51 protein-coding genes (1 of these 51 running past the window's edge) are annotated in these 56,528 nt (G+C 57.5%); 21 read left to right on the top strand and 30 right to left on the bottom strand.

The features are described 5' to 3' along the window. Nucleotides 1-85: the 3' portion of a cupin gene (locus tag ACQKP2_RS04910; RefSeq protein WP_427574824.1), read on the top strand. Its footprint begins 227 nt before the window's first position; 85 of the gene's 312 nt are visible here — the last part of the coding sequence; its start codon lies off the left edge, out of view; the stop codon is at nucleotides 83-85. Nucleotides 86-259: 174 nt separating this feature from the next. Here the strand turns inward: ACQKP2_RS04910 and ACQKP2_RS04905 are convergent, their stop codons facing one another. Then, nucleotides 260-1,204 carry a LysR family transcriptional regulator gene (locus ACQKP2_RS04905; RefSeq protein WP_427574822.1) on the bottom strand — a complete coding sequence of 315 codons (945 nt, stop codon included), beginning with the start codon at nucleotides 1,202-1,204 and terminating at the stop codon, nucleotides 260-262. A gap of 260 nt (nucleotides 1,205-1,464) precedes the next feature. Between ACQKP2_RS04905 and ACQKP2_RS04900 the strand changes: the two genes are divergently transcribed. Then, on the top strand, nucleotides 1,465-3,090 hold the full coding sequence (locus tag ACQKP2_RS04900) for a GMC family oxidoreductase (RefSeq protein ID WP_427574821.1): 1,626 nt from the start codon (nucleotides 1,465-1,467) through the stop codon (nucleotides 3,088-3,090). Next, nucleotides 3,087-5,105 carry an alkyl/aryl-sulfatase gene (locus ACQKP2_RS04895; RefSeq protein ID WP_427574819.1) on the top strand — a complete coding sequence of 673 codons (2,019 nt, stop codon included), beginning with the start codon at nucleotides 3,087-3,089 and terminating at the stop codon, nucleotides 5,103-5,105. The genes ACQKP2_RS04900 and ACQKP2_RS04895 overlap by 4 nt, the downstream gene beginning before the upstream one ends. Before the next feature lie 244 nt (nucleotides 5,106-5,349). On the opposite strand, the gene ACQKP2_RS04890 is transcribed toward ACQKP2_RS04895, so the two are convergent. Next, the gene (locus tag ACQKP2_RS04890) at nucleotides 5,350-5,928 is read right to left on the bottom strand and encodes a DUF4337 domain-containing protein (RefSeq protein WP_427574818.1); all 579 of its coding nucleotides are present in this window, start codon (nucleotides 5,926-5,928) and stop codon (nucleotides 5,350-5,352) included. A 268-nt stretch (nucleotides 5,929-6,196) separates the two neighbouring features. Here ACQKP2_RS04890 and ACQKP2_RS04885 point away from each other — a divergent pair, with 268 nt between their 5' ends. Then, nucleotides 6,197-7,786 carry an ArnT family glycosyltransferase gene (locus tag ACQKP2_RS04885; protein ID WP_427574816.1) on the top strand — a complete coding sequence of 530 codons (1,590 nt, stop codon included), beginning with the start codon at nucleotides 6,197-6,199 and terminating at the stop codon, nucleotides 7,784-7,786. Nucleotides 7,787-7,788: 2 nt separating this feature from the next. Here the strand turns inward: ACQKP2_RS04885 and ACQKP2_RS04880 are convergent, their stop codons facing one another. Next, on the bottom strand, nucleotides 7,789-8,409 hold the full coding sequence (locus tag ACQKP2_RS04880; RefSeq protein WP_427574815.1) for a glutathione S-transferase family protein: 621 nt from the start codon (nucleotides 8,407-8,409) through the stop codon (nucleotides 7,789-7,791). Next, complete coding sequence (locus tag ACQKP2_RS04875; protein ID WP_427574813.1) at nucleotides 8,406-9,455, bottom strand: GlxA family transcriptional regulator; 1,050 nt, start codon at nucleotides 9,453-9,455, stop codon at nucleotides 8,406-8,408. The genes ACQKP2_RS04880 and ACQKP2_RS04875 overlap by 4 nt, the downstream gene beginning before the upstream one ends. 121 nt (nucleotides 9,456-9,576) lie before the next feature. Here ACQKP2_RS04875 and ACQKP2_RS04870 point away from each other — a divergent pair, with 121 nt between their 5' ends. Continuing rightward, nucleotides 9,577-10,218, top strand: coding sequence for an HD domain-containing protein (locus ACQKP2_RS04870; RefSeq protein WP_427574811.1), 642 nt, complete (start codon nucleotides 9,577-9,579; stop codon nucleotides 10,216-10,218). A gap of 107 nt (nucleotides 10,219-10,325) precedes the next feature. Here the strand turns inward: ACQKP2_RS04870 and ACQKP2_RS04865 are convergent, their stop codons facing one another. The 3 genes from ACQKP2_RS04865 to ACQKP2_RS04855 all read right to left on the bottom strand — a co-directional run bounded on the left by ACQKP2_RS04865 (nucleotide 10,326) and on the right by ACQKP2_RS04855 (nucleotide 12,761). Then, on the bottom strand, nucleotides 10,326-10,808 hold the full coding sequence (locus tag ACQKP2_RS04865; RefSeq protein WP_427574809.1) for a cupin domain-containing protein: 483 nt from the start codon (nucleotides 10,806-10,808) through the stop codon (nucleotides 10,326-10,328). Between the two features lie 301 nt (nucleotides 10,809-11,109). Next, nucleotides 11,110-11,652 carry an ester cyclase gene (locus ACQKP2_RS04860; protein ID WP_427574808.1) on the bottom strand — a complete coding sequence of 181 codons (543 nt, stop codon included), beginning with the start codon at nucleotides 11,650-11,652 and terminating at the stop codon, nucleotides 11,110-11,112. Continuing rightward, nucleotides 11,640-12,761, bottom strand: a complete 1,122-nt coding sequence (locus tag ACQKP2_RS04855) for an alkene reductase (RefSeq protein ID WP_427574806.1) — start codon at nucleotides 12,759-12,761, stop codon at nucleotides 11,640-11,642. The genes ACQKP2_RS04860 and ACQKP2_RS04855 overlap by 13 nt, the downstream gene beginning before the upstream one ends. A gap of 110 nt (nucleotides 12,762-12,871) precedes the next feature. Between ACQKP2_RS04855 and ACQKP2_RS04850 the strand changes: the two genes are divergently transcribed. From ACQKP2_RS04850 to ACQKP2_RS04840, 3 genes are all read left to right on the top strand, one after another. After that, nucleotides 12,872-13,783, top strand: a complete 912-nt coding sequence (locus ACQKP2_RS04850) for a LysR family transcriptional regulator (protein WP_427574804.1) — start codon at nucleotides 12,872-12,874, stop codon at nucleotides 13,781-13,783. A gap of 109 nt (nucleotides 13,784-13,892) precedes the next feature. Continuing rightward, on the top strand, nucleotides 13,893-14,291 hold the full coding sequence (locus ACQKP2_RS04845; protein WP_427574802.1) for a VOC family protein: 399 nt from the start codon (nucleotides 13,893-13,895) through the stop codon (nucleotides 14,289-14,291). 113 nt (nucleotides 14,292-14,404) lie between these two features. Beyond that, nucleotides 14,405-15,784 (top strand): purine-cytosine permease family protein, encoded by a 1,380-nt coding sequence (locus tag ACQKP2_RS04840; protein ID WP_427574800.1) that lies wholly within the window; start codon nucleotides 14,405-14,407, stop codon nucleotides 15,782-15,784. Nucleotides 15,785-16,468: 684 nt separating this feature from the next. Here the strand turns inward: ACQKP2_RS04840 and ACQKP2_RS04835 are convergent. From ACQKP2_RS04835 to ACQKP2_RS04805, 7 genes are all read right to left on the bottom strand, one after another. Next, a complete protein-coding gene (locus tag ACQKP2_RS04835) occupies nucleotides 16,469-17,566 on the bottom strand; it encodes an acyltransferase family protein (protein WP_427574798.1) in 1,098 nt (365 codons plus the stop codon). 349 nt (nucleotides 17,567-17,915) lie between these two features. Continuing rightward, entirely contained in the window at nucleotides 17,916-19,238 is a 1,323-nt protein-coding gene (locus tag ACQKP2_RS04830) for a purine-cytosine permease family protein (protein ID WP_427574797.1), read from the bottom strand. A 111-nt stretch (nucleotides 19,239-19,349) separates the two neighbouring features. Beyond that, complete coding sequence (locus ACQKP2_RS04825; RefSeq protein ID WP_427574795.1) at nucleotides 19,350-20,324, bottom strand: biotin-dependent carboxyltransferase family protein; 975 nt, start codon at nucleotides 20,322-20,324, stop codon at nucleotides 19,350-19,352. After that, complete coding sequence (locus ACQKP2_RS04820; protein WP_427574793.1) at nucleotides 20,321-21,193, bottom strand: 5-oxoprolinase subunit B family protein; 873 nt, start codon at nucleotides 21,191-21,193, stop codon at nucleotides 20,321-20,323. Before ACQKP2_RS04820 ends, ACQKP2_RS04825 begins: the two co-directional genes overlap by 4 nt. Continuing rightward, nucleotides 21,190-22,563, bottom strand: a complete 1,374-nt coding sequence (locus ACQKP2_RS04815; protein ID WP_427574791.1) for an acetyl-CoA carboxylase biotin carboxylase subunit — start codon at nucleotides 22,561-22,563, stop codon at nucleotides 21,190-21,192. Before ACQKP2_RS04815 ends, ACQKP2_RS04820 begins: the two co-directional genes overlap by 4 nt. 10 nt (nucleotides 22,564-22,573) lie before the next feature. Beyond that, the gene (locus tag ACQKP2_RS04810; protein ID WP_427574789.1) at nucleotides 22,574-22,819 is read right to left on the bottom strand and encodes an acetyl-CoA carboxylase; all 246 of its coding nucleotides are present in this window, start codon (nucleotides 22,817-22,819) and stop codon (nucleotides 22,574-22,576) included. Nucleotides 22,820-22,910: 91 nt separating this feature from the next. Then, on the bottom strand, nucleotides 22,911-23,669 hold the full coding sequence (locus ACQKP2_RS04805; protein WP_427574787.1) for a 5-oxoprolinase subunit PxpA: 759 nt from the start codon (nucleotides 23,667-23,669) through the stop codon (nucleotides 22,911-22,913). A gap of 159 nt (nucleotides 23,670-23,828) precedes the next feature. Here ACQKP2_RS04805 and ACQKP2_RS04800 point away from each other — a divergent pair, with 159 nt between their 5' ends. Further along, nucleotides 23,829-24,746, top strand: coding sequence for a LysR family transcriptional regulator (locus ACQKP2_RS04800; RefSeq protein WP_427574786.1), 918 nt, complete (start codon nucleotides 23,829-23,831; stop codon nucleotides 24,744-24,746). A 24-nt stretch (nucleotides 24,747-24,770) separates the two neighbouring features. Here ACQKP2_RS04800 and ACQKP2_RS04795 read toward each other — a convergent pair whose 3' ends face one another. The 4 genes from ACQKP2_RS04795 to ACQKP2_RS04780 form a co-directional block, all read right to left on the bottom strand. Further along, nucleotides 24,771-25,565 (bottom strand): glycosyltransferase family 2 protein, encoded by a 795-nt coding sequence (locus ACQKP2_RS04795; protein WP_427574784.1) that lies wholly within the window; start codon nucleotides 25,563-25,565, stop codon nucleotides 24,771-24,773. A gap of 71 nt (nucleotides 25,566-25,636) precedes the next feature. Next, entirely contained in the window at nucleotides 25,637-25,840 is a 204-nt protein-coding gene (locus ACQKP2_RS04790) for a co-regulatory protein PtrA N-terminal domain-containing protein (RefSeq protein WP_427574782.1), read from the bottom strand. Between the two features lie 128 nt (nucleotides 25,841-25,968). Continuing rightward, a complete protein-coding gene (locus tag ACQKP2_RS04785; protein ID WP_427574781.1) occupies nucleotides 25,969-26,514 on the bottom strand; it encodes a cysteine hydrolase family protein in 546 nt (181 codons plus the stop codon). 351 nt (nucleotides 26,515-26,865) lie between these two features. Then, complete coding sequence (locus ACQKP2_RS04780) at nucleotides 26,866-27,819, bottom strand: HNH endonuclease (protein ID WP_427574779.1); 954 nt, start codon at nucleotides 27,817-27,819, stop codon at nucleotides 26,866-26,868. A 276-nt stretch (nucleotides 27,820-28,095) separates the two neighbouring features. Between ACQKP2_RS04780 and ACQKP2_RS04775 the strand changes: the two genes are divergently transcribed. Then, the gene (locus ACQKP2_RS04775; protein ID WP_427574777.1) at nucleotides 28,096-28,413 is read left to right on the top strand and encodes a hypothetical protein; all 318 of its coding nucleotides are present in this window, start codon (nucleotides 28,096-28,098) and stop codon (nucleotides 28,411-28,413) included. A gap of 278 nt (nucleotides 28,414-28,691) precedes the next feature. Here the strand turns inward: ACQKP2_RS04775 and ACQKP2_RS04770 are convergent, their stop codons facing one another. Continuing rightward, the gene (locus ACQKP2_RS04770; RefSeq protein WP_427574899.1) at nucleotides 28,692-29,957 is read right to left on the bottom strand and encodes a serine hydrolase domain-containing protein; all 1,266 of its coding nucleotides are present in this window, start codon (nucleotides 29,955-29,957) and stop codon (nucleotides 28,692-28,694) included. Between the two features lie 357 nt (nucleotides 29,958-30,314). On the opposite strand from ACQKP2_RS04770, the gene ACQKP2_RS04765 reads away from it, so the two are divergent. The 3 genes from ACQKP2_RS04765 to ACQKP2_RS04755 all read left to right on the top strand — a co-directional run bounded on the left by ACQKP2_RS04765 (nucleotide 30,315) and on the right by ACQKP2_RS04755 (nucleotide 35,148). Further along, nucleotides 30,315-31,835, top strand: a complete 1,521-nt coding sequence (locus ACQKP2_RS04765; protein ID WP_427574776.1) for an acyl-CoA carboxylase subunit beta — start codon at nucleotides 30,315-30,317, stop codon at nucleotides 31,833-31,835. A 55-nt stretch (nucleotides 31,836-31,890) separates the two neighbouring features. Continuing rightward, nucleotides 31,891-33,621, top strand: a complete 1,731-nt coding sequence (locus tag ACQKP2_RS04760; protein ID WP_427574775.1) for a class I adenylate-forming enzyme family protein — start codon at nucleotides 31,891-31,893, stop codon at nucleotides 33,619-33,621. Nucleotides 33,622-34,314: 693 nt separating this feature from the next. Further along, complete coding sequence (locus tag ACQKP2_RS04755; RefSeq protein ID WP_427574773.1) at nucleotides 34,315-35,148, top strand: SDR family NAD(P)-dependent oxidoreductase; 834 nt, start codon at nucleotides 34,315-34,317, stop codon at nucleotides 35,146-35,148. A 54-nt stretch (nucleotides 35,149-35,202) separates the two neighbouring features. Here ACQKP2_RS04755 and ACQKP2_RS04750 read toward each other — a convergent pair whose 3' ends face one another. After that, on the bottom strand, nucleotides 35,203-35,625 hold the full coding sequence (locus tag ACQKP2_RS04750) for an MAPEG family protein (RefSeq protein WP_427574771.1): 423 nt from the start codon (nucleotides 35,623-35,625) through the stop codon (nucleotides 35,203-35,205). 79 nt (nucleotides 35,626-35,704) lie between these two features. Further along, nucleotides 35,705-36,658 (bottom strand): hypothetical protein, encoded by a 954-nt coding sequence (locus tag ACQKP2_RS04745; RefSeq protein ID WP_427574769.1) that lies wholly within the window; start codon nucleotides 36,656-36,658, stop codon nucleotides 35,705-35,707. 199 nt (nucleotides 36,659-36,857) lie between these two features. Between ACQKP2_RS04745 and ACQKP2_RS04740 the strand changes: the two genes are divergently transcribed. Both ACQKP2_RS04740 and kynB read left to right on the top strand, forming a co-directional pair. Then, on the top strand, nucleotides 36,858-37,814 hold the full coding sequence (locus ACQKP2_RS04740) for an AraC family transcriptional regulator (protein WP_427574767.1): 957 nt from the start codon (nucleotides 36,858-36,860) through the stop codon (nucleotides 37,812-37,814). Between the two features lie 168 nt (nucleotides 37,815-37,982). Continuing rightward, complete coding sequence (kynB, locus tag ACQKP2_RS04735; RefSeq protein WP_427574765.1) at nucleotides 37,983-38,636, top strand: arylformamidase; 654 nt, start codon at nucleotides 37,983-37,985, stop codon at nucleotides 38,634-38,636. Nucleotides 38,637-38,693: 57 nt separating this feature from the next. On the opposite strand, the gene antC is transcribed toward kynB, so the two are convergent. From antC to antA, 3 genes are read right to left on the bottom strand one after another with little or no spacing between them, the layout of a single operon-like run. Beyond that, the gene (gene antC, locus ACQKP2_RS04730) at nucleotides 38,694-39,716 is read right to left on the bottom strand and encodes an anthranilate 1,2-dioxygenase electron transfer component AntC (RefSeq protein WP_427574764.1); all 1,023 of its coding nucleotides are present in this window, start codon (nucleotides 39,714-39,716) and stop codon (nucleotides 38,694-38,696) included. 18 nt (nucleotides 39,717-39,734) lie between these two features. Further along, nucleotides 39,735-40,226: an anthranilate 1,2-dioxygenase small subunit gene (gene antB / locus ACQKP2_RS04725; protein WP_427574763.1), complete on the bottom strand. Its 492-nt coding sequence runs from the start codon at nucleotides 40,224-40,226 to the stop codon at nucleotides 39,735-39,737. After that, complete coding sequence (gene antA / locus ACQKP2_RS04720) at nucleotides 40,226-41,617, bottom strand: anthranilate 1,2-dioxygenase large subunit (RefSeq protein WP_427574761.1); 1,392 nt, start codon at nucleotides 41,615-41,617, stop codon at nucleotides 40,226-40,228. The genes antB and antA overlap by 1 nt, the downstream gene beginning before the upstream one ends. Before the next feature lie 369 nt (nucleotides 41,618-41,986). Here antA and ACQKP2_RS04715 point away from each other — a divergent pair, with 369 nt between their 5' ends. After that, nucleotides 41,987-43,000 (top strand): helix-turn-helix domain-containing protein, encoded by a 1,014-nt coding sequence (locus tag ACQKP2_RS04715; protein ID WP_427574760.1) that lies wholly within the window; start codon nucleotides 41,987-41,989, stop codon nucleotides 42,998-43,000. A 13-nt stretch (nucleotides 43,001-43,013) separates the two neighbouring features. Here ACQKP2_RS04715 and ACQKP2_RS04710 read toward each other — a convergent pair whose 3' ends face one another. Continuing rightward, nucleotides 43,014-43,487 (bottom strand): Lrp/AsnC family transcriptional regulator, encoded by a 474-nt coding sequence (locus ACQKP2_RS04710; RefSeq protein ID WP_427574759.1) that lies wholly within the window; start codon nucleotides 43,485-43,487, stop codon nucleotides 43,014-43,016. 208 nt (nucleotides 43,488-43,695) lie between these two features. Here ACQKP2_RS04710 and kynU point away from each other — a divergent pair, with 208 nt between their 5' ends. The 3 genes from kynU (at nucleotide 43,696) to ACQKP2_RS04695 (ending at nucleotide 47,857) form a co-directional block, all read left to right on the top strand. Further along, nucleotides 43,696-44,946, top strand: coding sequence for a kynureninase (gene kynU, locus ACQKP2_RS04705; RefSeq protein ID WP_427574758.1), 1,251 nt, complete (start codon nucleotides 43,696-43,698; stop codon nucleotides 44,944-44,946). A gap of 102 nt (nucleotides 44,947-45,048) precedes the next feature. Beyond that, nucleotides 45,049-46,362 (top strand): OprD family porin, encoded by a 1,314-nt coding sequence (locus ACQKP2_RS04700; RefSeq protein ID WP_427574756.1) that lies wholly within the window; start codon nucleotides 45,049-45,051, stop codon nucleotides 46,360-46,362. An 85-nt stretch (nucleotides 46,363-46,447) separates the two neighbouring features. Next, nucleotides 46,448-47,857 carry an amino acid permease gene (locus ACQKP2_RS04695; protein WP_427574754.1) on the top strand — a complete coding sequence of 470 codons (1,410 nt, stop codon included), beginning with the start codon at nucleotides 46,448-46,450 and terminating at the stop codon, nucleotides 47,855-47,857. A 556-nt stretch (nucleotides 47,858-48,413) separates the two neighbouring features. Here the strand turns inward: ACQKP2_RS04695 and ACQKP2_RS04690 are convergent. Then, nucleotides 48,414-49,229, bottom strand: coding sequence for a hypothetical protein (locus ACQKP2_RS04690; RefSeq protein ID WP_427574753.1), 816 nt, complete (start codon nucleotides 49,227-49,229; stop codon nucleotides 48,414-48,416). Between the two features lie 323 nt (nucleotides 49,230-49,552). Here ACQKP2_RS04690 and ACQKP2_RS04685 point away from each other — a divergent pair, with 323 nt between their 5' ends. Both ACQKP2_RS04685 and ACQKP2_RS04680 read left to right on the top strand, forming a co-directional pair. Next, complete coding sequence (locus ACQKP2_RS04685; RefSeq protein ID WP_427574751.1) at nucleotides 49,553-50,317, top strand: DUF2971 domain-containing protein; 765 nt, start codon at nucleotides 49,553-49,555, stop codon at nucleotides 50,315-50,317. Nucleotides 50,318-50,399: 82 nt separating this feature from the next. After that, the gene (locus ACQKP2_RS04680) at nucleotides 50,400-50,735 is read left to right on the top strand and encodes a hypothetical protein (RefSeq protein ID WP_427574750.1); all 336 of its coding nucleotides are present in this window, start codon (nucleotides 50,400-50,402) and stop codon (nucleotides 50,733-50,735) included. Nucleotides 50,736-51,203: 468 nt separating this feature from the next. On the opposite strand, the gene ACQKP2_RS04675 is transcribed toward ACQKP2_RS04680, so the two are convergent. The 4 genes from ACQKP2_RS04675 to ACQKP2_RS04660 form a co-directional block, all read right to left on the bottom strand. Beyond that, nucleotides 51,204-52,130, bottom strand: a complete 927-nt coding sequence (locus tag ACQKP2_RS04675) for a DUF2971 domain-containing protein (protein WP_427574749.1) — start codon at nucleotides 52,128-52,130, stop codon at nucleotides 51,204-51,206. 259 nt (nucleotides 52,131-52,389) lie between these two features. After that, nucleotides 52,390-54,357: an AIPR family protein gene (locus ACQKP2_RS04670; protein WP_427574748.1), complete on the bottom strand. Its 1,968-nt coding sequence runs from the start codon at nucleotides 54,355-54,357 to the stop codon at nucleotides 52,390-52,392. 305 nt (nucleotides 54,358-54,662) lie between these two features. Then, nucleotides 54,663-55,400 carry a hypothetical protein gene (locus ACQKP2_RS04665; protein ID WP_427574746.1) on the bottom strand — a complete coding sequence of 246 codons (738 nt, stop codon included), beginning with the start codon at nucleotides 55,398-55,400 and terminating at the stop codon, nucleotides 54,663-54,665. Nucleotides 55,401-55,571: 171 nt separating this feature from the next. Continuing rightward, nucleotides 55,572-56,528 (bottom strand): hypothetical protein (locus ACQKP2_RS04660; RefSeq protein ID WP_427574745.1); only part of this gene is annotated, 957 nt, incomplete at its 5' end.

Below are 56,528 nucleotides of genomic sequence, written 5' to 3'. Positions count from 1 at the left end.
TTTCGCAGGGGTTGGATGTGAACATGTTGCACATCCTCGCGGAGAAGCGCGGATTCTGGTCATCGAACGTGAGGGCAGCGTTTGAGTTGCCCAGGCTTTCGCTCGTGATGATCAGTGCCCCGACAGATCGTTCAGGATCGATGGCGGGCATTGAAGACAGGCCGCTGTGGGCCGATTGCTGCCTGCCAGGGACGACAACTGCCGCCCAAGAGCGGGGGTTTTGAGTAGAGAAAATAAATCCTTCCCCGTTATCCCCGCTTTATCCCCCCTTCCCGCCGTCTGACAGCGATCTGGTTTCGTCAGTCTGCGCCAGGTTGCAGGCCCCGATGATGTCGATGGCCTTCTGCGCGATCGGTGACAGTGTCCGATGCGCCAGATAGGTAATGACGAATTGCGTGGAGACGTCAGAAGCATCCTCGAAAACGATTCGCCTGAGATGGCCATTGCGTAGCTCGTTGTGCACGGCACTGAACGGCGCAAAGAGAATGACATCCGATTGCAGGGCCAGGTCGCGCAGCACCTGGAAGTTGTTGCATTCGATGTCGAATGAAAAGCTCTGTGCAGCCTCCAGGCGCATGAATGCCCGAAAGGCTTCCCGGGCATCGTCAGGCACCGGCACGCAGGCCAGGGGAAAGTCGCGCAACAACGAGACCTCGTGCTTTTGCTGCTCGAACAGCGGATGCCCGCTGCGAGCACACCAGCCGCAGGGCATCGGCGGCAGTTGCAGGATGGTCAGGTCGGGGAACGGTGCAATGGCCTGGCGTGTCGTGACGAGAAAGTCGTAGCGCTCCTCGCGCAGGTGCTTGAGCAACATCTGCCAGTCCTCCACTTCGGCCCGGATCTTAAGGCCTGGATGGGCACCGCTCAGTTGAGCCAGGGTTTCGGTGAGCAGTGTCGCGGCAGGGAACGGGCCGATGCCGAAGCTCAGCTCGCCCAGTTCGAAATTATTGAACAGCTGCACATCGCGCTCCAGCGCGCGCAATTCAAACAGTGCCCGGCGGGCGCGTTCCAACACCAACTGGCCGCCCGGGGTCATCACGATGCCCCGTGGCTGGCGGTCGCAGAGCGGCACACCGAGCGTGTCCTCCAGACTCTGAATACTGCGCGTCAAGGCCGACTGAGTGAGATGGACCTTTGCCGACGCCTTGACGAAGGAGCCTTCCTCGGCCAAGGCCACAAGGTGTTCGAGTTGCCGAAAATTCATGGTATGAGCCTGATGCAATTAAGGCATTCAAAATATGCAATAGAAGTATATCTACCTCTGCTTTAGCCTGCTCGCAACCCCCCCAATAAAAACAAGAAGAGACGTTAACCATGAATGCTCATGTCTGTTTTGACCCGTCCAGCATCCGCGCAATCCTGGATCGCCAGCCCGTAGCCTGAGGCCGGCCACGCGATTGTTCCACTTGCGTTCGCACGTGCCTGACGCGTGCGCTCCTCTCGCCAGAATCCCGGATTTTTTCAATGACTTACGATTACATCATTGTCGGAGCCGGCTCTGCCGGCTGCGCCCTGGCCGGCCGCCTGGCCGATGCGCGGATTGGCAGCATCGCCCTGCTCGAAGCCGGTGGCCACGACCAGAAGCGAGTGATCAGCGTGCCCATCGGTTTTGCCGCCACGGTACCCAAGGCCGGCGCCTTCAACTATGGTTTTGAAACCGAACCGCAGCCAGGCCTCGATGGCCGGCGGAATTTCCAGCCACGCGGCCGTGGCCTGGGCGGATCGTCGTCTATCAACGCCATGGTTTACATTCGTGGTGTACCCAGCGACTACGACCATTGGGCTGAGCAGGGTTGCGAGGGGTGGGGCTGGCAGGATGTCCTGCCGTATTTCAAGCGATCGGAAGGCAATATCCGCCTTGCCGGGCGCCAGCAGAACGATCTGCATGGCGGACGCGGACCGCTGAAGGTCGCCGACACGCGCAGCACCAACCCCTTTGACCGGCGCTTTATCGAAGCCGCGCAGGCGGCGGGGCATCCCTATAACGATGATTTCAACGGCAGCACCCAGGAAGGCGTGGGTTTCTACCAGCGCACCCAGCTTGACGGCGAACGCTGGAACGCCGCGCGCGCCTATCTGCACGGTGGCCAGGGGGCGTTCAACGGCGGGCGCGAAAACCTTTCGGTACTGCCCGATACCCAGGTGCTGCGCATCCTCTTCGAGAGCAAGCGTGCGGTGGCGGTGGAAGTGGTGCACAACGGCGAGCACAAGGTGCTGCGCGCCCGCCGGGAAATCATCCTCAGCGCCGGTGCCTTTGGCTCGCCACAGCTGCTGATGGCTTCAGGCGTCGGACCGGCAGAGCATCTGACCGAGCATGGCGTCGGGCTGATCCACGATCTTCCTGCGGTGGGCCAGAACCTTCAGGAGCATGTGGATGTCCAGTTGCACAAGCGCCTGTTCAGCACCGACCTCTACGCCGCGACCATCCCCGGCGGCCTGCGCCTGCTTGGCGAGTGGCGGCGCTACCAGCGTGAACGCTATGGCATGTTCGCCTCGAATATCGTCGAGACCGGGGCGTTCCTGAAAAGTCGCGCCGAGCTTGCGGAACCGGATCTGCAGTTGCACTTCGGCACCGCCCTGGGCGACACGAAAAAGCTCGGCACACACGGTTATAACTGCCATGTCTGCGTATTGCGTCCGCACAGCCGTGGCCAGGTCCGGCTGGCCAGCGCCGACGCGCGCGTGGCGCCGAGGATCGACCCGAACCTGCTGGGCGATGCGCGCGACCTGGAAACCCTGCTGGCCGGTGTGCACATCGTCAAGCGGATCTTCGACCAGCGTCCTTTGGCAAGCCTGGGTGGCCAGCCCCATTGCCATGCACACCTGAAGTTCGATGGCAGCGACGACGAGGCGGTCAAGCAAATGATCCGCGAAAAAGCGGCCACCGCGTTCCATCCGGTGGGTACCTGCCGCATGGGGGCGGACGCCGATTCGGTGGTCGATCCGCAGTTGCGGGTGCGAGGTGTGCAAGGGTTACGGGTAGTGGACGCATCCATCATGCCCACACTGATCGGAGGCAATACCAATGCGCCGGCCATGATGATCGGCGAAAAGGCCGCCGATATGCTTATTGGAGAGCAAGTGCAATGAAGTCCCGCGCGCACATTTCCCTCACCGGGCAGCGTCATACTCATCGGGGGCGTCAGGGTGTCCTGGCGCTGGCGCTTGCCGCCGCTTGCCTGGCACCCGCCCACGCCGAGGGTCCGCTGGCACTGGCCAAACCCGCCAGCCCGGCCACCCTGGCCAGTAATGCGGCAATGGCCAAGGCCTTGCCCTGGGACGACCGGCAGGATTTCGAGGATGCGCGCCATGGTCTGGTTGCGGCCTTCTCCGGGTCGATCAAAGACGATGACGGAAAGATTATCTGGGACACCCGCCAGTACGATTTCCTCGCTGCCGACACGGTCCCGGACACCGTGAATCCGAGCCTCTGGCGGATGGCCCGGCTCAATGCCAATGCCGGGCTGTTCAAGGTCGCCGATCGACTCTACCAGGTGCGTGGCATGGACCTGGCGAACATGACGATCATCGAAGGTGATGAGGGCCTGATCATTATCGATCCGCTGATGACCCGCGAGACGGCGCGGGCTGCACTGGATCTGTATTACCGCAATCGTCCACAAAAACCAGTGAAGGCGGTGATCTACAGCCACAGTCATCTTGACCATTTCGGCGGCGTACGCGGGGTGATCGATGAGGCCGATGTGATCTCCGGCAAGGTGCAGGTGTATGCGCCCGGCGGATTCATGGAGGAGGCGGCAAGCGAGAACGTTTTCGCCGGCAACGCCATGCTCCGTCGTGCCCAGTACCAGGGTGGCTCACTGGTACCGCGCGGCGCGCGCGGCCAGGTCGACACCGGTATCGGCAAGGGCGGACCGGCCGGTGGCACTTATGGCCTGATCGCACCGACGGTGTTGATCGACAAGCCTTACCAGCAGCTGCGCATCGATGGCGTCGACATCGAGTTCCAGCTGACGCCCGGCAGCGAAGCGCCGGCGGAGATGAATCTCTACCTGCCGCAGATGCGGGCGCTGTGCATGGCCGAAAACGCCACCCATACCCAGCACAATATTCTCACCCCACGGGGTGCGCTGGTACGCGACGCCAAGGCCTGGGGCCGCTATATCGACGAAAGCCTGGTCCGTTACGGCGACCGCGCCGAAGTACTGTTTGCCCAGCACAACTGGCCGACCTGGGGGGGCGAGCGTATTCGCACAATGCTGGCCGACCAGCGCGACATGTACAGCTACATCAACGATCGCACCCTGCATCTGCTGAATCAGGGCATGACGTCGACGGAGATCGCCGCGGTCATGCAGAAGTTGCCGGGCGATCTGGAGCGCAAGTGGTACACCCGCGGCTACTACGGTTCGCTCAAGTTCAACGCGCGCGCTGTCTATCAGCGCTACCTGGGTTTCTATGATGGCAACCCGTCGAATCTCGATCCCTTGCCGCCCCAGGAGGCCGGCGGCCGATACGTCGAGGCACTGGGCGGCGCCGGACGGGTTCTGGAGCTGATGCAGGCGGCAATGGCCAAGGGTGACTATCGCTGGGCAGTAGAGCTGGGCAACCACCTGGTCTTCGCCCAGCCGGACAACCGTGTCGCCCGCGAGACCCAGGCCGATGCGCTGGAGCAGCTGGGTTATCAGGCAGAGAGTTCACTGTGGCGCAACATGTACCTGAGTGCCGCCGTCGAATTGCGTAACGGAGTGGGCGAAGGCGCTGCACGCAAACCCGCCACGGACCTGGTGAAGGCCCTGGAACCTTCCATGTTCTTCGATTTCCTGGCGGTGCGCCTGGATGCCGAGCGAGCCCAGGGTCACGACATGCAGTTGAACTGGAACTTCATCGATCTCAAGCAGGCGTTTGCCCTGACCCTGCGCAATGGCGTCCTGACTTACCGTCAGAACAGCAGTCATGCCCACCCCGACGCCACGCTGAACATCGACAAGGCGACCCTGGATCGTATCAGCCTCAAGCAACTGGATTTCCCGTCCGCACTCAAGCAGGGTCTGGTCAAGGTCGAGGGCGATCCGCGCAAGCTGGGTGAACTGATGGGCTTCATGGATAACTTCTCACCGTCGTTCAACATTGCCACGCCTTGATCGCGGTACTGCGAAAGGGCGGCGCAAGGATTTGTAGCTTTCGAGAAGTAAGTCTGAAGGCGTTTAAACACGCACCCTACGAGTCATGCTGTTCACTTAAACGTAGGTATTTCTGTAGGAGCGAGCATGCTCGCGATGAACCTGAGAGCGACGCGGGGTGTCAGGTCTCCAGCGTTATCGTTGACGACCATCGCGAGCATGCTCGCTCCTACAGCGTTTCCAATCCCCTTTCTGCGCCTGCAGTCTAGATATGCAACCAGGCCAGCGAACCCAACATCACCCCTACCCCGGCGGCACCCAACGAGACTCGTCTGAGCCACTCCTTGCGTGTGAGCAAGGTGATGGCCGCCAGCGAAATGGCGATTTGAATCGCCGTCATCGCCTGAGCCCAGCGGTGATGCTGGTGCAGCAACTGTTCTGATTTTTCATCCCACTCGCGGGCCGCTTGTTCGAAGGTTTCGGCCTTCTTGCGCGCCTCCTCTTTCTGCTCGCCGTAGCGCCGAGCCTCGGCCACGTAGTGTGCGGCGTCCAGTCCCGGGAGGTGACTGGCCAGATCCGCCAGGCTCTGCCGGCTGGACTTGGCCTGGTAGTAATTCCACTCGTTGGCGGCTTCGGTTTTCTGGATGGCGGCGTTGTTCTTGTCCATGGCCGCTTCGCTTTCCGTCGAGCCGGCCTGGTAGCTGATCAAGGCGCCGACAGTCGCCATGATGGCCGTCATCACCGCGACCTTGCTGGCAAAGCCGTCGCCGTGGGTATGTGCGTGATGGGTGGCGTGCTCGATATGTTGTTCGTGCGGGCTTGGGACTTCGAATGCTTCAGACATGGGTGTCGATCTTGGAGGAATGAGGGAACGTGGACTCGAACTTACGCTCAACTAACGCTATTTAATCGCTCCTGACGGCCATGTTTTAAATGAACAATTTTTCATCTTGCAAATCATGGTTTTATGTCAATTGATGGCGCGCCCGCCTTTAATTTTCAATCAATGGTTTATTCGCAAACTCCTCACAACTTCATCACATTTCGCCGGTTAGCCTCGTAGTTCCAGCCGCATCCCCGACGCCAGGGCGAGCGCAACCAGCGAAGCAGCCATGAACAATTCGTTAGTCCGGTTTTTCAAAAGTGACACAGGTGCACTGATACTGCTGCTTGGCGTATCCGCGTTTCTATTGCTGTTCGGGTTGGGATCAAGGGAGTTGTGGGGCGCCGAAACGCGCTGGGCGAACATTGCGCTGCAAATGATGCAGACCGGTGATTATTTCGACCCTTACCTCAAGGGCATGCCCTATTACGACAAGCCCTTGCCGTCCTATTGGCTGATCACCGCCACTGCGCACTTGATGGGCGGCCTGGGGCACTGGTCACTGCGCCTGTCTTCGGTACTGGCGGCGTGGTTGAGTGTCTGGCTGGTGTACCTGATCGGCAGGCAGCTCTACAGCAAAGGCACCGGCCTGCTGGCCGGCTGGTTTCTGGCGACGACGTTCTATTTCGTGTTCTGGGCCCGGGTCGCCACAGCCGACATCCTGACGGTGTGCGGTGTGCTGGCGGCCTACTGGTGGTACTGGCGCGGCCCGGACGACACACGGCTGGGCCGCTACACCGTGTTTTTCCTGATGCTGGCCGTGACGTCGCTGTTCAAGGGCCTGATCGGTTTTATCCTGCCGGGGCTTTTGCTGTTGCCACACCTGCTGAGCGAGGGACGCTGGAAAAACCACCTCAACCCGCGCCTGTTGCTGGCGATGCTGGTGGGCGGCCTGGTCTACATGGTGCCGTTCATGCTGTCGCACCGCTACGGCACGCCGACCTTCGGGTCGAACGGGCTTGACCTGGTCTTCCGGGAAAACGTAGTGCGGTTCTTCCAGCCCTTCGACAACATCGGCCCGATCTACACCTACCTGCTTTACCTGCCGATCTACACCCTGCCGTGGGCACCCTGCTGGATACTCGGCCTGTGGGTGGCGGTGCGTAATTGGAAGCACACCGAACCCAACGTTCGCTGGCTGATCGGCGGCCTGGGCTTGCTGTTCCTGTTCTTCACCGCCAGTGGCAGTCGCCGCAGCTACTACGTATTGCCGTTGGTGCCGTTCGCCCAGTTGCTGGCGGCGTGGTGGGTCACCCGGCGCATGGCCGCGCGGGAAGCGGCCGGCAAAGCCAGCGGGCCGGGTTGGGCCAGGGGCATTGCCGGTGCGGCAGCTTTCCTGTTTCTGGTCATTGGCGTGATCTACCCCTGGACCAACGGCGGCGTCTTGCAGTTCACCCAGGATGTGCGCGCCCAAGCCATCAAGACGGCACCGTGGAGCGAGTGGCGCCTGGTGCTGGTGGATGTCGACAACAAGCTGCCCATGTACCTGCAGAACCATGGCGCGCCGTTCTACTACGTGCAGCCGGATTCGGACATTCCACTGACCGGCGACAGCGCCGCACTGATGACGTGGCTGGAAAAGACCAGCGGCCAGACCTGGAACCCTGAACGCACGATCATCGTCGAGCAGTATCAGGACATCAAACAGCTGCCGCTGGATTACCTGAGCGCCGACCACCAGTTGATCACCACCAAGCCCACCAACGGCGAACGCTATTTTCACTCCAGTGAGAATGGCAGCGCGGCGTTCATTCCCAAGGTGAAGATCGCAGGTGGCCCGGTGGATGGGCAAGCTGCGGCGCAGGCGTCGGTGCAATAGGCTTATTTGTCAGCAAAAGCCGCCAATCCGCGCTGAACGGCGGGCCTGCTGACAATGGCGTCAAACCACCGTAATAACACTGGAAGGTCACCCCAATTCAAATGCTCCCGCATGGCCAGTACCAGGGTGAAGGCCGAGATATCGGCCATGGAGAAGCTGTTTGCGACCATGAAGTGGCCGGTTAAAAAACGTTCCGAATACGCTATTTGCTCCAGGACGCGCCTCTCCAGTTGTGCAGCGGCATCGTCAAATCCTTTGCCCCGCAGGAAGAAGGCGGCATGGCTTGGCGCAATGACATCGGTCACGAAGTAAAAGTAGCGCTCGTATACGGCGGTTCGCTCAGCGCCGCCACAGGCAGGTGCCAGATGCCCGGGGGCCTTGGCATCGGCGTACTGAATGATCGCGTTCGATTGACAGATTATCTGCGGCGGCGTGCAGGAGTGATCCACCAATGTCGGGACCTGCCCTGCCGGGTTCAAGAGTAAATACGCCGCGTCTTTGTGCTCGGCGTTCTTGAGCGACAATTTCCTGGCCACATACGCGATTCCAGCCTCCTCCAAAGCGATGGCCGCTCGAAGGCTGTTTCCGGTCTCGGCACCGTAAAGTTCGATCTGCTCACTCATTCGATACTCCGCTCTGTCTGAACCATTTTGGTGTCCGGCGCGAACCGCATCGCATAATCCCTGGGGCTTATTCCCAGGCGTCGGACGAACGCCTTGCGCAGTACGTCGATACTCCTGTAACCGCAGCGGCGAGCAATATCGTCCATCGAACGCCCGCCCATCTCAAGCGCCCGGCAGGCTGCCTCCAGCCGTATGTCTTCAACATACTTCGCCGGCGTGGTGTGCAAGTCTCGCTGGAATGTCCGTATCAGCGTTCTCACGCTGGTGGCCATGCGGTCAGCCAGTATCTCCACGGTGAGGTCCGATTGCAGGTGTTCGCTGATCCAGATGCACAACGCATCCAACGGAGAGCCCGGCACGCGCTGTGATTGCAGTGTGACGCTGAACTGCGCCTGTCCGCCCGGCCGACGCAAGAACAGGACGAGGTTTTTGGCGATCTCCATGGCGGCAGCGTCTCCCAGATCCTCACCGACCAGCGCGAGGGCAAGATCGATGCCCGCGGAAATTCCGGCAGAGGTGTACAGGTTGCTGTCTTTCACCCAAATGGGGTTGGCGTCGACCTCAACCTTGGGATAACGCGCGGCCAAATCACGCGCCATCTGCCAGTGGGTGGTGGCACGTCGACCATCCAGCACCCCGGCATCCGCCAGTGCAAAAGCGGCAACGCAAATCGAACACACCCGCCGCACCCCTTGGCTTTGGGCCTGGATCCACTGACGGACCTGTTCATCCGGGCAGCCGATGGAGCTCCAGCCAGCAGCGACGATCAATGTATCAATCGGCTTGCTGGCGCGGCGTTCATCGCTGAGCGTCGTGTGGGCCGTCAGGTGGATGCCCGTTCCGCTTGCCATCTGAACCTCATCCCCTGCCGAGACCAGTACCAGTTCGTAGGGCGCGGCGCCGTTGTCGTTCAGTTTGTTGGCAAACGCAAACACCTCCGCAGGACCGATGACGTCCAGCGCATCCACGGGAGGCAGGCCCAGGATCACGATCCTTTTTTGCTCCCGGCTGCCCGCTGGAGCGCTGCTCTTTGTGCGTGTTCTCACGGTATGCCTCTGCAGGTTTCGAGCCTCACAACTTGGCACGAATCAACTGAAAATAGTCAATTTTGCCGCGGTGGAAATTCTACATTAGACCCACGTCAACACTCATCACAGGAAGACCAGCATGAACACACCAGTAGCCATAGGCGACATCATCGCTCCCGACTCAGCGCTCACTCGCAAGGCTGCATCGCTTGTTCAACGGGTCCATTCCAAAGCGCTGCTGAATCACGTGCACCGCACCTGGTGGTTCGCAGATTTTCTGGGCAAGGCGCGAGGCTTCAAGTACGACCGCGAAGCGGTGTATCTGGCGGCGTTACTGCATGACCTGGGCCTGACTGAAGAATTCCTGGCCCAAGATCGCTTCGAGGTTGACGGCGCTGACGCCGCAAGCGAGTTCCTGAAATCCAATGGCTATGCCGATGCCAAGGCGCAGCTGGTCTGGGATGCGATCGCGCTGCACTCCAGCGGCGCCATCGCTGTTCGCAAAGAGCCTGAAATCGCATTGGTCTACATGGGCGCTCACGTCGATGTGATGGGGCTGTTCATTGAAGAAATCACTCCATCGCTGATCGACGACACGCTCGCACTGTACCCGCGAGTGGGAATGAAAGCCGCCTTCACCCAGGCACTGGCGGAAGTTGCCCGAAAAAAACCTCACACCGCCATTGGCACCGGCCTGGGTGATATAGCCAGACGGCACATACACGGCTTCGATTGCCCCAACGTGTGCGACCTGATCGAGAACGCACCTTTTGACAGCTGATCACTGCCTGAGCACAGCCTTGACCTGAGCCAACGGAGTACCTGCAATGCAACGGCGTAAATATCTAGTGACTGCGTGATCTCATTAACCCGACGAATACCGCCTCTTTATTTTGACGAATTACGAGGATCGTCATGACTATCAATATATTCAATACCCAGCGGACCCACTCCATAAACTTGAGATATATATTCTCCGGATCTGGCCCAATGAAAATGCGGAGTATTCGCCGGGAGTACTACTACACTACCAGGCCCATAAGCAACCAGCTTGTTCGGGTCAAACACAGTTCCGAAACCAATATAAAACACACCGGATATCACAGTATATATGCGGTCTTCAGGATGTGTATGGGGCATTAGTTTAGTACCGTTTGGCACTTTGACACGCACAATGTATGGGGCTGGCTTACCAGGATCACCGACCAGAACAGCCAGCTTTACTTCTTTCGGAAACGCTGGAAAGCTTCGCCACTCCACATCTTCATTATACAAAGCACCGGTTTTACCAAGCGGCAATGACTGCGCTTGAACGTGCGGCATGGCTGTTACTGCGACAAGGAGGGTTGTCAGGCAAGTAACCTTCATCATGCTCTGAATCATGCTCTGAATCACAAAGACCACCTTAGTTATACATTAATAAAATCGGCATCAATATCCGTAGCCTGATACGCAAGTCGTGGCGAGTGATCGCCACTTACAAAAACATCCTGCCCAGCTTATTTATAGTCCACTCTTGTGATAACTCCGCTGATGCGAATTTCAGTTGATACGCAATGTAATCAATGAACAAAACCAGCCCGAGAGCTTCGACGCTCACGCCAGCGATACCGATCCGGTGCACGGATACCTTGCTGATCTCTCGATAGGTTCAGCCGCGCGTCTTGAACCCTCAATGGCCGACCACACCGATCTGCTGCAAAAACGTCAGGTTGTCTTCCAGATGCCAGTTCTCGGCGATCCGGCCGTCGGCGATGCGGTAGATATCCGTGGCGATGAAGTCAACCGCCTGGCCTTGTCCCTTCACGCCGTTGAAGGTTCCGCTGAAATGCCCGGTGAAGCGCAGGTGCGACACGACCCGGTCACCACTGACAATCATCTGCCGCACTTCACACTTGAGGTCGGGCACGGCGGCGTGGAAAGCCGTGGATGCCGCCAGCGGGCCGGCGATGCCTTGCGCCCGGCCCGGCGGCAAGGCGCGGTCCATGAAGTCCGGGGCCAGCGCTTCTCGTGCCAGCTGCGGATCGCCGGACGACCAGAAGGTCGCATAACGGCGTGCGGCGAGGGTTTGAGTCTGGAGCCGCTGGGGATCCGCGCCGGGGTCGCTGATCAGCACGGTCGGGGTAAGCAGCGCGGGTTCGGCGGCGACCGCATGCTGGCTCAGTACGGTTGCGGTGACGGTAGCGGCCAGCAGGCCTGAAATCAGCGAGCGCATGGGGTTTCTCCAACGTTGATAAAGGAGTAATCGCTGTAGCCCTCGGCTGTGCCGCCAAACAGGGTGGCGGGATCAAGGGGCGCCAGCGGCAGGTCCTGCGCCAGGCGCAGCGGCAGGTCGGGGTTGCCAACGAACGGCCTGCCGAACGCCACGAGGTCGGCGTAACCCTGGCCAATGACCCACTCGGCGCGGGCACGGTCATAGTTGCCGGCGACGATGATCGGCCGGGTGAAGCGTTCGCGAAGCGCCTGACGGAACGATTCGGTAAACACCGGCGCATCGTCCCAGTCGGCTTCCACCAGGTGCAGATAACCGATGCCCTTGGCTTGCAGGTACTCGGCGGCTTCGAGAATGGTCGGGAGGATGTCCGGGCACGCCATGCCTCGGGCGGTCAGAAACGGCGCCAGGCGAATCGCCGTGCGTTGCGCACCGATTTCGTCGCTGACGGCGTCGACCACTTCCCTGAGAAAGCGCAGGCGATTGTTGCGCGAACCGCCGTATTCGTCGGTCCGCTTGTTGGACGTGGTGCGCAGGAACTGATCCACCAGATAGCCATTGGCGCCGTGAATTTCCACACCGTCAAAACCGGCACGCATGGCCCGGCGAGCCGCCTGGCGGAAGTCGTCGACGATCCCGGCGATTTCGCTTCGGCTCAGCGCCCGGGGCGTCGGGCAATCGACCATGGCGCCCTGCCCGGTGGCCGGGTCGACTTTCCAGATTTGTCCTTCAAAGGGTTCCGCCGAAGGCGCTACCGGCAGTTCGCCCTTATGAAAGTCAGGATGGGACATGCGCCCCACGTGCCACAGTTGCAAAAAGATCCGGCCGCCCTCGGCATGCACGGCGTCGGTCACGCCCCGCCAGCCTTGCACTTGCGCTTCGTCGTGAATGCCCGGCGTAAAGGAATAGCCCTTGCCCTGCGGGGAGATCTGGCTCGCCTCGGTCACGATCAATGCCGCCGATGCACGTTGTGCGTAGTACTGCGCGTTCAGGGCATTGGGAATGTCGCCAGGTTGGCTGCTGCGGGCACGGGTCATGGGCGCCATCACGACCCGGTGAGGGGCATCAAGGCCTGCGAACGCGATGGGGGTAAACAAGGAAGGAGTCGTCATGGTGAGTGTTTCCTGAGCCAGTGAAAGGTGATGGGCTCAGTGTGCGATCGAGGATTGCGTTTGATAATTGGGCTAATCTTTGATGGATTCTCAAAAATAACGGAACAATCATGGACAACCTGGAAGCCATCCGCCTGTTCGTCGAAGCGGCTCAGTTGGGCGGGCTTTCTGCAGCGGGCCGCAAATTGGGTCTTTCGCCGGCGGCTGCCAGCGCCCGATTGCTCAAGCTTGAAACCTCGCTCGCCACTCGCCTGTTCGAGCGCACCACACGCCAGTTGCGGCTCACCGATGAGGGGCGGATTTACCTGCAACACTGCCGTCAGGCGTTGCAGGCGCTGGACGACGCCCGGGCGGCCCTGTCAGCGGAGAAGAAGGAAATTCGCGGCAAGGTGCGTGTCTCCGCGACTTCGGATTTCGGCCGCCATGTGCTCAATCCCTGGCTCGATGAGTTCACCGACCTGTATCCCCACGTCGTGCCTGCCCTGCTGCTGTCTGACTCGCTGTCTCACCTGATCGCCGACGATGTCGATCTGGTGATTCGCTTCGGTGTGCCACCGGACAGCTCGTTGATCGCACGACCGCTGGCCAGCAATCGCCGCGTGCTGTGCGCCGCGCCGAGCTATCTGCAACGCAAAGGCAAGCCCGATCACCCGGACCAGTTGGCCGACTTCGACCACATTGTCGCCGGCCAGTCGGGGTGGTCCAGCGAGTGGCGCCTGCAACGCGGGGAGCAAACGGTGGTGTTCAAGGTGCCTCTGGAGGCCGCGCGCGAAACCAATGACGGTGCGCTGGCAAGGCAATGGGCAATCGATGGCCACGGCATCGCGCTCAAGTCGATCTGGGACGTCAGCGCCGACCTCGCGGCGGGACGTCTGAGCCTGGTCATGCCCGAATGGCAAACCGCCGAGGCCCCTGTGCATGCGCTCTACCCTGGCAGTCGTTACCTGGCACCGCGAGTGCGGGCACTGCTGGACTTTTTGAGCCAACGGTTTGAGCAGGCGTCGCGGGAGATTGCTCTCTAGGAACGATATTTCCGCTTTTTTTGATAATCCATCAAACACCAGCCCAATTTTCAAATGCATGGCCGAGTCGCACCATGGCATCCCTTCATCGGCATTGCAGGGCCTCCTCATGCATCTGGATCACGCAAACATCGTCACCCCGGATCTCGACAGGACCGTGGACTTTTTTACCGACGTGCTGGGATTCACGACAGGCCCCCGTCCGAATTTTCGGGTGCCGGGCGCCTGGCTCTATCGCGACGGCCGCCCGTTGATTCATCTGACCCAAGCCACCGCCGGATCACCCACGGCCAGCGTGTCGCCGCGCATCGACCACATTGCATTGCGTGTCGCCGACCTTGAGGAATGGAACACCCTGCTCGCCCGCGTCAAAGCCCGCGGCCTCGAATACCGGCTCAATACGGGCAATGACGGCAGCGATTTCCAGCTATGGGTGCTACTGGCGGCTGGCGTCAGCATTGAAATCATCGTCGGCTGCGAGGATGCCGAACAGACGGCAGGGGTTTGAATCGACGGCGTGATCCATGTCGTGAGTCGTTGGTAGCTACGAGGTGTTCGTGGTCAGGTCGACGCCTATTCGGTCCCCCACTGATAATCCGTGGATTGAATCAGGAGGTGGTCGTGAAGCTTGAAAAGCGAAGTATCGAGTTTGTCCCCCACGCCGAGCGCTATGGCACACCCAGACGGTTGTTCACGATCTGGTTCAGTTCCAATTTCCAGGTGACTGCACTGATGGTCGGTACGTTGGGTATCGCCTCGGGGTTGAGTTTCGCCTGGACGTTGCTCGGCCTGCTGATCGGCAACCTCGTCGGCACCATCTTCATGGCCGCACACTCTGCCCAGGGCCCGCATTTGGGTGTCCCGCAGATGATTCAGAGCCGCGCACAATTCGGTGTCTATGGCGCTGCGATTCCCTTGCTGGTGATGGTCACGGCGGCGGTGCTGTTCCTGGCCGCCAGTGGCGTCCTGATGCGCGATGCCTTGAAGGCACTGCTGCCCATCAGCGATGACCAGGCCATCGTGGTGGTGGGCATTCTGACCTTCATTATCGGTTTCGTAGGCTATGAGTTGATCCACCGTCTGGGGGCGTGGATGAGCCTGATGTCAACGCTGGTATTTGCCAGCGCGCTGGGTTTGATCCTGCTGCACCCCAACGACGCGATATCGCCAGCGACCATTGGCCAGGGCTTTTCCCTGACGGCCTTCAACCTGGTCGTCGCGCAGGCGGCGTCCTGGACATTGGGTTACGGCCCTTACGTGGCGGATTACTCGCGTTACCTGCCGGCCCACGTCAGCACACGCGCCACGTTCTGGACAACCTACTGCGGCTGCGCGCTGGGCTCTTTCGCCATGATGGCCCTGGGCGCTCTGGTGGCCGTTGCGATTCCGGCAGCGCTCGGGCATGACCCTGCGACCGCCATTGCCATGCTCTTCGGCCGCTGGGCACCCGTGGCACTGGGCGTGATTGCACTCGGGGTGATCCAGTACAACGTGCTCTGCCTGTACAGCGCCTACATGTCTTCGGTGACGATCTTCGGCGGCTTTGGCGGGCTGCGACACGTCACCGCTTCTGTAAAAGCGTCGGTGATGGCCGTGCTGAGCGTAGCCGCCACCCTGATCGCCATCGCCACCCAGTACAATTTTGACACCTTCTTTGCCGACATCCTGATTGGTCAGCTGTATCTGCTGATCCCCTGGAGTGCGATCAACCTGGCTGACTACTACTGGGTGTGCCGCGGTCACTATGAGGTGGGTGATCTGTACGACCCCAAGGGCCGGTACGGACGCTTCAATCGACGAACGCTGGCGGTGTATGCCGTCTCGATCATCGGCACGATCCCGTTCATGAAGCTTTCGTTCTACACAGGCTTCGTCGCGAACTGGCTGGACGCGGACATCAGTTGGGCCGTGGGTCTGGTGCTCGCAGGGGCACTGTACTGCATGGTCAACAGCCAGCCCTCAACCAGGCGGCGTCCATTCCAGGCGACGGTTCCCGACTGAATCGTTGGCGACATGGGCCAGGCGAAGATTGTGAAGTGGCGGCCGCTTGTCCATGGCCCGCTTTGGATGGCAGCCCTTCGCCTCCCTGCCTGATTGAAACCCATCCGTCGAAATGCTCCCTGACCCGGCCTGAGTCATTCATGAACAAGGCCGTCGGTCACTTGCAGCCACTCTTTCTGTTGAGGGGTTCAAACTGCGAGGTGCGACTCTAACGGAGGCGTACGACAATGAGCATGACCCTACTGAGCGCAATAACCGCAGCACTGCTGACCACAGCCTGCCTGACTGCGCTTGCAGACTCCAACGACGCGGCCGACAGCGCATCCGGATCGATCCAGGCAGTCGGGAGAAATGGTTCTCACTCGATGCACCCCAACGCGCCACTGGCAGCCGGGCAATTCGCTGACAATGACGAATCGGGATACATCCAGGCAGTCGGGAGAAATGGTTCCCACTCGATGCATCCCAACGCGCCTTTGGCAGCCGAACAAGTCGCTGACGATGACGTAGAGGTGCTGCAGCCAACAGGAGCTCAATAGCCACGGGCCCCGGGGAGTGACTGAGGCCACCGCATGAATGCTCGAAGCCCGCAGCCGTCAACGGCCGTTGCCGGAGTGACAAAGATCCGGCATGGCACCCAACATCCGGCCTTCGCGGGCTTCGTTCACTCGCCATTCCAGCCAATTATTCTGCGGGTTTACGACCCGTCACTAACGTCGACTCTGAATGGGATTTACGGCTGCCATACGCAGTAAAAAACTGACTTAACTGGCGCCCGAATCGGATACAGGGCTTTTCAATGACGAACCAGGAAACACTGGCCAACGCCAGCGATACGGCGATCGTGACGGCCTGATTTGAATGAACGCCGAAATTCGGAAAATCCACGGCCATGACTTTTTGTATGGGCCATCCGAATACATAGACGCCATACGAAAAATCGCCTGGAAGCCGCAATGCCTTGATGGGGCTGGTGGTCATCAGCCAAAGCGCAGTCATCAAAAAGGCCGGATAAAACACAAACTGAAACGCCGACCCATTCCGGAAAACCCAAGCAAAGAGGATCAAGCCGGAAACGATACGGATATTGATACTGACCTGGTCTTTGTAAAGTGCAAGAAGTGCCCCAAAAGCAAAAAAGGCCGGGAGGCGACCACCGATATCAACGTTCATCAGGCCAATCAGTACAATTTCTTCCGGAAAAAGCATTGAAACAACCAGTATGGCGACAAGCACCACCGTCGCGAAGAGCCGGTGACGGAAGACTCCACAGAGCCCTGCTGCGAGCAACAGAGCGTACATGATCAGTTCATAGCGGATCGTCCAGATGGACCCGTTGGTCAGCGGGTAGTTGCTGTGCTCGAATACACCGGGCAACGAATATTCGACGTAGGGGTGCCGCAATATGGCTGCAAACGCGGGGCTATCGGCAAAATAATTATTGATCGGCAGCGTGGTGAATATTGGGCCAAGCAGTAGTACGCAAGCGGCCGCACTTACGAGGATTGCCGGAAACACCCGAAATATCCGTGCCAATATAAAATGAAGGGGTGAACTGTTGCTCATCCAGCTATTGGTGACAAGAATACCGCTCAAGAAAAAGAAGAACTCAACAGCCAGCGATCCCGAATAATCAAACCCAAGCAATCGTCTGATAGGCTCCGTCGTCTCAGGCCCCGGAACAAGCGCGTAAGCATGCCCCCAGATGACCGCACATGCCGCGACGAGGCGCAGCAAATCTGCGTTGTTATTGTCCCTGAGCAGAGCGTGATCCAGTTTCATTGAATTGCCTCCGGAATGTACGCACGAAGGAAAAACCGATGACCTTTATGACATTTTTGCCCGTTGCGGCAGGTGTGTCCGATAGGGTCTGAGTGTAGGTGGTGCTTTGCTGCGGCTACTGAACATGAAAATAAAGACATGTTGCATGACTTGGCACGCGACCAGCCCAATGGCGTCAACGGCCAAAAACAGGTGTGTTGGCGCAGCTATGGGAAGAACCTGAACGCCCCCTCGCGAGATCATCCAGCTGCCGTCACCGAACATCCCGTCCGTGACTCACGATCCGCTTCCAGTGGCCCGCCCCAATTGCCTGGAGCGGGCCTGCCTGCAAGGTGTCCGCGCAAAGTACCTAGTCCGCCACCTGCAACGGCAATGGGCCTCGGCGAGATAAAGCTGCCTGCAAGGCAAACGCAACCACTACGGTCGAAGGTGCCGAAAAGCTGCTCAAGGCCCCGCCGAACAGCATCAGTGCAAGCCCAAGCGCCGTGGCGCCGAACCAGGCCAGCAAACCGGCCGAATTGAACGCTGGCACCCGTTCAAGTGCGTCCACTTCACTGCGTCCGTGGAGAATCTGCGCCAACGCCACGCCCACCCAGGCCACCACGAAAATGCCCTGGTAGGCCAACGCCTTGAGCAAGTAGGAGAACACGTCGGCCAGCATCAGGCAGTAGACGATCACCCCGACCGTCAGCGCCCACGCCAGGTACGAAGCGCGCAGGCCGAAGCGGGCAAAGAACGCCTGCATGTTCATCGTTGCCAGGTAGTAATTGGCGGTGTTGATCCGGGTTTGCGTGGCCCAGACAAACAACAGGCCCCACAGACCCATCAACTGCAAGATGGCCATGACCACTGACACCTCGTTCAGTGCGCCTTCGTGGGGAATGCTGCTGACCAGATAGATGCCCGCCGCGCCATTGAGCAGAAATGTCACCGCATAGAACGGCATGCCGAAGTTCCAGCGGCCGTGATAGCCAGCGTCTTCAGGCTTGCCGAAACGGGCATAGTCGAAGGTGAACAGCATCAACACCCAGACGCCCATGTAGGCCACGAAGCAGTCCCACCAGCCGAACGCAGCGGGTGTTGCCGGACCGAAATCCAGCCATTGCGGCTGGTAGCCATAACGACTGATCGACAGCCCCACCGCCACCAGCAAGCCCCCCAGATACACCGGCAACAGCACGCCGTTGAGCTTGTCCAGCCAGTGCTGCACGCTGCCCAGGATCATCGGCACGCTGTACAGCACCACCAGCAACGCGGCCACTGGAAAGACCAGTTGCGGATACAGGTGATTGAGCGCCACGGCGATCACCGAGCCTTCGAACACCGCGTAGTAGATCGCCGTCGAGAAGAAGATCAAGGTCGCCAGGCAAGCACCGGTACGGCCGAACAGGATCCGTGAAAACAACGCCACCGACAGGCCGCTGCGGATCGCGAAGCGACTGAGCACACTGTTGACCAGCCCATAGCTGATCACCGACACGACCATGCCGATCAGTGCATTACGGGCGCCGTATGACAAGGCCAGTGACGCGCCCACCACGATGTAGAACATCGCACTGCACACCGCCCACCAGGCCATGGTCAGGGACAGTCGCCCCATGCGCGCCTGGCTTGAAACAGGATGATCGGCCGGGTCTTGCCCGGTTTGACTCGATTGCGATAAAGCAGCCATATGCGTGAACTCCAGAACCAGTCAAAGGTTGAAGCGCGGGCAGCCGCCACCGCACCGAAGTGCGGCGTTGGCCTGCCGTCTGGCATTACCCGCGCAGTGCGGCGGGCAGAATCAGGAAGGGAACAGCTTGCTCAGGCAGCTGAGTTTCTTCTTGTAGGAACGTCGTGCTTGCAACGCCTCTTCAAGGGTCACCGCGACGAAGCGGGCCTTCTGGTTGGGTTGCATCTGGCCGACCAGATCGAGATCGGCGCTGATGACGGTGCCGATCATCGCGTAGCCGCCACCGGACACTGCATCGCGGTGCAGCACGATGGGTTCGAGCCCGGCCGGGACCTGGATCGAGCCGATCGGGTAGCAACTGTCGACGATGTTCGACGGATCGGAACCGGCCCCGAACGGTTGCTCACGGGGCTGGAAGCTCAGTGCACTGCCGCCCTTGAAGCGATAGCCGATGCGGTCGGCTTCGGAACCCACGGTCCATGCCTCGGCGAAAAAGCTGTCCGCCGCCGCTGGGGTCAAGCGTTCGTAATACAGCCCAGGCACCACGCGCAGGGTGATTTCACCCCCCAGCGATTGGCGCAAGGCCATCGGCAGACTGTTCCCGGCGCGGCCCTTGCCGCTGGCAACCCCCACCGGCAATTCGTCCCCGGCCATCAGGCGACGTCCGTGAAAACCACCGAGCGCCCCCAGCGCGTAAGTGGATCGACTGCCAAGCACCTCCGGCACATCGATACCGCCAGCCACCGCCAGGTAAGCGCGGGCACCGGCCTTGGGAAAGTCAAAACGCAACACTTGCCCGGCCTTTACCGTGAACGCCGTGTCGTGATGCATTTCCACGCCATCGACTCGCGCCGTCATATGCGCACCGCTCACGGCCACCAGCGCATCTTGCGCGAACTCCAGTTCCGGCCCCAGCAGCGTACATTCCAGTGCCGCCGCGCCTGCCGGGTTGCCGACCAGCTGATTGGCCGCGCTCAAGGCGTATTGATCCAGTGCACCGGACGGCGGAATGCCCAGGTGGTAATAACCTTCGCGGCCCAGGTCCTGTACCGAGGTGGCCAGACCGGGTTTGAGTACCTTGATCATGCCAGCACCTCCTGCAGCGAAACGGGATAGCCGACGGGATCGGCCAGAAACGCATCCAGCGAAAATTCCACCTGGCGAATCCGCAGGTCGAAGCGCCCGGCGTCCACGTCGGCCACGGCCTGGTCGTAGGCCGCGCGGTCGATCGGCTTGAACTGCACGATGTCGCCCGGACGGAAAAACACCATGTGTTCCTTCAGGTACGCCAGGTTCTGCTGCGGGTCGTAGATCGGCGCCGGCGTGACGCCGAACATTTGATAACCACCGGCGCCGCGCACCGAGTAGATGCAGCCGAAGCAGCCACCATGGCCCAGGGTCAACCTGGGTGTATCGGTCCGTGGTCGCAGGTATTTGGGCACTTGCAACTGACGCTCGCGCTCGACCATCTGGAACATGAACGGCAGGCCCGCGACGAAGCCCACCATCGAGACAAACCAGGGCGCACCACTGTGGGCGGCGATGAACGCATCGACATCCGCCAGGCCGTTGATGCGTGCGGCGTACTCCAGATCCGTGGCACTGGGGTCCTGATGACGGTCGCGAAAACGCATCAGGGTTTCATGGGTCCAGGGATCGTTGTAGAGCACCGGAATTTCAATGATCCGGGTGTGCAAGGTGCGTTCGGCGACCGCCTCGGCCTCGGCGCCCTTCACTGCTTCCAGCAAGGTGTGAGGGGCGATGCGATCCGGGTCGAAACGGATCTGGAATGACGCGTTGGCCAGGCACACGTCAAGCACCCCGTCGAGCGCCAGCCGTTCCACCGCGCGGGTGACCGCCATGCCTTTGAAAAAAGCTTCCAGGGACATGCTGTCGCTGACTTCGGCAAACAAATGCTCGTCGGCGCCAAAACTGTAGCGGATGGGCTGATTCATGCTTCACCTCCACTGCGGCGCTCGGCCAGCCAGGATTCCAGGGTGCCGGTGTGAAAGTCGGCGCTGTGCAGCCAGGGTTGCTCCAGCAATTCGCCGTGCAGCGGCAAGGTGCTGGCCATACCGGTGAGCGTGGTCTGTTCCACCGCCATGCGCGCACGGGCCAGGGCTTCGGCGCGATCGCGCCCGTGCACAATCAGCTTGGCCAACAGCGAGTCATAGTAGGGCGGCACGCGGTAGCCTTGATAGAGGTGGGTATCGATGCGCACGCCCTGCCCTTGCGGCCAGACCAGCGATTCGACCAGGCCCGGACAGGGAAAGAAATCCCGTGCCGGGTCTTCCGCGTTCAGGCGCATCTGTATGGCGGCACCCTGGAGCCGGATATCGCTTTGCTTGAGGCCCAACGGCTCGCCACCGGCAATGCGCAGCATCGCCTGCACCAGGTCGATGCCGGTAATCAGCTCGCTGACCGTGTGTTCAACCTGAATCCGGGTGTTCATCTCGATGAAGAAAAACTCGCCGGTGGCATCGTCGTACAGGTATTCCAGGGTCCCGGCGCCCTTGTAGCCGAGCGACTCGGTCAGGCGCACCGCACTGGCACAGAGCTGTTCACGCTGTTGCGGGTCGAGGGCCGCCGACGGGGCTTCCTCGAAAATCTTCTGGCGCCGGCGTTGCAGCGAGCACTCACGCTCGAACAGGTGCACCGCGTGCTGACCGTCCCCCAGTACTTGCACCTCAATGTGCCGGGCCTTGCCGATGAAGCGCTCCAGATACACGGCGCCATTGCCAAACGCCGCCTGGGCTTCGCGCTGCGAACGGGGAAACTCTTCACTCAGTTGCCGGGCGTTTTCCGCCAGGCGGATACCACGACCGCCACCACCGGCCGATGCCTTGATCAACAGTGGATAGCCAACGGATTCAGCCGCCTTGAGCGCCGATTCGACATCGAACAGCTCACCGGGCGAACCCGGCACCACCGGTACGCCCGCCGCTTGCGCGGTCCGCCGTGCCTCGGCCTTGTCGCCCATGCGGCGGATGGTTTCAGCGCCGGGACCTACGAAAATGGCACCGGCAGCGACGACCGCTTCGGCGAAGTCGGCGTTTTCCGAAAGGAAGCCATAGCCTGGGTGAACCGCATCGGCCCCCGTGGCCTTCAAGGCACCGAGCAATGCCTCGACGTTCAGGTAGCTCTTGTCGGCGCGCGCCGGGCCGAGAATGTGCACCTCATCGGCCATGCGCGCCGCCTGGGAATCGACGTCCGCTTCGCTGCACGCGGCAACGGTGGGAATCCCCAACGCCTTGGCCGCCCGGATAATCCGCACGGCAATCTCGCCACGGTTGGCGACCAGTAATTTATGAATACCCTGGGTCATGATCGCACCCTCACTGCGCGTCGAGTGTGGCGACGACCTGACCCGGTTCCACCGGATCACCGTCTTCGACCAGAAACGCGCTCAGGCGACCGGCCGCTCCGGCGGTGAGCTCTGAGAACTGCTTCATGACCTCGATCAGGCCAATCACCGTGTCGGCGCTGACCTGCGCACCCTCTTCGACGAAGTTCGCCGATTCGGGGGTCGCTTTGCGATAGAAGGTCCCTGGTAGTGGGGTGATGACAGTGTGTTCGGCCATGTCTGTTTCTCTTGGAATAGTTGTAGAAAGGCAGGCAAAAAAAGTTGCTGTTCAATGCCAGGCGTCTATCGGCCTGGTGTTGCATCCCGGTTCAGCGCGGCGCGCGAACCTTGATCCCGGCGCCATCGAGCGCATTGCGCGTGGCTTCGACCAACGCCAGGGCGCCCGGCGTATCGCTGTGCAAACAGATGGAATCGAATTCGATCGCCAGGTCCTCGCCCTCGACGGTGCGCACGACACCGTCCTGGCAGGCACGCAGGACCCGCGCGGCCACCTGGGCAGGATCGTAGGCGCGCACATTGCGGGTGAAGACGATGGAGCCGCTGAGGTCGTACTCACGGTCGGCGTAGAACTCACGGATCACCGGCTGCCCCAGCGCGGTGGCGACGCGCCAGAGCACCGAGTCGGGCATGCAATACAGCAGCAGCTCAGGCTCCAGTCGCTGGAGGTGTTCCACCAGTAAACAGGCGGCTTCCTCGTCCCGGGCCAGGTGCATGTAAAGCGCGCCGTGGGGCTTGATGTGTTGCAGCGCCACGCCTTGAACCCGGGCGAGTTCACGCAGGGCACCCAACTGGTAGAGCATGTCGTCCACCAGTTCCTGGGCCGGGGCATTGATGTGCCGGCGGCCGAAACCGACCAGATCGCGAAACCCCGGGTGCGCACCGATCGCCACGCCCAGGCGCTTGGCCTGTTCGACCGTGCGACGCATGGTGCCGGGGTCGCCAGCGTGAAAGCCGGTGGCGATGTTGGCCGAACTGATGAAGGCCATCAGTTCATTGTCGACACCATCGCCGATGGTCCATGGGCCGAAGCCTTCGCCCATGTCCGAGTTGAAATCTACTGCCTGCATGACACTTGCTCCTGACGCTTGTGACTTCATGCAGTCCACGTTAAATTCCGGCCGACCCCTTGGGAAGATCTATTATCAGATAGGCCATCTTCTGAAAAACAGATACATCACAAAAACAGATCGCTCAAAAAAACAGAAAGCCGTTATCCGGAGTTTTTCATGTCACTGACCCTGCGCCAGGTCCGTTATTTCGTTGCGACTGCCGAGATCGGGCAAATCTCCCAGGCAGCGATTCATTTGAATATTTCCCAATCGGCGGTCACCACGGCGATCAAGGAACTGGAAGGCCTGCTCGGTGCCCTGCTGTTCCAGCGTTCGGCACAGGGCATGAGCCTGACCGATGCGGGGCGGCACTTCCTCAATCGGGCCTACGTGATTTTGCGCAGCGTGGACGACGCGCTGAACAGCCCGCTACCCGATATCCGCGCCAGCGGGCTGTTGCGCCTGGCCGCCAGCTATACCGTGATCGGCTACTTCCTGCCGCATCATCTGCAAAGGCTTGAACACTGGCATCCGGACGTGGAAATCGAAGTCCACGAACAAGAACGCCAGGCCATCGAACAAGGCCTGCTCGAAGGCCGATTCGACATGGCCGTGGTGCTCACCGCGAACCTCACTCACCCGGATATCGTCTCCGAAACGCTGTTCAACTCCGAACGCCGCTTGTGGTTGCCCAGCCACCATCCCCTGTGCGAACGCTCGGCCGTCAGCCTCGCCGACGTTGCCCACGAACCTTACATCCTGCTGACCGTCGACGAAGCCGAACAAAGTGCCATGCGCTATTGGGAACACGCCCACCAGCAGCCCAACGTCAGAGTGCGCACCAGCTCGGTCGAGGCCGTGCGCAGCATGGTTGCCAATGGCAGCGGTGTGGCGATCCTTTCGGACCTGGTGCACCGCCCCTGGTCGCTGGAGGGAAAACGCATCGAAACCGTGACCATCACCGACAAGGTGACACCGATGAGCGTGGGGCTGGCGTGGCATCGCGAGCGTGAATTCAGCCCGGCGATGCACGCCTTGCGCAATTACTTCCACGATGCCTTTCTGGCGCCGCAACAGCATTCTGCGCGACGCTGACAGCAACGAGTCCTGCCTGTTCGATCAGCAGGCCTTCAATGGGATCTCCCGGGTGATCTGCTCATACACCTTGACCCGTCGGTGTTTACGCGAATAGCCGCCCATCGCCGAAACGGTGCCGCTCTGGATATGGTCCAGGTAACTGAACATCTTGCGCGGCGATATGAAGCCCACTTGGTACCCCAGCGCCGTCATCCTGTCCTGCAACCCGTAACCGGGATTTTGGCCATCCATTTGAAAGTGCAAACCGTGCTTCTTGATGAGCGCCGCATTCCATAACGTACAAAAGCTCTTCAAATGTTTTTCCCGGTAGGGTTTCGGTGTTCTTGCATTGAAACTCATCGCCAGCAAGGAGCGCCGGGCGTAGTGCTTGCAAAAGCGTGAGATCGTTCGCCAGGTCTGACGGGCGACGCCTCGATCCAGCTGTTCCAGGCATCCGACGGCGGCGACTTCCCGCGGCCCCGCGCACTGCCCGATCATCATGGCGAACACCGCCGGGTCGTAGATGAAAGTATCGGTGTGCAACAGGAATAGATAGTCGGTTTCAACCTGTGCCAGCGCGACATCCAGCGCCCGGCCATGGGCAAGGTAGCCAGGCTCCGGGCCTGTGCCTTTGCGTTCGATCAACTGAATCCAGTCCAGCGAACGCAGGTACTCGCTGCTCGCATCGTTGGAGTCGTTATCCACCACGATCACCGGCACCTCCCTGCCCTGCAACGCCTGCTGCAAAAGCGTGAGACAGGTTCTGGTGAGTTCGAGTGATTTGTAGTTAACCAAGGCAATGCTGAAGTTTGCTGCCGTAGGTGATGAGCGGGACATGGCCTGTTGAACCTCGCGTATTTAACCGATACCGCAGATGACTGCTCGACGTTGATCAGACGTGCGCTCGATCAATTGGAACGAGCGGTCTCGCCGGACGAGGTTGTCTGATTGCTGGCAGTGGCATCGGTAGCGCGTGACTGTTGGGACGCGGCCATGGCGCTGGCTCGCGCAGCGTCCATCCTGGCCATCACGGCGTCGCCACCGCCCTCGGCCATTGCGGCTACGGAGGCACCCATCAGGGTTACGATCAAAAAGGCTTTCAGGCTGTTCATGAGCTATCTCCAGGGTTGAGTTCAGCCGGCACACTGTTTGCCGGCTTGAACACATCCTGAAGCGACAGGGCTTTCACCCTCTTCCCCGCAACATGAACTTTTTGACAGGTTGGCGATTCGGTTGGGGCTCAGGCCAGAAATTCATCCGCCGATACGACGGTCGCGTACCCGAAGCGCAACGCGGCCATGAATGCTGCATGTACCTGGGTCGATGGCACGGTCACACCATTGAACGCCAGATCGTGCGTCGCGCAGGCGTCGTGGATAACGGTGGTCTTGAAACCGAAGTCATCACTGGCGCGTGTCACCGCGTCGATGCACATGTGGCTCATGTTGCCCACCACGGTGACGGCTTCGATCTTGCTGCTACGCAGAATGTCCAGCAGCTCCGTTTCGCGGTAGGGACTCATGAAGTGCTTGAGGATCACCTTCTCGCCCGGCAACGCCGCAGCCTTGGCATGCAACTGCGCGCCCGCGCTGCCTGGCACGAAAAACGGCGCATCGGGTGAAGGCGTTTCGTGGCGGACATGGATCACCAGATCGCCCTTTTTGCGCGCCGCGGCGATGATGCGAGCCGCGTTATCGGCCGCCGCTTCGACGCCGTCAAGCGGCCATTTACCACCGGGGAAATAGTCATTTTGAATGTCGACGACGATCAATGCAGTGGTGCTCATGAAGCGCTCCTTCGAGACGATGGGGTGATGTGCGTCAACCGCCCGAACCGGACGATTTCGTTCGGGACGGATCATCACCGCAATCGTTTCGAAGCAGAATCCATGCGGGAGGCAATTGAATATTTCATGGGCTGAAATAACCGCTGAACGATTTAGCTAATCTGTTGCGTCGACCGGTTGAATCTACAGCCAAGAGCGGACCTCCACGACCGGCAACCCACAGCCCAATAGAGCTTGTCTCTCCTCAAAGCTGAATGCGCAACGTAACCGTGAGGGAGACATACCTTATGACATCATCGCTGCATGATCTGATAAGCAGTTCTTAATGGAGCCCCAAGGACCCTTCAGTGACTAAGAATCTACCCCTTTGATCGCTTTGAGCACATGCGGATCGCAAGCGCTTGTGAGTGAATATAGATCGACGAAAATCTTTTGTACTCCCTCTGCATAGGAGGCGATTTTGTACTCGGGAAAAGTGAATGTCAGGCCATGCTGCTCGATGTTAAATAACGAGAAATTTTCCGGTTCGGGCTCCGTCCCTGAAGAGAGCCATTTTGCGTCGTAGCGCCCGGTTTCACTGAGTCTGTGACGGACTACATCTGCGAGCAGAGGAAGACGATTGAGGTCACCAAGAAGGTATTCAAGGGTGATTGGACGAAACGGCTTCAGAGTGTAGTTAAGGACGCGCGTATCTCGTCGCCCATGGGCCGCGCCCGTATAGTAGGTATCAATGCTGTACCTGATACTGATTACCTTCTCGTCTCTCCTAATGACTCGGTAGTGACCGGACAGGTCAGCCTTGACGCTCATGAGCGTGCCAACAAGCTCCTCAGGGTGATTGTCCCAATGCTCCTGAGTACTCTGAAAATCCGCAAGTAGCTCTAAACCCCATGCTTCAATATTCCGAGATACGATCCGCTCGACAGAGTTCGGAAAGTCTGGAAAATCGAACTGAAATGTGAACCCCGGAGCGCCATCGTTTACTTCATTCAACCGGCGCTTGTACTCAATAACCTCGGCCTGGAAGGTGCCATTATCGTGCTTGCCAAACTCCTTAGCTAAATTCTCCTTGTAGATAAGTAGAGACTTGCGGTCGATGTCACCATTATGGACACGACGGTGACAGAGAGGGCAGAGCGCGATCAGGTTGGAATATTCATGGTTTCTGCACGTTTCCCACGGAACGATGTGATGAACATCGAGCTCCGTCTGGTTGCAGCGAGGTATTGCACAGCGATGGCCAGCCTCTACTAGGACAGCGCGACGGATTTCAGCTGGAATAGCAGGTCTGGACAAAACAGGCATCTCTAGTTCGGGAGTGATGAGTAGCGAATGGTCAAGTTACAGTATGTATCGCCATGGCTGGTGTCTAGAAATTTTGGTGGATTTTATGGGTTGGATCAGGCGGGTGATATCGCCTGACGTACCTTCAGCCTACTGTATTAGCCTGCAGTCGAACCAAACCGAAAATGGGGACTGATTTATTTTTGCTTTCTTTAAGAAAATAGATCAGTCCCCTTTCTTCCCTGGACTGATCTAGCTCCACATCCAACACCGAACGCATGACACAAGGATATCCCGATGACCCTGGCTGAATTGCAAAGGCTATCAGTATCTCAAAGCGAACTGGTTCTTCCCTATCCCCGCGCGATTACAGCTTTGCAACTTCTGGAGGCAACCGGCGCTATTCTGATGGGTTGGGAGGGATGGTTAAGCTACCCAGATGGTAGATTGGGACATTCCGACATGCACCAAGGCACCACTGACACTTCAGCGCTTTCTTCATCAGAGGTGTATAGCTGGACCAAAGCCTCCATGACCCTGTCGCAAAAGGAACACGAACTCCAGAACGAGACTACCGATATCAAGCTGCTTTTTTGCATCGTTGTGAATGCTTGAAAATGCCCGGCTGAACGACTCAGACAATAAGTTGCGTCGACCGGTTGAATCCACAGCTGAAAGCTGCCGCTCTCAAATGTCCGCTTTTGGCCGTTCTCTACCGGTCATGACCACCCAGCATGATGGCCAAATCCGATGCAAATGATTGATCCGGCCGAATGCAAATGGGCAGTCCACGGGCGTGCAATTCCGAAGACTACCCCCCTAATCGTTTCGAAGCAGAATCCACGCACAAGGCAATTGATCATTTCACCGAATGAAACAACCGTCGCCTGGCGTTACCGGCTCATCAAGTACTCGGCCACCGCCTGATAGGCCGGCAAGGACGTCGCATCATTGGCCGCATTGGCGGCGACGGGATGGCTGGCGAAGCGTGCGATCACGACCTCGGCCTTGGGGTCGACATACAGCGCCTGGCCATAGACACCCCGGGCCATGAATGCGCCGTGCCCGTTGTGGGTGTTCCACCACATGTCGTGGTAGCTCCAGCCAGCCAGTGTCGGGTAGCCGGCCTTGGCAAAGGCTTCCTTGCTGGCGCCGCGACGAATGTCGTCCACGGCCGCTTTCGGCACGATCTGCTGCCCGTTGTACTGGCCGTCGTTGCGGATCATCTCGCCAAAACGGGCCAGGTCACGCAGCCCCACATTGAGACCGCCACCGGCAAACGGCGTCCCGGTGGAGTCAACCGTCATGTAGGCGTCCTGCTCCGCCCCCAGCTTGCTCCAGATGCGCTCGGACAAAAGCTGTGCGACGGTTTTGCCGGTCACTCGCGCCAACACCCAGCCGAGCGCGTCGGTATTGGCCGTACGGTAATGGAACGCTTCGCCGTGAACCCCTTCCGGCTGCACGGTTTGCAGAAACTCATAATAGGAACGCGGGCCGGTATAGTCCTTCGGCTTGGGCAGAGGGCTGCCGGCGGCGGCATGGGCCCAGACTTCGGATTTCGGGTCGGCGTAGTCCTCGCTGAAGCGAATTCCCGTGGTCATGTCCATCAACTGGCGCACTGTGGCGCTGCCAAACGCCGACTTGTTCAATTCCGGGACGTACTCACCCACCTTGCGCTCGGGATCCAGCGTGCCCTCGGCCACCAGCATGGTTGCAAGCGTGCCCATGAAGGTCTTGGTCACCGACATCGCCGCATGCTGCCCCTCGGGCTTCAACGCGCCGAAGTAACGCTCGTAGACGACGCGCCCCCTGTGCAGCACGACGATGCCGTCGGTGTAGTTGGTCAACAACGAATCACCCCAGGTCATCGGCTTGTCGCTGCCCATTGGGACAAAACTCACCTCATCGATTCCGGCCTGCAGCGAACGCGCGAGCACGCCAGGTGTGCCGGTGCCACGCGAGACGTTGATGGTCGGCATCAACTCGCGGAAATGCGCCACGCTCCACCGCATCTGCGGAAAGCGAAAGTAACTGCCGTCCTCGAAGCGAATCATGCGCTCGGGCGACGGCGGCGCCCCGACCATCCAGCCCAATTTGACCGGATCGCTTTCCAGCGCATCGGGGACTGGCGGACTGCTGAATGCGGCACTCGGCATCATCAAGGCCAGCAAAGCACCAACGAGGGGAACAGGAACAACGCGTTGCATCCGACCATGCTTCATGGGTCAACTCCTTTTTGGCTTGGCGCCACCCTGCCGCTACACGCCGACAGCCTTTGATTTGGCCGCCATGGTACGACGTCACTTGCCCGCAAAACACAGCCATTTGGATTAGGTCCTGCGCCATTCGCATCAGAACGCTGCGTAGTCTTATCGGACGATGTTCCACTTTCCCGATGGGTGAAAAATCAGGCTCAAAGCGGACCGACTCTATCGCTTTGCACAGCTTCACTGCATCGGGCCTGAGCCTCCGTTCAGCCCGGCATATCAATCGTAAAAATAACAACGAGACTTACGATGACGGCTGAAAACCAGGAGTGGGCACCCATTCTGCAGGCGCTTGAGCGACGACGCGAATCGGCTCAGGCAATGGGTGGCGAGGAGAAGCTCAAACGCCATCGCGACACAGGCAAACTGAATGCCCGCCAACGCCTGGCCTGCCTGTTCGATCCAGGCACGTTCGTCGAGCTGGGGGCTTTCGTCGGGTGCATTGCAGCAGCTGACGCCACACCTGCCCCCGCCGATGCTCTCGTTGCCGGATTCGGCATGATCGACGGTCGGCCTGCCCTTGCCGGTGCGGAAGATTTCACCGTGCTCGGCGGCTCCATTGGCGACGGCGCTGCCGACAAACGCTATCGCCTCACTCAGCTGGCAGCCCAGGAGCGGGTGCCGCTGATCTTCATGCTTGAAGGGGCCGGCCACCGCTTAACCAACACCCATGCCGGCCGGCGTCCCAATGACCTGCAAGGGCTGGCCGATCTTTCCGGCCAGGTACCCATCGTCAGCCTGGTGATGGGTGCGACGGCAGGACACGGTGCGCTGACAGCGCCGATGTCGGACTTCGTGGTCATGACCCAGGCCGCCACGATGTTCGCGGCCGGCCCGCCCCTGGTGAAGGCGGCCACGGGTGAGTCGGTGACCAAGGAGCAGCTCGGTGGCCCGCAAGTGCACGTCGCCGTTTCGGGAGTTGCCCACAATCTCGTGGCAGACGATGAGAGCGCCATTGCCCTGGCCCGCCGCTACCTGTCCTACTTTCCACTCAATGCCTGGGAGCGCGCGCCCAGGCAGGACAACGGTGACATCGGCGAACGTCGTCTCGATGGCCTGCTTGAACTGATCAGCCCGAACACGCGCACGCCCTACCGGATGCGCAACGTTCTGCAGTTGCTCGTCGATGACGGCAGCCTGCTGGAAATCCAGCCTGAGTTCGGCACATCGGTCATCGTCGCGCTGGCCCGCCTGGGCGGTCAGAGCGTGGGCATCGTCGCCAACGACCCTTGCGTGATGGCCGGTTCCATTGATGCCAACAGTGCCGACAAAGCCACCCACTTCATGGACCTGGCCAACGCATTCGGCTTGCCGGTGATTTTTCTGGCCGACAACCCCGGCGTCATGGGCGGGACCCGTGCAGAGCAGTCCGGGGTGCTGCGTCACGCCGCGCGCATGTTCGTCGCGCAACGCCGCCTGCAAGTGCCCAAGTTCCACGTGACCTTGCGCAAGGCGTTCGGCTTCGGCTCCTCGATCATGGCGATGAACCCGTTCGACGGTCAGACGCTGGCGCTCGCCCTGCCGGCGGTGACGCTGGGCTCCCTGCCGGTCGGTAGCGGCGCGGGTTCGGCGAAACTCGATGAGGCCACGCGTGCGCGCCTGGAAGCCGAACAGATCAATGGAGCGTTCCACGTCGCCGACCGCATGGTTTACGACGATGTGATCGATCCGCGCGAGATGCGCAATGCACTGCTGCGGGGCCTGGCGCTCAGCGCCGGTCGCAACGGCAAAAGCGGCGGCCCGCGAGTGTTTTGCGGCATTACGCCCTGATCACCGTCGCGCCATTCAAGGATTGATCAACAACAATAAGAGAGGCGAAAACGCCATGACCCACATGGAAACCCTCGCGGGCCGGGACGATGCATTCAGTCAATTGACGGCTCCCGGGGCACCGTTTGAAATGCGCACCGTCGAGGTCGACGGTCACCCTTGCCGCGTTTTTTGCAACGGCCCGCAAACCCTGAGCGATGTCTACGCGCTGGCGGCGACGCATGCCGGGCAGACCCTGACCCTGCTTGACGAGCAACGGATGTCCTACGGTGAGGCCTTCGGCAAGGCGGCTGCGCTGGGACAGTTTCTGCGCCGGGCAATCGACAGGCCGAACCTGCGCGCGCAGCGCATTGCAATTGTCATGAGCAACCGCCCCGAGTGGATGATCGCGTTCATGGCCGTGACGGCAATCGGTGCCACTGCCGTGCTGGTCAACAGTCGTGGGACCTCGGCCGAAATGATCGACGCGCTGGGTGAGACCGACAGCGTGATGGTGATCGCCGATGAGCGACGCGCGCACTTGCTGGCAGAGGGCGACTTGGGTTGTCCGATGATTGTGGTCAGCGCTGATCAAACGGACCGTGCTGCAGGATCTGGCCATTTCAGTTTCACTGAGGCAACCCACGGCTGGGAACAGACGACACTCGAACCGGTTGCGGTGCAAGCCGATGACGAAGCCATCGTCATGTTCACCTCCGGCACCACCGGCAAATCGAAAGCCGCCCTGTTCAGCCACCGCGGCGTGGTGACCGGGCTCATGCACATCCAGCTCTCGGGCGCCCTGGTTGCTCCGCACATCGTGGCGCGTCGTGGCGCCGATGTCTTCGGCGGCGCCCAGCCCCGTCAGCCCGCGGCGCTATTGGCGTTTCCGCTGTTTCATGTCAGCGGCTGCTACGCCGTTTTCCTCGCGAGCCTGATGCGTGGCGGCAGGATTGTCATCCTGCCCAAATGGGACGCGGCTGCCGCGTTGACGCTGATCGAGCGTGAGCACATTGCGTCATTCTCCGGCGCACCGGCGATGTACTGGGACATGCTGCGCCTGGATCACGGCGCACGGCGCCTGAAGTCGCTGCTATCGGTGGGCGCCGGTGGGCAGGCGTTCGCGCCGACACTCTACAAACAGATCGAAACGGCCTTTCCGCTGGCAGTGCTCGGTGTTGGCTACGGCATGACCGAGTGCAGCGGCACGGTGTGCTCGATCGCCGGTGAAGAGTTGAACAACCACGTAACGGCTTCCGGGCGGGTCTTCCCTTCGGTCGATATCAGAATCGTCGACGATGAGGATGTGGAAGTCCCGATCGGCGAGCGAGGCGAAATCCTCATGCGCGGCGCCATGCTGATGCGCGAGTACTGCAAGCAGCCACAGGCCACGGCGGAGGTTTTGCAGGACGGCTGGTTGAGAACCGGCGACATCGGCCGGGTGGATGCCCAGGGCTACCTGCATGTGGTCGACCGCAAAAAATACATCGTGATCTCGGGCGGCGAAAACATCTCGTGCAACGAGGTGGAGGCGGCGGTCATGGAGCATGACAGCGTTGCCCATACCGCCGCCTTCGGTGTGCCTGACGATCGGCTCGGGGAACAGATCGTCGTCGCCGTCGTGTTGCTGGAAGGCAAAACCCTCTCGGAAGACGCCCTGAAGGCGCATCTGGGCGAACGACTGGCCGCCTACAAGGTGCCTCGGCGCGTTCTGTTCCTTGCAACCTTGCCCGTCAATGCGACCGAAAAAGTCATGCGCCATGAGTTGCGCCGGCAATTTCTCGCGCAGGTCGAAGGCACCCTCTGACGTCATGCAACGCCATTGAAAACGCTTTCGTTTGTAGGAGCCAGGCTTGCCGGCGAAAGCGGCCTCACGTTATGCGGCGCTAACGAAAACGCCTTCACCTGTAGGAGCCAGGCTTGCCGGCGAAAGCGGTCTGACGTCATGCGGTGCCATTGAAAACGCCTTCGCCTGTAGGAGCCAGGCTTGCCGGCGAAAGCGGTCTAGCGTCATGCGAAGCCATTGAAAACGCCTTCGCCTGTAGGAGCCAGGCTTGCCGGCGAAAGCGGTCTGGCGTCATGCGGTGCCATTGAAAACGCATTCGCCTGTAGGAGCCAGGCTTGCCGGCGAAAGCGGTCTGGCGTCATGCGGCGTTATGGAAAACGCCTTCGCCTGTAGGAGCCGGGCTTGCCGGCGAAAGCGGTCTGACGTTATGCGGCGTTATCGAAAATGCCTTCGCCGGCAAGCCTGGCTCCTACGGGCGAAAGCAGTCTCACGTTATGCGGCGTTATTGAAATCGCATTCGCCGGCAAGCCTGGCTCCTACGGGCGAAAGCGGCCACACGTTATGCGGCGTTATTGAAAACGCCTTCGCCGGCAAGCCTGGCTCCTACGGGCGAAAGCGGTCTGACGTCATGCGGCGTTATTGAAAACGCCTTCGCCGGCAAGCCTGGCTCCTACAGCGAAACCAAGCATTTGACACTCAACAGGAGGAACTGACATGTCGTACGTTTTAACGGGATTTGAAGGAAAGGTCGCCGTGGTCACCGGCGCAGGCCGCATGCGCAGTATCGGCAGGCCGATTGCGCTGGCGTTGGCTCAGGCCGGTTGCGATGTGGTCCTGACGGGCACGGGTCGCCCACCGGAGCAATACCCTGACGATGAGCGCGCGGTGAACTGGCGCGATATCGAATCTGTGGCCGATGAAGTTCGTCAGCTCGGCCGCCGCGCCCTGCCGGTGGTGTCCGACGTCAGCGACCCGCAGGCGGTGGATGCACTGCTGGCCCGTGTGGTGGACGAGTTCGGTCGCGTGGACTTCCTGATCAACAACGCCGGCGCAACCCGCGGCGGTGATCGTGTGCCGGCGACAGAGATGTCCATCGAGACCTGGCAACGGGTGATGAACACCAACCTCAACGGCACGTTCTACATGTCCCGTGCGTTTGCCCAACGCATGGGCGAACAAGGCGAAGGTGGCGCAATCATCAATATTTCGTCGCTGGCCGCGCAACTGCTGGCCCCCGATACCAGCGCCTACGCCACCACCAAGGTTGCCATCAACGGCCTGACGACCATCATGGCCCGAGAGCTTGGGCCAAAGAAAATTCGGGTCAACGTCGTGGCCCCCGGCATCGTCGAGACCAGCCGCCTGGACGACGTGCCACGGGGCAAGGTCTGGGATGACATGGTTGCAGCCTACATCTCCCTGGGGCGCGCCGGCACGGGGGAAGACATCGCCCATCTGGTGACATTCCTGTGCAGTGATCAAGGTGAATGGATCACCGGCCAGAACATCTATGTCGACGGAGGCCATCTGCCAACGCCACGGCGCTAGCAATGGGCCCGGCTCGGGCGGCAATCCTGTAGCGCGACAGCCGATCACGGCGTTTCACACGCCGTGATAAGCAGCCATGCCGATGAGCACGAGAAAACAGACCAGCTGGATGCAAAAGAAGCTAAACCGAACCGCCACGAACCGGTTGGTTTGCACATGGGATACGTGCACCAGCGATTGGCATACGCGAGCGACGAGGATGAGTATCGACAAACAGTCCACTGCCGGGCCGTTGACATCAAGGACTGAAATCACCAACACGATGACGCCGAAGACCGGCAGATTCTCCACGCAGTTGGCGTGGGCCCTGGTGCCGCGCCGATACCAATCCTCGCCTTCGAGGCGATCGCTTCGAAACGAGGCAATCGGCACACCCGAGAACAGGATGGCGACCCAGCGATACACCCCGACGGTTGCCATCAACAGCAGCAAGGTCCAGGTCGCAAACCCGAGCAGCATCCACATTGGAATCGTCATGGCCGCCCTCCTCGATCGATAAATATCAGCTCGCCATCCCACCGCGCGCGACCGACCGCAGTCGGCCGCACGCTTTCGTTCAGCTGTTGAGGATGGGGGCCAGGGCGGTCTGAATCCTGGCCATCTGTGCCGGCGTTGTCATGCCCGTCAGCAGTCGACCAAAGTGCGGATGCTGTACACCCGAGACGATGTACTGCCAGCGGTAGGCGCCCAGGACGCCGGCCTTGATTTGCCTTGCCTCATCGGCACTGAACGTTCGTGAAGCCATCGCAATGAAGTAGTCGGCATCGGCCGCCGATTGCGCTTGCAGAATGCCGTCGACGGCCCCCACCAGCATGATCAGATCGTCTACCGCCCGGTCACACTCGGCCGGGGTGAGTTTGGCGTGCTCGGCCCTCCACTCCAGTTCATCGAGCACGACGTGGCGGCTTTCATCCTTCCAGTGAAACTTGAAGACATCCTTGAACAGCGGGCACAACGCCTCATGCGGCGCGATGCTCTGCACGTAGTGCGCCTGGACGAACAGCTCGATATGACAGGTCAGCGCCAGCACTGACCAGGTACTGGCCGCCAGTACCGCCCGCGCCACGTCGTTGGGGTCGGCGACCTGACGATACCCTGCGGGCAACTGCGAACTCATCATCGTCTCCATTCGCCGGAACAGCTCCTGGTGCTTGATCTCGTCGCCGGAAAAGCGCACCAGCGCTTCGAATGCCAACTGATCATCGAAGACATGCGCCCTCCCCTGATCGAGCATCTTGGCGCTGATAAAACGCTCGACCAGACCGAACAGGTACGCATAGGTTCGACCCTGAACCTGACTGAGCAGGCATGCGTCAGCGGCGCCGAGAAAAGTCAGGCGGTCGATTTGCGAGAGTCCATCGGGCAGGAATTTGCGCGAGAAATCGAAACGGCGGTCCTGCAGCAAATCGCGATCAATCTGCCATTCGGCTTTTTTCGACGATTTGACCATTTGCGCATAACGGGCGGCGTTGGCTGATTCAGAGACGGGAAGGGTCACGACGGTGTTCATAACAATCTCCTGTTGCCCTGGTTGAGTTGGAATGGGGCAATGTCGGTTAACGTCGGAGCCAATGACCGCTGGTGAAGTGGCTTGGGACCGTCTCGATCGCTGAGTCCGCGTTGGTGCTAATCTAGGCGACGCGGTTCGGGCGTTGAATGACCGGTGCGCCGGAATTCCTGCTCAAGAATCCGGAAATGAGGGCAGCCAATTGCTGGATGCGCTTTCTGATGTCTTGCGTGTGATCCGGTTGTCTGGAGGCGTTTTCCTCGAGGCAGAGCTTTCCGCGCCCTGGTGTATCAACGGACGACTCTCGGCGGACGATTGCAAACCGTTCCTGACCACACCTCGACATGTCATTGCCTCGCACTTTGTCGCCGCCGGGCACATGCAGATACGCATCGACGATGGCCCCGCCCTCGACGTGGGGGCTGGCGAACTCGTTCTGCTGCCTCGCAATGACGCCCATTCCTTCGGTAGCGACCTGGGCATTGCCCCGCTGTTGGCCAGCCAGGTGGTCAAGCCGCCGGACGTGGGCGGTATTTCACGTATCAAGTACGGCGGCGGTGGTGAGGTCACGCAGTTGTTGTGCGGATTCCTCGGTTCGGAAACCCCTTTCAGTCCGTTGCTTTCCTCGTTGCCCTCCCTGTTGAAACTGGATTTGCGCGCGACGGCCTCGGGAGCCTGGATCGAAAGCTCATTCCGTTTCGCCGTCAGTGAAATCGCAGCCGGACGCGTCGGCTCGGCAACGGTCATCGCCAAGCTCTCCGAATTGCTCTTCGTCGAAGCCGTCGGCCAGTACGTTGCAAGCCTTCCCGCCGAGCAGCGCGGTTGGCTGGCGGGTTTGCGCGATCCGCAGATCGGGCGCGCCCTGGCGCTGCTCCATGCCCGTCCGACGGAGAATTGGACGGCGGAAGGCCTGGCGCTTGAGGTGGGCATGTCGCGCTCGGTGTTCGCGGAGCGATTCACGGCATTGGTCGGACAGCCACCGATGCAGTACCTGACACTGTGGCGCATGCATGTGGCGGCTCAGCACCTGCGCGAAGGTCGTGGCAACGTCGCGCAAATCGGCTTTGCCGTCGGCTACGAATCCGAAGCGGCATTCAGTCGCGCATTCAAACGCCAGTTCGGCACCTCCCCCGGCACCTGGCGCCGACAATCGATGTGAGCCGAACCGCGACACCGGGTGAATACGGCCGCGTTGAAATTTACTGCCTCAAACCCGCTCATCCATGACGATTTGTGCGAAAACCCGCACGGTTATCCACGTTTTTTGCACGAATCTTCGTTGCTGCCGCTCGTATCATTCCACTCGATAAACACGGTGAGCATTGCAATGAAGAAAAACACCACGTTATGGGACATCAGTCCTCCCCTGAGTAGCCAGACACCGACCTGGCCGGGTGATACGCCTTTCCAGGAGGAACGCATCTGGACCTACGGCCCCGACTGTCCGGTGAATGTCGGACGCATCACCCTGTCGCCGCATACGGGCGCCCACGTCGACGCGCCGCTGCACTACAGCCCTGATGGCGCGCCGATTGGCGAAGTAGCGCTGGACGTCTATATCGGGCCTTGCCGCGTTTTGCATTGTCTGGACAGCGGTGAACTGGTGCATCCGCAGCAACTGCAAGGACGCCTGCACAAGGTGCCCGAACGCGTACTGCTGCGAACCTGTCGACAAGCGCCGTTGACCGCCTGGGACCCGAATTTCACGGCTGTCGCCAGGGAAACCATCGACTTGCTGGCAAGCCTTGGTGTGCGCTTGATTGGTATCGACACGCCGTCACTGGACCCCCAGCAATCCAAGACCATGGATTCACACAGTGCCGTGGCGCGTCATCGCATGGCCACTCTTGAGGGCATCGTGCTGGACGAGGTCCCGGAAGGCGATTATGAATTGATCGCCCTGCCCCTGCGCTTTGCTCATCTGGACGCGAGTCCGGTGAGGGCGATCTTGCGACCCTTGAGTCCGTCGCAATACGAGTAACCCGTTGAACCTGGCCGATTTGAACGCCGGCCTGGCGCTCAAATCGGCCGAGCGGTATCAGCTATTACTCTCGGTGAATTTTTCGTAGTACAGGTGCACGCTGTCCGGTGCCTGTGCCTGCAGCCATGTCTTGATCGATTCAACCATCGGCGGTGGCCCGCAGACGTACATATCGACCTCGCCATCGCGCAATTGCGCGGCGTCCAGGTGCTCGGCAATGTAGCCACGCTTGCCAGTCCAGTGCGGCGACGGATCGCTGACCACCTCGGTGTAACGAAACCCCGGGATGCGCTGTGCATACGCCTGGATGCGCGCCTGTTCGCACAGATCGGCGGCATCGCGAACACCGTAGTACAAATGCACGGGTTGCCCGCACCCGCGCTCGGCCAGTTCATCGAGCATACCCAACAATGCAGACAGCCCGGTGCCACCGGCCACCAGGATCAGCGGCCGGGTCACGTGTCGCAGGTAAAAGGCCCCCAGCGGTGCCTCCAGAGTGATTGCGTCCCCCACCCGGCAACGTTCACGGATGTAGTTGCTCATGACCCCATCGGGAAGCAGGCGGACCAGAAACTGCAGCTGATTGTCGACGCTTGGCCGATTGGCGAACGAATAGGACCGCGTGTTTTCAGTCCCCGGAACCCGCAGCCGGGCGTATTGCCCCGGCAGGAAATCCAGTGACTGCCCCGCCTGCCCCAGATCCAGGTGCAGGATCGCGGTGCTGGCTGACACCTGTTTGACTTCGCTGACCGTCGCCGAGAGCAGATCGGGGCCGGCGGCATTGCACAGGTTGGAGGCGAAGTCGAAATAGAAGGTCGCGTCGGATGCGACCCGTGTCTGGCAGGTGAGCATTTTGCGTTGTTGCAGGTCCTGGCTGGAGAGCGCTTCCTCATCCACATAGTCCTGGCTGTAATCGCCTGACTCGCAACGTCCCTGGCAGGTTCCGCAAACACCTTCACGGCAGTCCAGCGGAATGTTGATGCCATTGCGCAGGGCGGCGTCGAGCAGGATTTCGTTGCTGTGTACGGGAAAGAACAGCGTTTTGCCGTCGGCAAAGCTGAACGCGACTTTATGGCTCATGCCCCGGTCTCCTGGGATTCAGAGGTGGTAGAAATCGAGCACCGAGTTGATGGTGTCGTTGAGCAGCAACACGTGCTTGCGCGTGATCAGCCAACTGTCGGCATGGGGCTTGAGGTGATAGGTCGCACGGCCATAAAACTGCTCGGATGTCGCCAGGCGGTAATACAGGGTTTGCCAGTTCAGCCGCACCTCCAGTTCGCCGTTCTCCAGCTCGCCGATCCGGACGTTGCTGATCTGGTGCAAGGTGCGCGGCATCGGCGTCGAGGAAGCGGACTTGCCGGTACGCAGGCGGAACACGCGGTCCTCCAGACCTGAACGGTTGGGGTAATAGATCAGCGACATTTCGCGCTTGGGGTCACGGGTGTAGACATGCTCCGAGTCCCATTGCGGCAAGTGGAATTCGCTTTGCTCGTCGAACAGCTTGATGTAGGCGTCCCAATCCTGGGCATCGCACAGTTCGGATTTGCGGTAGAAAAACTGTTCGATCCGGTACTGCAGTTGCGCACTCATCATTGCACCTCACGGAGTTTCAGGGATTTCGCGTCCAGGCCATCGAGCAGGAACTGTTGCCAGTTACGGTGCTGGTTGACGTAAAGCCCCTCATGCGTGAATTCGGTGCCGGTCATGGCCGGCGCGATACCAATCGCCTCGCTGTTGGGCGTGGCGCCGGTGGCCCAGCGGTGACTGCCGCGGGAAATATCGCTCCAGCGCTCCAGGCGCGCCTGGAAACCACGCTGGGCCTCACGGAACTCCACCAGGTCATCGGGTGTACCCAGCCCCGAAACGTTGAAGAAGTCCTCGAACTGGCGAATGCGGTTTTCGCGGTCGGCATCGGACTCGCCCTTGACCCCGATGCATTGGCTGACGATTTCGGTCTTGTTCCACGCCACGGGGCGGATGATGCGCAGTTGCGAGCTGATCTGATCGAGAAAGAACAGGCTTGGATAAATATTGAGGTTGCGCAGGCGATGCATCATCCACTCGGCCTTTTGCTGGCCATGCTCTTGAATCAGTCGCGGCATGATCGTCGCGTAGCCCGAGCGTACCGAAGGGTTCGGCATGTCGCTGAACAGCAGGCTGTGGCCGTTATCGAACGCAAACCAGCCGTCATCGGTATTGGCATCGCCCGCACCGAGCTTGCTGTAGTCCAGGGTACTGCCGGCGACGTTGCCGTTCTCGCTGTTGACCTGCTGGCGATGTTGCACGGTGGCCACGTAGTTGTAGTGGACCGTGCTGACGTGATAACCGTCGAGGCCGTTTTCGTTCTGCAGTTTCCAGTTGCCGTCATAGGTGTAGGCCGACTTGCCGGGCAATACCTCCAGCTCACCGGTCGGTGACTGGGCGACCATCATGTCGAAGAACACTTTGGCGTCGCCGAGGAAGTCTTCCAGGCTGTTGTCGGCCTGCACGTCGAGGCTGATGAAGACGAATCCCTTGTAGCTCTGGATGCGCGCCTTTTTCAGACCGCGCGTGGCTTTGTCGAAGCCTTCCGGGTACTCACCCGGGGCCTTGACCTTGACCAGGCGGCCATCGCTTTTGTAACACCAGGCATGGAACGGACAGGTGAAGGTCGACTGATTGCCCTTGCCGACGCGGGTCAGTGTGGTGCCGCGATGCTGGCAGGCATTGATCAGCGCATTGAGCTGGCCGTCACCGTCGCGGGTAATGATCATCGGCTGGCGACCGGCGCGCATAGTGACGAAGTCGTGGTTGTTGGCCAGCTCGCTTTCGTGGCAGGCGTAGATCCAGTTCTTCTCGAAGATCAGTTCCATTTCCAGATCGAACAGCTGCGGCTCGGTGAAAATGTCGCGGGCGATGCGGAATACGCCTTCTGCCGGGCGGAAATCCAGGCAGCTTGCGATAAACGCTTTCCACTGCTCGACGTTTTTTTCGCCACTCATGATGTGCACCTTTTTTTATTGGGCTAATCGGTGTGCTCATTAGAGAAGCAGGGCCGGTGACGGTCTATCCGATAAGTTGGCGAAGGCAGTCCGCAAAGTGGGCGGCCAGGTAACAGCCGGTTGTGCAGCGATGACACAAATCCCGCACAAGGTGATGAACGGCTGCACCTGATTGCGGCAATCAGATACTGTTCTGCAATGCGTCGAGCGTTTTTTCCGGCCTCGTCGGCCATGCCTTATCCGCTGGGTTGCCGATCTCTATCCGTTAAATGCGCACCGGCGCTTTATGGCGTGGAAGTTGCTCTTTTGCGCCCAGATAAGATACGCGCCGTCAGAGCGCGCAGAACAAAATTGCGTGAGTGCCCCTGGATGAGTCGTAAAGTGGATCCGCCGTTTCGCGACATTCGTGTCGACAGCGATGACCTGGAAGCAGCCAGAAGCTGGATGTCGGGTATCTGCGGCCCCCATCGCCTCGTGAGCGCGACCCCCGAGCGGGTTCGCTTTCATCACAGTGCCAACATGTTCAAATCGATGGCCACCACCCTGGGCACGATCGAATACGGTACCGATGTCACCATCGATATCGAAGACGCCGAGCATTTCAGCAGCTACAGCCTGAGCTTGCCGTTGGTGGGCCAACAGGAGCTTTGCAAGGATGGTAGCGTGCTGCGGTCCGACCGCGATCAAGCGGTCATCGTTTCACCCAATGAAAACCAGTTGCTGGCGATCTCCGGTGACTGCAGAAAGGTTCAGGTGGTGATTACGCGCATCGCGATGAGCGAAGCGCTGGAAGGCATGTTGCAACGCCCCCTCGATGCGCCGCTGCGCTTCGAGCCGGTCATGGATGCAATCGATGGCGCATCGGCCTCATGGTGGCGCATGGCGCGTTATTTCATCGACGAACTGGAGCGCAGCAGCGAACTCTTCGAGCAGGTGGCCTTCACCCGGGACATTGAAAGCTCGCTGATCAAAGGCCTGATCCTCGCCCAGCCAAACAACTATTCGCAGGAACTGCGTGATGTGCTGGGCGTGAAGTTGCCGCACTACCTGATCAGGGCGCGACAGTACATCCACGACAACGCTCGCGAAGCCTTGCACCTGGAAGACATCGAAGCCGCCGCCGGTGTTTCGCGCTTCAAATTGTTCGATGCATTCAGGAAGTACTTCGCCATGTCGCCGATGCTCTACCTGAAAAAATACCGTTTGAATGCCGTGCGCCAGGAGATTCTGGAGCACGGCTCGGTACGCAACATTTCCGCCATCGCCATGGGCTGGGGGTTCACCCATCTGGGGCGGTTTTCCTCCGAGTACCGCAAGTTGTTCGACGAAACCCCGAGCATGACATTGCAGCGCAACGAGGCCCGGCGCCTGCACGGGCTTTGAAAGCCCGCCCGTCCTACTTGCGTGCCACCAGATCAAGCAACTCCTCGCGCTCCTTGATTTTTTGCAGGACGATTTCCGAACGTATATCGGTGACACCCGAAGTGCGATTGAGGTGGTTGACGATGAAATCCGAGAAGTGCTTGAGGTTGCGGGCCTGAACCCGCAACACATAGTTGCTCGCCCCGGTAATGACATAGGCGGTGACCACCTCCGGCCACTGCTGAACCTTCTTGATGAAGGTCTCGTGCCAGTCCTCGACGTCCTGTCGCAGGGACACATGAACAATGGCTTCCAGTTCGATGCCCAGCCGCTCGGCATTCAGCACGGCACGGTAGCCAGTGATGATTCCCTCACTTTCCAGCAGGCGCAGACGGCGCAGGCAAGCCGACGGCGACAAGGCAACTTTCTCCGCCAGCTCCTGATTGCTGATACGGCCATCCTGTTGCAACTGATACAGGATTCGCAGGTCTGTCGAGTCAAGATTCATGATTTGAATAAATCCGCGTTTATTGGGTTTTGATTCGAATTATCTGCGAGAAAACTACGTCAAGGCCGTCAACTTTGCACGAATATTCTCCATCGATTCGTTCATTATCTCTTCATCGAAAGGCAGGCGAACTGCCTTGATTCAGGGCGTTTGAGCGGGTTGTTGCAACCTGCCCGAAGGCGCCGCAAAACAAAAAACAGGACACCCAATGACGACAAGAAACGATTGTCTGGCGCTCGATGCCCAGGACACGCTGGCACCCCTGCGCCAGCAGTTTGCGCTGCCTGAAGGCGTTATCTATCTCGATGGCAACTCCCTGGGCGCTCGGCCGGTCGCTGCCTTGGCGCGCGCTCAAGCCGTGGTCGCCGAGGAATGGGGTAATGGCTTGATCCGCAGCTGGAACAGCGCAGGCTGGCGCGAACTGTCCGAGCGACTGGGCAATCGCCTGGCGGGCCTGATCGGGGCGGCGGCCGGTGAAGTCGTCGTGACCGACACCACCTCGATCAACCTGTTCAAAGTGCTCAGCGCCGCTTTGCGCGTACAGGCCACCCGGGCGCCAGAGCGGCGCGTGATCCTCAGCGAGACCAGCAATTTCCCGACTGATCTGTACATCGCCGAAGGTCTTGCGCAACTGCTGCAACAGGGTTACACCCTGCGCCTGGTCGACAGCCCTGAAGCGCTGCCGGGAGCGATTGACCAGGACACGGCGGTGGTCATGCTCACCCACGTCAATTACAAGACCGGCTACATGCACGACATGCAGGCCCTGACCGCGCTGACCCACGAGTGTGGTGCACTGGCCATCTGGGACCTTGCCCACTCCGCGGGCGCGGTACCGGTGGACCTGCACCAGGCGGGCGCCGATTACGCCATCGGCTGCACGTACAAGTACCTCAATGGCGGACCGGGGTCGCAAGCCTTTGTCTGGGTTTCGCCACAATTGTGCGATCTGGTGCCGCAACCCTTGTCCGGCTGGTTCGGTCATTCGCGACAGTTCGCCATGGAGTCGCATTACGAACCGAGCAGCGGCATCGCGCGCTACTTGTGCGGCACCCAACCTATTACCTCCCTGGCCATGGTCGAGTGTGGCCTGGACGTGTTCGACCAGACCGACATGGTCAGCCTGCGCCGCAAATCCCTGGCCCTGACGGACCTGTTCATCGAGTTGGTCGAGCAACGTTGCGCAGGCCACGAACTGAAGCTGATCACGCCGCGCGAGCACGCCAGACGCGGCAGTCACGTCAGCTTCGAACACCCCGAAGGTTACGCGGTGATCCAGGCCCTGATCGAGCGTGGCGTGATTGGTGACTACCGCGAGCCACGCATCATGCGATTCGGTTTCACCCCGTTGTATACGACTTTCACCGAGGTCTGGGATGCCGTGCAGATCCTCGGTGAAATCCTCGACCGCAAGACTTGGTCGCAAGCGCAATTCCAGGTCCGCAACAGCGTGACCTGAACCTTTCGGCGTCCCTGCCCTGCCGCGCAGATTGTCTCGCGGCAGGTTGTCGGTCGCCGGCCATCACCCGTTCTGCAATCACAATAATAAGGAGCACGCAGAATGAAACTGTCCCTCTGGCCTGCCTTGCCGCTGGCCATTTCAAGTTGCCTTGGCCAAATGGCCTGTGCCGCCGCTGACAACGGATTTGTCGAAGGCAGCAGCCTGATCCTGACCAATCGCAACTTTTATTTTTACCGCAACAACCTCAACAACCCGGGCGGTCAGAATTATCGGGACGAATGGGCCCACGGGATCATGCTCGACTACCGTTCCGGCTACACCCCGGGGACGGTCGGCTTTGGCGTCGACGCCTATGCACAACTGGGCATCAAGCTCGACAGCGGCAAAGGACGCACGGGCACGGGTTTATTGCCGGTCGATTCCGATGGTCGCCCGGAAGATGAATACTCCGAAGCCGGGGGCGCGGTGAAAGCGCGAATTTCGCAGACAGAACTCAAATACGGCAACCTGACGCCGCTCAATCCCGTGTTCGGTACCGGCAATGCACGATTGTTTACCAGTACCGCCACCGGCTTTCAGCTGACAAGCCATGAACTTCAGGCATTGCAACTCGACACAGGCCACTTCACCGCCGGCAACGACAATAATTCGACCAACGCCGATGGTGCCCTCAAGGCCCTGTATGCCGGCGTGGCAACCCGCAGCGTCGATTACCTGGGCGGTCGCTATGCGCTGAGCGATCAGTTGAGTGTCAGCCTTTATGGTGCGCAGTTCACCGACATCTGGCGGCAGTACTACGGCAACGCCAACTACACCTTTGCGCTGACACCCGGCCAGTCGTTGAACCTGGATTTCAATCTCTACCGCACCAACGACGCGGGCGACAGCCTGGCCGGCAGGATCGACAACACCACCTGGTCGTTGGCCACCGCCTACAAGGTCGGCGCCCATCGCCTGACCCTGGCGTATCAAAAGGTCGATGGCGACGAACCGTTCGATTACCTGGGCTTCGACCGGCAGCCGGGTACCTCGATCTTTCTCGCCAACTCGATTCAGGTCCTGGACTTCAACGCGCCCAACGAACGCTCATGGCAGCTGCGTTATGACCTGGACATGGCGCCTTTCGGCGTGCCGGGCCTGAGCTTCATGTCGCGTTACGTCCGTGGTGACGGGATCGATGACAGCCACTACGACGGTGGCCCCAACGGCGCCTATGGCCGTTACGGCGATGACGGCAAGCGCTGGGAGCGTGACCTCGAGGCACGCTATGTCGTGCAGTCGGGCAAGGCTCGGGATCTTTCCGTACGCGTGCGCCAGGCCAGTGTGCGCTCCACCGCACAAGTCGCCCGTGCCGACACCACCGACAACAACGAAGTGCGCGTCATCGTCGAATATCCACTGAGTATTTTCTGATCCGTGTCCTGCTGTGCGTGGCTGATCCCCACGGTAAAAACAACACCGTGCTCTTCAAGAAAGACAACATTCAGAGGACATAACAATGACCGATAACGCCGGTTTCGAAACGATATCCAACCGTGAACAGGGCCTGCGGCGTCAGTTGACGTCGGGGCAGATGAGCATGATCGCCATTGGCGGGGCCATCGGTACCGGGCTGTTCATGGGCAGCGCCTATGCCATCGGCTATGCCGGGCCCAGCGTGTTGCTCAGCTATGCCATTGGCGCAATCATCACGCTGCTGCTGATGGGCTGCCTGGCGGAAATGACCGTGGCCCATTCGACCTCGGGTTCGTTCGGCGCCTTTGCCGAATTCTATGTCAGCCCCTTGGCCGGGTTCCTGGTGCGCTATGCCTATTGGGCGGCGATTGTACTCGCGGTCGGCACGGAGGTGACGGCGGTGGCGATGTACATGAAGTACTGGTTTGCCAACGTGCCGGAGTGGATCTGGATCGTCTCGTTCTCCACGGTGTTGATTGTGCTCAATGCCATCAGCGTGAAGACCTTCGGCACCTTCGAATACTGGTTCTCGACCATCAAGATCGGCGCGATTGTCGCCTTCATCATCCTGGCCGTGTATGTGGTGTTCGGGTCCGGCAATCCGCAATACGGCGTGCACAATTACAGCGCCAACGGCGGTTTCTTCCCCAACGGCCTGCAAGGCATGTGGGTGGCCGTGATCGTGTCGATCTTCAGTTATCTGAGCGTGGAGATGATCGCGGTGGCAGCCGGTGAGGCCAAAGACCCGGAGCAAGCGGTCAAGAAAGCCTTTCGCGCCACTATCGTACGTCTGGTGGTGTTTTACCTGCTGACCCTGGCGTTGATGCTGGCGATCGTTCCCTGGACCCAGGCAGGCCAGGCCCAGAGCCCATTCGTCACGGTCATGCAAGCCATCGGCATTCCCGGCGCAACCGGCGTGATGAATTTCGTCATCCTGATTGCAGCGCTCTCGGCGATGAACAGCCAGCTGTACATCACCACGCGCATGATGTTCAGCCTGTCTCGTGCCGGCTACGCGCCGAAATCCATGGGTGTACTGAGCAAGACCGGCATCCCGCTGAACGCGCTGCTGCTCTCGAGTTCGGGGATCGCCCTGGCGACCTTGCTCAACATCCTGTACCCGGAAAGTTCGTTCAGCCTGATGATGGCGATCTCGATGTTCGGTGCGATCTTTACCTGGTTCATGATCTTCCTCACACACCTGTGCTTCCGTCGTTTTCACGAACGCCGTGGCAACCGCGAACTGTCGTTTCGCATGCGCTTTTTTCCCTACAGCACCTTGTTGGGGCTGGTACTGATGGGCGCCGTGATGATCACGACCTATTTCACTGAAGACTTCAAGATGACCCTGGTGTTCGGTGTGCCGTTCTTGCTGGTGCTCTCGATTGTCTACGGCATTTTCTTCAGGAAAACCGCGACCGCTGCGGTGCCGGGCTTGCAACCCAAGGCCTAGATCGAGGTCATGCAGGGGCGACGAGGTTCGGTGAGGGGGCGGCCAGGACAGTGCCTGGGAACTCACTGTGCGTCGCCCCGGGAGTTCGACCGGGTTTTGGATTGGCGTTTATACGTGGCTGCGGTCAAATGTTGGCTTGAAGAGCGTGAGTCGTTGCACGGACTTGCCCCGCTCATTGCATTCGACCTGACCCATCATTTGTATCGGATTGAATCATCACGCTGCGTGGCCATGACTGGCAGAGGACGGCCAATAGCGGTCTTCCGTGATCGGCAGAAATCGGCCAGAGCCGACGCTCGCATAGGTAACCCTTCCTATAAGCAATGAGTTCGAAGGCAAGGCCATTGAGAGCGTCCAGGAGTTCAAGGCGCTACGTACCCTGTTCGCAGAGCAGGAAGGCACCAAGGTAGGCAGGAAGAAATCCTGGGATATGGAAACAGTAACGGTTGAGTCTAAGTAAAGAAATAACGATAAAAAGTGATTTCGTCCTTACTGAAGGCGTATGCAGGCGCCTATCAAATTCTTTTGTCAAATGATTGTTAGGATCATCTCTGGTCTATTGCTTAGCGCGCTTCGCTCTTATTTCAGCGGTTTGTATTGCTAGCTTTCCCTTTATGTCTGCTTCGTAATTCGCAAAAATACTCAATTGTGCAAACATAGGGGTTTTCTCAAACTCAAACATGTTGATCAAAACTCGACCCTGAATTTTGAAAAGCTCAGCCAGAGCCCTGTGTATGGATTTTCCGATAAGAAGCTCGAAGCGTAGGCCGGGTACATGAAACGTATGTAATACGCCACCAAATTCCTTTCGAGTGGTAGGAAGGCTCATTAGAGAGTCATACCTTTTGTTGGAATTTACACTGACTATTAGGTACGTGTCAGTGATGTCGCCCTTTTTGAGAAGGAATGACCTGAACATTTCGGAGTACTTTTCCCCAAGCGCTCTCCCATAATTGTGGTTCCCCCTCCAATCCCACATATGTGCACGCCAGAAGACGCTGATGGCAAAATAAAATAGATTATCTAAATCCTCTACCTCATTGGCATTATAAGCAGTGACATGACGTTTTGAGGCAACAGGTTTAAGCTTATGTAAACTTTCCCTTAAAGCAAAGCCGCTCTTAGTGCTCCAAAGCTGTCCTAGTTGACGCTCTCCATTTTTGGAAAACAAGTCTTCGCACTCTTTGCATAAAAGAAACTGAGTGACCTGAGCATCTGACGAACAGGCTGTTCCCCTCGATTGGTCAAGCATTACTGGACTCTGCCGCCCTGGAATCGCCCCCCTAATTTGCTTGTACGCAGATTTTGGCAATAAGTGGCTATCAATTAGCTCACTCTGCCCCCTGCAAAGTCCGCATATACCAGTTACCATTTAACTCTCCACATGGAACTCGCTAAATCCAAATTCTGTAATTTTACATGCGATTAAGGCTGACGGCTATGGGTTGGTTGAAGGCATTGGGAAGCGACTCGGCTTCTGGGTTATGAAACTCTGTCATAAAACGAGCGGCTAGGATATAAAGGCAATTACAGCCAGCACTTTGATCAGCAGGAAAATCACGTGACAGCCGAACGTTTTAAAAAACCTTAGGCGGCAGGGACAATTGAAACTCCGAGTTAACGGCGTATACTACGTGAGCTTCGCTCACTGGGATCGGCTAAAGCCTAGCCCATAATTTAACTGCCATAAGCCTAATGAATACTCTCAAGCCATTAAGGATTATTTTGAATTATTTTAAGTATTACAGCTCCAATCCAAACGCCACTCTTGATGAGGTTATGGCACCTCTTAAATATCATTCTCTAAGGTATGTTTCTGCTGACCAGTTCAACGACCCTTATGACAGCAAGTGCTTTTTTGAAAAACTGGATGGCGAACGAGAGGATGCATTTTCCGACGTTATAAATCGGCATCTCAGAATCGCTTGCATGAGCCGAAATCCAAGCTCGCCAATAATGTGGTCTCATTACTCAACTCAGCACGCAGGGTATGTTATTGAATATAATCTTCCGAAAGCCGTGTTTAAAAAAGTTGACTATGAAAAAATTAGTCCGTTTTGCTTCTCAACTAAAAATATCCAGCAATCAATTCTTCGAGAAACACCTGATATTTCCGCACCAGAAATTGAGGCAAAAATAAAAGAGCTTTTGTTATCTAATAGCTCTTATATGGAAAATTTGATGAAGGCGATTTTCACAAAGCACTTAGACTGGAAATATGAGGAGGAGTATCGCTTCATTGACTTCAATGAAGAAGGAATTGCTGACAAGCATATCGACTTAGACATTGGCGCTCAAAATATCAACTCAATAATCTTAGGTTTCAGGTTTGATCATTCCAAATATGATGCAGAGTTGAGGAGTATAATTGACAGCCATTACGATGGGTCATTAACAGTATATAAGGCAGAGCCAAGCCTTAATGAATACCTTATGAAAATCAAACCTTATAAGATCTGACTCGGAAATTTCAAGAAAACCCATCAGACGCCTATGGCACATCTAATTTAGATACTTAATGGTACGCAAGGGCTTGAGTTATATGAGAACGAAGCAAGAAAGATTGGAAATTATTTTTGAGAAATTAAGATCCGAGCCTCCTATTTCGAACAGAAACCAAGCAAATGATCTTATTTGTAAAGTTGTAAACGAAGTCGAAGCTAAAGAAACAGGTTTGCCATTAGACTTTAACCCAAATTCTGGGCGAATGTTTTTCTATAGCTTTTCTATCGATCAATGGCAAAATTTAGACTCCGACCCTGCGCGTCTAAATTTAAACGGCAAGCATGTCGTTGAGCTATATAATAACGGAAGTATAGTAATATTTAGCAAGCGCTATGATGAGATTTCAGAAATCTTCCGCAAGAATGGTATTTAACAAATCAACGGACCTCGCGTCTAGACTTGGGCATTTCTGTCATCCGCGGTTCGTCATGGGTGGTCGCTATCAGCTCAAAGCAAGCAGCCAAACCATGACCAGCTGCTTCTGGCCTTTTCTGCCGCTACTGACAGGCAGCTATGGGACGAGGCTGTGTAAAAACGTTTTTGAGCGCGACAGGTACTCAAAACCGGACTGAAAATCGCGCTTCTACGCAAAATCCACATCTGCTGACGTGCCGATAAATTTCAGATTTAACGTAGACGCGGACACTTCAATTTTGGTGAAACGTTTTTACACACACTGGGACGGTTGGTGCCTGTCGCAAAGGACAATAGTCGACCCAATGCACTAAACTGCCCTAAAGAGGGCACCAACGTTCTGCTAGGGAAAGGTGAGCGCACGGTCTGCTGACACCTCTCAAGTGAGCGAAGCGACCGATTCGAGCCAAATCTTAGGCTCACTGAATCAAGTTTTAAGCCCAGCCCTTCGCACCTCGATACCGCTCAGATCGGCACTTTCTACGATTTCAAAATATTCCACCTCATTATGAATGTTTTTTCTGATAAGTTCTTTGTAATGGTCTTTACGCTCGCTGCTCATTCTCATTCCAAATACAACTTGACTTAGGGTGCCTGGAAAATCGAATAATCCATGTCCCTCTTCTATATAGCGCCATTCTTTTTCATACTCCCATATTAGGGTTTTAGTACTTATAGCTGATCTAAAAACATCGTCCTCGAAAGATACTCTTTGAGAGTTAGGCATTCCGCTACTTGGGGGCATAATTTGTATCTCATTTTTAAATCCTGATTTAAATACCGGCTTTTCCCTTGCGTAAGTTACTGGCAAGCAATTCCTGGGATTCGCTAGCTTGCTATCCATAGACCAAGAAAATCCAAGTGCTACACCTTGATGGCAAGCGCCATAATGCGCCCACATCAGTTCATTATTACAATTTTCGCTAAGACTAAAAATTCCCACAGAGGAAAGGCGCTTACGCATATCTTTAAATACATTATCGGGTCTCGACAACTGTATGCCATGTTGGGCATACAAAGATCGCATTGCTTGCACTTGTCTAGAGTGAGTCAATTTATTTAAACGTTTCAACCATTGTTTGGTCTCTCGTTCGCTCAATGAAAACAGCTGCCTTGGCGGTTCAAATGATGGAGGTGGAGCGATGACTCCCATCAACTGTGCACGTTCCATGATCCGAATATTATTGGCCTCCCAATCTTTGGGGATCTCGCCAATTCGGCACTCTAGAGGATCATTCAACTGAGCGGGTGACGAAAGCCAAATTTTCTTATTTATAAATATCTCCTCTGTGCGAACTGAATCATCCCGATATTTAAATAAGGTCTGAGGCGCAACTTTTTCATAATTATGCATTTTTAGTGCTCATGTGTATTTTATGAAGCTTTCGACAGCCAGCGTACGGTAAAAGAGCTGACTTTACCCGCACGGGTGAGATAAATGAATCATTTCTACCCCTTAGGCGTCTTCGATCATCGGTAAAGTGCAAGAATTAGCCCTTAATGAAAGGCTGCTACTGGCCGACTTCCGCCCGAAGCATGAAGCAGAGAGCGGCCAATAGCTGGCATTCGTAAAGGCCAGCTATTTTGAAAATAGTTGTTGGGTGAGACGCAGATTACCTACTAGTGTCACGAGCGATTTCAGTGCCAGCAGCATCAAAAACAACCCCGTTAACCTGTTTCATCAGCCTCCCTTGCTCTATCAACAAATTAATCGCTTTGCTTACTCTCGCCGGCTTGACATCGAGCAAATTTGCTACATCTACATGAATACTCGGCAGCCAAGGCTGGGCAGGAAGCCTTTCCAAGACAGAAAGCAGAAAAATCTCGCTCTCTTGGTAAACTTCTGCCTCTACTTTCACCGGTCTTTGAATTTCACGCCTTCCATCTGATAGCTGACCGTCGACGTTCCAACTAAGCCGTACAGCATCGACCACCTTCAGCATTATACTTTCGCTTATTTTTACGGACTTTTGGCGACCAGGAACCAAGCTAATACAGCTCCAGCATTCATCCATAAAGGTGTCACTAAGAACAGATAAATCCATCGAAATTAGATTTCGATGTTCAAATGAAAATGTCCCCAGAACTCTGGAGGCAGAAACATAAGCTAATGGGCCACGCCAGGCAGATATTACTCCCGTATGAGAGCCACGCTTTTTCTGTCCTCTTAATATCGCCAGTTCAGCGCTCCTCATTAAGACGGCAACGACGGGCCAAGCATTAAGTGGAAAAACCTCTGAGTAGACAGACTGATAGGCTTCAGGGCGCCGAATGGACTTTTGTTTTAATTTGGATGCGCTGACTGGGTTTTTTAACAGTAGAGCTACAGCTCCAGCAGCCATCAGTATAGGGGAAACTATACGCCCCTCGGGTTTACCCTCGTTTTTATAATAATTGGTTCGACGTTCATAGAACCAATCATGTTGGAGCAATATCTCTTCAATACTACGTTGAATTCTTTCTGTTGCATGAAGGGCCGCGGGCTCAACGGCACTCTGATTATTAGTAGCCCGAATTACTTGGTCACGAACATTCTCGTCTTGAGACACAATCACCTTTACCAAAAGTGTTCTTGCGTCACTTGTAGAATCTGTCGTTGAAGAATAGTGCTTATAAATTGACTCTGTGGTCTGAAGACCATTCACGATCTGAATATCGCGCAATTTTAGGGTTTTTCCCACAAGAGAAGCGCTTGTTGCTAGAATCGTAACGCCGTTATTTAACCACCAAAAGTTGGGGCCAGAATTATCATCCAAGGTATTACGAATGTCAGCATTTACAAGGTTTTTCCCCAGGTAGGCTCTTACATTCGAATCAAAAAGATACCGTCGCAAATTTTTGTTTTCATCTTGAACAAAAGCACTGTAATCTTTTAATTTGGCGAGAACTACATACCCTTCCTGACCGGCAGTCAAACATTCTTGCACGGGTAAATCTAATGCAAAGCTGCGCACTTGGCGATAGTGTTCAACCAACTCGGCAGCACCCAGCGCGTTGAACACACACTCTGAAGCACTGAAGTAAGAATTTAACAAAGTAATTAGCTGCTGTGCCCGCGCCTTTATACTTGCACCTAGCAACTCAGTGTTCCCTCGGGATGCATATACAACTTCAAAAGAAATTGTTGGCCTGTGGAGGGATAGCTGTTTAAATGCGGAAATGAATAGATCGCGACACTGCTTTATTTTTGATGAGTACTTTCCAGAAAGCTCAGAGTTAGACAAGGAAAGATCAAAAATATCTTGGGCCGTTGCGAGAAGCGAATCCAGCGGTCCTTGCTGGAAAGTTTCGTGATGCTTGCACGTTATAATGAAAACCTTTATCTCTGCTCCGGTTCTTGGCCAAGAAAAATCTGTGGCATCGGTTAGCAATCGTCCGTTTATGAGAATGTAGAAGCCATCGATTCCGCCATCCAGCGAACCGTCAGTCCATCCAAAGTCCATTTCTTCAGTTGAAAGATCGAAGCTCTTGAGTATTTGATCTAACGCAAATCGCTCAAAAATATCACCTATATCGCCCGGCCTTACTCTCTGCATTTGCTGTAATAAAGAGTCGACAAGGATGGTGTCGTTTTTAGCCATGGTCAAAAATTCTCGACTTTAATTAAATAAGCCTTTGGGATTCTAATAGCGCAATCCGGAAACAGTTCCCATCACGATCTGGATTGTGTCAAAGGGAAGGTTCACTGTATCGCGATTTTGAAGGCATCGAAATCAAATTGCCACTATCGATTTTTTAGCTCGATGCGCTCTCCTGTAGGCGTCCGTTATTGGCCGCTCTCCCCCAAATGGTCCAGACGGGAGTCGGCCAAAAGCGGACTTTTGCCAAGAGACTTACCCGGCCTGTTATGCTCACTTCGTGCGACTATATGCCGAGGGATTTACTTTCACTTGCGCTCGAACCTCCCCAGCCTCAATGTCTTTAGTGCCTCAAATTTGGAGATCGACAGTATCGATTTTTTTGGCTCCAAGAAAAAAAAGAAATCACCTGCATGGCCAATGAAGCGGGTACTTTGAAGGGGCTCATCAGGCGTTACGATACTGTTATCAATTACATAGTCGAATGCTTTTCCCTCCAAGACGGCCGCAGCTCTTAACTGACCATGACCAAAAGCAATAAAAGGAAGCACTGCAAGCAAAAACAAGAATGCAGTGCGAACTCCATCTACTGGAATTTGACGTACTAAAACGTTGTGATGGCTCGCATATAAGGCGATAGGAGCTCCGACCAAAACTGGTAATCCAAACTGCCACTTCTCAACTGATCCATAAATCAATAACATTAAAACTGCGGCAGTATAGAGAATAATCAACAAGCGTTTATGCCTGATTAAAAATTGAGCTAAAGGAGTATCTCTACCTCCGCCAGGCGGAAGGGCTGGCGCCACACGTACCAGTTGGCCCATCACTACCCCAAGTGCCAAGAAAAAGAAAGCCGACGCGATGGGATATATTGTTGACTTCACTATATCCGCAAGACTTATATATTCTAAAATATTAACCCCAAATGGAGACCAATACCCCCATAGGTAGAGCACCCCCGCTGATGCACAATACATAGATAGAAAGTAAATGTAGGTACCTGATTGTTCTTTCAACTGCCCTGAAAAAGATTTTTCACTCATGGGGTTCTCTAGCTTATTGCTTTTGGATGATATCGAACCCTGTGCGCAATGCAACAGTGGCTAACTCTATACTCGTTCTTGGGTAAAGGCAAAATAGTCAGCAATTCAATCCTTGCTTTAAAAAGTGAACTAACGTACTTGCTAAAATATTTACCGGGTCGTTTTTTGTGCTCACTCCTCCCTGGGAAAGAGTATCTTTGAGAAAACGACGCAAGCTCTGCTCGCCATGTAAATTATGAGAAGAAATCCCAACAACATAGCTAGCTCTACGGAAATCCCTTGGCTTGCAGAGTTATAATTGAATAGAAGTGCAGTAGCCAAGCATGCCATGACCACTATAAGTGCCACAACTTCAAGAAGCAGGTATTGATGTTTGTATCTTGCTTCTAGAGTTTTGTACTGCGTATCAAACTGCTCTTTTATGGCATTATGTTTTTTCTTGATTAGCCCCCACTCATTGTCAATCTCATTGTATATTGATTGCAGAGTATTGCGTTGATTCATTATCAGCAAAAGCATGAATATCGTGAAGGCCAAGGCGCCAGATAAAATCAAGAAATTCTTCAGTGTTACATGGTCGGATGACTCGAACTGGCTTCCTGCAATTATTAGTGCAGCGGGCACGGTAAGTAGTTGGTTTTGAATGTCAGAAAACACTTTGTTTATTTTGGCTATAAACTCAAACTTGCTCTTTTCAATTTCTGCTTTTATTTTTTGAAAAGAAAACTCGGAGACATATAGCTGGTATCCAGACGATACGCGCCGCTTGAACTCTTCAAATTTTTCATTTAAGAGCCCTATATCGAAGGTGCAGCCTTCGAACTCCTTCGATAGTTCAAGAAGAACAGATTTTATGATGGTTTTCTTTTGATCTGCATGGATCTCATCGTTTACGTAACGTTCAGTGAACTCTTGCAAACCTTGGATCGGTTTTATTTTGTCTGCGTCATAATTTATATGGAGTTCAATTTTTTCTTTGTGAAAAAAAATCAGTTTTGTTGATGTCGATTCTGTGCCATGTTCTGCGAGTTTGCTTAAGGACTCTACAAGAAATACTGTATCCAAATAGGCTTGAATCGGTGGAGGTCGATCGACGTCTGTTGGGCTAAAAAGGTAATTTAGTTCCGC

The organism is Pseudomonas sp. NPDC089569, assembly GCF_050280625.1.
Lineage (GTDB): Bacteria > Pseudomonadota > Gammaproteobacteria > Pseudomonadales > Pseudomonadaceae > Aquipseudomonas.
This window is presented reverse-complemented; position numbering and strand designations above follow the sequence as displayed.

What these genes read in the sequence shown, in the direction of transcription:
- ACQKP2_RS04810 (WP_427574789.1), bottom strand. Translation starts at nt 22,819, where the DNA reads ATGGCCGAACACACTGTCATCACCCCACTACCAGGGACCTTCTATCGC.
- ACQKP2_RS04825 (WP_427574795.1), bottom strand. Translation starts at nt 20,324, where the DNA reads ATGATCAAGGTACTCAAACCCGGTCTGGCCACCTCGGTACAGGACCTG.
- ACQKP2_RS04685 (WP_427574751.1), top strand. Translation starts at nt 49,553, where the DNA reads ATGAATACTCTCAAGCCATTAAGGATTATTTTGAATTATTTTAAGTAT.
- ACQKP2_RS04785 (WP_427574781.1), bottom strand. Translation starts at nt 26,514, where the DNA reads ATGAGCACCACTGCATTGATCGTCGTCGACATTCAAAATGACTATTTC.
- ACQKP2_RS04855 (WP_427574806.1), bottom strand. Translation starts at nt 12,761, where the DNA reads ATGACGACTCCTTCCTTGTTTACCCCCATCGCGTTCGCAGGCCTTGAT.
- ACQKP2_RS04895 (WP_427574819.1), top strand. Translation starts at nt 3,087, where the DNA reads ATGAAGTCCCGCGCGCACATTTCCCTCACCGGGCAGCGTCATACTCAT.
- ACQKP2_RS04775 (WP_427574777.1), top strand. Translation starts at nt 28,096, where the DNA reads ATGACCCTGGCTGAATTGCAAAGGCTATCAGTATCTCAAAGCGAACTG.
- ACQKP2_RS04870 (WP_427574811.1), top strand. Translation starts at nt 9,577, where the DNA reads ATGAACACACCAGTAGCCATAGGCGACATCATCGCTCCCGACTCAGCG.
- ACQKP2_RS04745 (WP_427574769.1), bottom strand. Translation starts at nt 36,658, where the DNA reads ATGAACACCGTCGTGACCCTTCCCGTCTCTGAATCAGCCAACGCCGCC.
- ACQKP2_RS04860 (WP_427574808.1), bottom strand. Translation starts at nt 11,652, where the DNA reads ATGCGCTCGCTGATTTCAGGCCTGCTGGCCGCTACCGTCACCGCAACC.
- antC (WP_427574764.1), bottom strand. Translation starts at nt 39,716, where the DNA reads ATGAGCCATAAAGTCGCGTTCAGCTTTGCCGACGGCAAAACGCTGTTC.
- ACQKP2_RS04760 (WP_427574775.1), top strand. Translation starts at nt 31,891, where the DNA reads ATGACCCACATGGAAACCCTCGCGGGCCGGGACGATGCATTCAGTCAA.
- ACQKP2_RS04795 (WP_427574784.1), bottom strand. Translation starts at nt 25,565, where the DNA reads ATGTCCCGCTCATCACCTACGGCAGCAAACTTCAGCATTGCCTTGGTT.
- ACQKP2_RS04665 (WP_427574746.1), bottom strand. Translation starts at nt 55,400, where the DNA reads ATGAGTGAAAAATCTTTTTCAGGGCAGTTGAAAGAACAATCAGGTACC.
- ACQKP2_RS04680 (WP_427574750.1), top strand. Translation starts at nt 50,400, where the DNA reads ATGAGAACGAAGCAAGAAAGATTGGAAATTATTTTTGAGAAATTAAGA.
- ACQKP2_RS04700 (WP_427574756.1), top strand. Translation starts at nt 45,049, where the DNA reads ATGAAACTGTCCCTCTGGCCTGCCTTGCCGCTGGCCATTTCAAGTTGC.
- kynU (WP_427574758.1), top strand. Translation starts at nt 43,696, where the DNA reads ATGACGACAAGAAACGATTGTCTGGCGCTCGATGCCCAGGACACGCTG.
- ACQKP2_RS04790 (WP_427574782.1), bottom strand. Translation starts at nt 25,840, where the DNA reads ATGAACAGCCTGAAAGCCTTTTTGATCGTAACCCTGATGGGTGCCTCC.
- ACQKP2_RS04715 (WP_427574760.1), top strand. Translation starts at nt 41,987, where the DNA reads ATGAGTCGTAAAGTGGATCCGCCGTTTCGCGACATTCGTGTCGACAGC.
- ACQKP2_RS04865 (WP_427574809.1), bottom strand. Translation starts at nt 10,808, where the DNA reads ATGATGAAGGTTACTTGCCTGACAACCCTCCTTGTCGCAGTAACAGCC.
- ACQKP2_RS04820 (WP_427574793.1), bottom strand. Translation starts at nt 21,193, where the DNA reads ATGAATCAGCCCATCCGCTACAGTTTTGGCGCCGACGAGCATTTGTTT.
- ACQKP2_RS04890 (WP_427574818.1), bottom strand. Translation starts at nt 5,928, where the DNA reads ATGTCTGAAGCATTCGAAGTCCCAAGCCCGCACGAACAACATATCGAG.
- ACQKP2_RS04770 (WP_427574899.1), bottom strand. Translation starts at nt 29,957, where the DNA reads ATGATGCCGAGTGCCGCATTCAGCAGTCCGCCAGTCCCCGATGCGCTG.
- ACQKP2_RS04800 (WP_427574786.1), top strand. Translation starts at nt 23,829, where the DNA reads ATGTCACTGACCCTGCGCCAGGTCCGTTATTTCGTTGCGACTGCCGAG.
- ACQKP2_RS04815 (WP_427574791.1), bottom strand. Translation starts at nt 22,563, where the DNA reads ATGACCCAGGGTATTCATAAATTACTGGTCGCCAACCGTGGCGAGATT.
- ACQKP2_RS04900 (WP_427574821.1), top strand. Translation starts at nt 1,465, where the DNA reads ATGACTTACGATTACATCATTGTCGGAGCCGGCTCTGCCGGCTGCGCC.
- ACQKP2_RS04835 (WP_427574798.1), bottom strand. Translation starts at nt 17,566, where the DNA reads ATGAAACTGGATCACGCTCTGCTCAGGGACAATAACAACGCAGATTTG.
- ACQKP2_RS04885 (WP_427574816.1), top strand. Translation starts at nt 6,197, where the DNA reads ATGAACAATTCGTTAGTCCGGTTTTTCAAAAGTGACACAGGTGCACTG.
- ACQKP2_RS04780 (WP_427574779.1), bottom strand. Translation starts at nt 27,819, where the DNA reads ATGCCTGTTTTGTCCAGACCTGCTATTCCAGCTGAAATCCGTCGCGCT.
- ACQKP2_RS04670 (WP_427574748.1), bottom strand. Translation starts at nt 54,357, where the DNA reads ATGGCTAAAAACGACACCATCCTTGTCGACTCTTTATTACAGCAAATG.
- ACQKP2_RS04755 (WP_427574773.1), top strand. Translation starts at nt 34,315, where the DNA reads ATGTCGTACGTTTTAACGGGATTTGAAGGAAAGGTCGCCGTGGTCACC.
- ACQKP2_RS04695 (WP_427574754.1), top strand. Translation starts at nt 46,448, where the DNA reads ATGACCGATAACGCCGGTTTCGAAACGATATCCAACCGTGAACAGGGC.
- ACQKP2_RS04845 (WP_427574802.1), top strand. Translation starts at nt 13,893, where the DNA reads ATGCATCTGGATCACGCAAACATCGTCACCCCGGATCTCGACAGGACC.
- ACQKP2_RS04905 (WP_427574822.1), bottom strand. Translation starts at nt 1,204, where the DNA reads ATGAATTTTCGGCAACTCGAACACCTTGTGGCCTTGGCCGAGGAAGGC.
- kynB (WP_427574765.1), top strand. Translation starts at nt 37,983, where the DNA reads ATGAAGAAAAACACCACGTTATGGGACATCAGTCCTCCCCTGAGTAGC.
- ACQKP2_RS04750 (WP_427574771.1), bottom strand. Translation starts at nt 35,625, where the DNA reads ATGACGATTCCAATGTGGATGCTGCTCGGGTTTGCGACCTGGACCTTG.
- ACQKP2_RS04830 (WP_427574797.1), bottom strand. Translation starts at nt 19,238, where the DNA reads ATGGCTGCTTTATCGCAATCGAGTCAAACCGGGCAAGACCCGGCCGAT.
- ACQKP2_RS04675 (WP_427574749.1), bottom strand. Translation starts at nt 52,130, where the DNA reads ATGCATAATTATGAAAAAGTTGCGCCTCAGACCTTATTTAAATATCGG.
- antB (WP_427574763.1), bottom strand. Translation starts at nt 40,226, where the DNA reads ATGAGTGCGCAACTGCAGTACCGGATCGAACAGTTTTTCTACCGCAAA.
- ACQKP2_RS04765 (WP_427574776.1), top strand. Translation starts at nt 30,315, where the DNA reads ATGACGGCTGAAAACCAGGAGTGGGCACCCATTCTGCAGGCGCTTGAG.
- ACQKP2_RS04850 (WP_427574804.1), top strand. Translation starts at nt 12,872, where the DNA reads ATGGACAACCTGGAAGCCATCCGCCTGTTCGTCGAAGCGGCTCAGTTG.
- ACQKP2_RS04690 (WP_427574753.1), bottom strand. Translation starts at nt 49,229, where the DNA reads ATGGTAACTGGTATATGCGGACTTTGCAGGGGGCAGAGTGAGCTAATT.
- ACQKP2_RS04880 (WP_427574815.1), bottom strand. Translation starts at nt 8,409, where the DNA reads ATGAGTGAGCAGATCGAACTTTACGGTGCCGAGACCGGAAACAGCCTT.
- ACQKP2_RS04710 (WP_427574759.1), bottom strand. Translation starts at nt 43,487, where the DNA reads ATGAATCTTGACTCGACAGACCTGCGAATCCTGTATCAGTTGCAACAG.
- ACQKP2_RS04805 (WP_427574787.1), bottom strand. Translation starts at nt 23,669, where the DNA reads ATGCAGGCAGTAGATTTCAACTCGGACATGGGCGAAGGCTTCGGCCCA.
- antA (WP_427574761.1), bottom strand. Translation starts at nt 41,617, where the DNA reads ATGAGTGGCGAAAAAAACGTCGAGCAGTGGAAAGCGTTTATCGCAAGC.